General features: G+C 65.1%; 52 protein-coding genes and 1 pseudogene (1 of these 53 only partly in view). 28 read left to right on the top strand and 25 right to left on the bottom strand.

Annotation, left to right across the window (positions count from 1 at the left end):
* Positions 1–535, bottom strand: partial view of an MFS transporter gene (locus tag ACK6AU_RS08060; protein WP_409298680.1) — the 5' end (the start) only. It extends 662 nt beyond the left edge of the window; the window shows 535 of its 1,197 coding nt (coding positions 1–535); its start codon is at positions 533–535; its stop codon lies beyond the left edge, outside the window.
* A gap of 245 nt (positions 536–780) precedes the next feature.
* Here ACK6AU_RS08060 and ACK6AU_RS08055 point away from each other — a divergent pair, with 245 nt between their 5' ends.
* The 4 genes from ACK6AU_RS08055 to ACK6AU_RS08040 all read left to right on the top strand — a co-directional run bounded on the left by ACK6AU_RS08055 (position 781) and on the right by ACK6AU_RS08040 (position 5,680).
* Positions 781–1,671, top strand: coding sequence for a LysR family transcriptional regulator (locus ACK6AU_RS08055; RefSeq protein ID WP_185700155.1), 891 nt, complete (start codon positions 781–783; stop codon positions 1,669–1,671).
* Positions 1,672–1,732: 61 nt separating this feature from the next.
* Complete coding sequence (locus ACK6AU_RS08050) at positions 1,733–2,260, top strand: AAA family ATPase (protein ID WP_185700154.1); 528 nt, start codon at positions 1,733–1,735, stop codon at positions 2,258–2,260.
* Between the two features lie 110 nt (positions 2,261–2,370).
* Complete coding sequence (locus ACK6AU_RS08045) at positions 2,371–4,575, top strand: OsmC domain/YcaO domain-containing protein (RefSeq protein WP_409298677.1); 2,205 nt, start codon at positions 2,371–2,373, stop codon at positions 4,573–4,575.
* 382 nt (positions 4,576–4,957) lie between these two features.
* Positions 4,958–5,680: a FadR/GntR family transcriptional regulator gene (locus tag ACK6AU_RS08040; protein WP_409298675.1), complete on the top strand. Its 723-nt coding sequence runs from the start codon at positions 4,958–4,960 to the stop codon at positions 5,678–5,680.
* Between the two features lie 47 nt (positions 5,681–5,727).
* On the opposite strand, the gene ACK6AU_RS08035 is transcribed toward ACK6AU_RS08040, so the two are convergent.
* Genes ACK6AU_RS08035 through ACK6AU_RS08005 form a run of 7 tightly spaced genes read right to left on the bottom strand, consistent with a single transcriptional unit; the run spans position 5,728 to position 10,990 of the window.
* Positions 5,728–6,552: a transporter substrate-binding domain-containing protein gene (locus tag ACK6AU_RS08035; protein ID WP_409298673.1), complete on the bottom strand. Its 825-nt coding sequence runs from the start codon at positions 6,550–6,552 to the stop codon at positions 5,728–5,730.
* A gap of 60 nt (positions 6,553–6,612) precedes the next feature.
* A complete protein-coding gene (lhpH, locus tag ACK6AU_RS08030; RefSeq protein WP_409298671.1) occupies positions 6,613–7,620 on the bottom strand; it encodes a trans-3-hydroxy-L-proline dehydratase in 1,008 nt (335 codons plus the stop codon).
* A gap of 26 nt (positions 7,621–7,646) precedes the next feature.
* A complete protein-coding gene (gene lhpI, locus ACK6AU_RS08025; protein WP_185700149.1) occupies positions 7,647–8,600 on the bottom strand; it encodes a bifunctional Delta(1)-pyrroline-2-carboxylate/Delta(1)-piperideine-2-carboxylate reductase in 954 nt (317 codons plus the stop codon).
* A gap of 23 nt (positions 8,601–8,623) precedes the next feature.
* Complete coding sequence (locus ACK6AU_RS08020; RefSeq protein WP_312026266.1) at positions 8,624–9,352, bottom strand: amino acid ABC transporter ATP-binding protein; 729 nt, start codon at positions 9,350–9,352, stop codon at positions 8,624–8,626.
* Between the two features lie 41 nt (positions 9,353–9,393).
* Positions 9,394–10,128 (bottom strand): amino acid ABC transporter permease, encoded by a 735-nt coding sequence (locus tag ACK6AU_RS08015; RefSeq protein WP_185700147.1) that lies wholly within the window; start codon positions 10,126–10,128, stop codon positions 9,394–9,396.
* Between the two features lie 2 nt (positions 10,129–10,130).
* Complete coding sequence (locus tag ACK6AU_RS08010; protein ID WP_409298668.1) at positions 10,131–10,805, bottom strand: amino acid ABC transporter permease; 675 nt, start codon at positions 10,803–10,805, stop codon at positions 10,131–10,133.
* Entirely contained in the window at positions 10,793–10,990 is a 198-nt protein-coding gene (locus ACK6AU_RS08005; RefSeq protein WP_185700145.1) for a hypothetical protein, read from the bottom strand. Before ACK6AU_RS08005 ends, ACK6AU_RS08010 begins: the two co-directional genes overlap by 13 nt.
* A 442-nt stretch (positions 10,991–11,432) precedes the next feature.
* On the opposite strand from ACK6AU_RS08005, the gene ACK6AU_RS08000 reads away from it, so the two are divergent.
* Together ACK6AU_RS08000 and ACK6AU_RS07995 are read left to right on the top strand one after the other, a co-directional pair.
* The gene (locus ACK6AU_RS08000; protein ID WP_409298666.1) at positions 11,433–12,128 is read left to right on the top strand and encodes a tRNA (adenine(22)-N(1))-methyltransferase; all 696 of its coding nucleotides are present in this window, start codon (positions 11,433–11,435) and stop codon (positions 12,126–12,128) included.
* Between the two features lie 182 nt (positions 12,129–12,310).
* Positions 12,311–12,838, top strand: coding sequence for a glyoxalase superfamily protein (locus tag ACK6AU_RS07995; RefSeq protein WP_409298663.1), 528 nt, complete (start codon positions 12,311–12,313; stop codon positions 12,836–12,838).
* Positions 12,839–12,922: 84 nt separating this feature from the next.
* Here ACK6AU_RS07995 and ACK6AU_RS07990 read toward each other — a convergent pair whose 3' ends face one another.
* From ACK6AU_RS07990 to ACK6AU_RS07960, 7 genes are all read right to left on the bottom strand, one after another.
* Positions 12,923–15,151, bottom strand: a complete 2,229-nt coding sequence (locus ACK6AU_RS07990; protein ID WP_409298661.1) for a TonB-dependent receptor — start codon at positions 15,149–15,151, stop codon at positions 12,923–12,925.
* Between the two features lie 128 nt (positions 15,152–15,279).
* Positions 15,280–16,275, bottom strand: coding sequence for a siderophore ABC transporter substrate-binding protein (locus tag ACK6AU_RS07985; RefSeq protein ID WP_185700143.1), 996 nt, complete (start codon positions 16,273–16,275; stop codon positions 15,280–15,282).
* Positions 16,272–17,048, bottom strand: a complete 777-nt coding sequence (locus tag ACK6AU_RS07980) for an ABC transporter ATP-binding protein (RefSeq protein ID WP_409298659.1) — start codon at positions 17,046–17,048, stop codon at positions 16,272–16,274. Before ACK6AU_RS07980 ends, ACK6AU_RS07985 begins: the two co-directional genes overlap by 4 nt.
* Entirely contained in the window at positions 17,045–17,989 is a 945-nt protein-coding gene (locus tag ACK6AU_RS07975) for an iron chelate uptake ABC transporter family permease subunit (protein ID WP_185700141.1), read from the bottom strand. Before ACK6AU_RS07975 ends, ACK6AU_RS07980 begins: the two co-directional genes overlap by 4 nt.
* Positions 17,986–18,927, bottom strand: a complete 942-nt coding sequence (locus tag ACK6AU_RS07970) for an ABC transporter permease (RefSeq protein ID WP_185700140.1) — start codon at positions 18,925–18,927, stop codon at positions 17,986–17,988. Before ACK6AU_RS07970 ends, ACK6AU_RS07975 begins: the two co-directional genes overlap by 4 nt.
* Positions 18,927–20,678, bottom strand: a complete 1,752-nt coding sequence (locus tag ACK6AU_RS07965) for an ABC transporter ATP-binding protein (RefSeq protein WP_409298656.1) — start codon at positions 20,676–20,678, stop codon at positions 18,927–18,929. The genes ACK6AU_RS07970 and ACK6AU_RS07965 overlap by 1 nt, the downstream gene beginning before the upstream one ends.
* Positions 20,672–22,462, bottom strand: a complete 1,791-nt coding sequence (locus ACK6AU_RS07960; protein ID WP_409298654.1) for an ABC transporter ATP-binding protein — start codon at positions 22,460–22,462, stop codon at positions 20,672–20,674. The genes ACK6AU_RS07965 and ACK6AU_RS07960 overlap by 7 nt, the downstream gene beginning before the upstream one ends.
* A 187-nt stretch (positions 22,463–22,649) precedes the next feature.
* Between ACK6AU_RS07960 and ACK6AU_RS07955 the strand changes: the two genes are divergently transcribed.
* The 3 genes from ACK6AU_RS07955 to ACK6AU_RS07945 all read left to right on the top strand — a co-directional run bounded on the left by ACK6AU_RS07955 (position 22,650) and on the right by ACK6AU_RS07945 (position 24,303).
* Positions 22,650–23,273: a TetR/AcrR family transcriptional regulator gene (locus ACK6AU_RS07955; RefSeq protein WP_185700137.1), complete on the top strand. Its 624-nt coding sequence runs from the start codon at positions 22,650–22,652 to the stop codon at positions 23,271–23,273.
* A 46-nt stretch (positions 23,274–23,319) separates the two neighbouring features.
* Positions 23,320–23,733 (top strand): hypothetical protein, encoded by a 414-nt coding sequence (locus tag ACK6AU_RS07950; RefSeq protein ID WP_409298651.1) that lies wholly within the window; start codon positions 23,320–23,322, stop codon positions 23,731–23,733.
* 75 nt (positions 23,734–23,808) lie between these two features.
* Positions 23,809–24,303 (top strand): OsmC family protein, encoded by a 495-nt coding sequence (locus tag ACK6AU_RS07945; RefSeq protein ID WP_409298649.1) that lies wholly within the window; start codon positions 23,809–23,811, stop codon positions 24,301–24,303.
* A gap of 83 nt (positions 24,304–24,386) precedes the next feature.
* Here the strand turns inward: ACK6AU_RS07945 and ACK6AU_RS07940 are convergent, their stop codons facing one another.
* The 4 genes from ACK6AU_RS07940 to ACK6AU_RS07925 form a co-directional block, all read right to left on the bottom strand.
* Complete coding sequence (locus ACK6AU_RS07940; protein WP_409298647.1) at positions 24,387–27,221, bottom strand: TonB-dependent receptor domain-containing protein; 2,835 nt, start codon at positions 27,219–27,221, stop codon at positions 24,387–24,389.
* A gap of 98 nt (positions 27,222–27,319) precedes the next feature.
* Positions 27,320–28,285: a FecR domain-containing protein gene (locus ACK6AU_RS07935; RefSeq protein ID WP_409298645.1), complete on the bottom strand. Its 966-nt coding sequence runs from the start codon at positions 28,283–28,285 to the stop codon at positions 27,320–27,322.
* Entirely contained in the window at positions 28,282–28,788 is a 507-nt protein-coding gene (locus ACK6AU_RS07930) for a sigma-70 family RNA polymerase sigma factor (RefSeq protein WP_185700132.1), read from the bottom strand. Before ACK6AU_RS07930 ends, ACK6AU_RS07935 begins: the two co-directional genes overlap by 4 nt.
* A 170-nt stretch (positions 28,789–28,958) precedes the next feature.
* Positions 28,959–29,399 carry an Lrp/AsnC family transcriptional regulator gene (locus ACK6AU_RS07925; RefSeq protein ID WP_185700131.1) on the bottom strand — a complete coding sequence of 147 codons (441 nt, stop codon included), beginning with the start codon at positions 29,397–29,399 and terminating at the stop codon, positions 28,959–28,961.
* 139 nt (positions 29,400–29,538) lie between these two features.
* On the opposite strand from ACK6AU_RS07925, the gene ACK6AU_RS07920 reads away from it, so the two are divergent.
* The 7 genes from ACK6AU_RS07920 to ACK6AU_RS07890 all read left to right on the top strand — a co-directional run bounded on the left by ACK6AU_RS07920 (position 29,539) and on the right by ACK6AU_RS07890 (position 36,891).
* Positions 29,539–32,586: an aminotransferase class III-fold pyridoxal phosphate-dependent enzyme gene (locus tag ACK6AU_RS07920; protein WP_409298642.1), complete on the top strand. Its 3,048-nt coding sequence runs from the start codon at positions 29,539–29,541 to the stop codon at positions 32,584–32,586.
* A 208-nt stretch (positions 32,587–32,794) separates the two neighbouring features.
* Complete coding sequence (locus tag ACK6AU_RS07915; protein WP_409298640.1) at positions 32,795–33,583, top strand: transporter substrate-binding domain-containing protein; 789 nt, start codon at positions 32,795–32,797, stop codon at positions 33,581–33,583.
* Positions 33,584–33,646: 63 nt separating this feature from the next.
* On the top strand, positions 33,647–34,294 hold the full coding sequence (locus ACK6AU_RS07910; protein ID WP_185700128.1) for an amino acid ABC transporter permease: 648 nt from the start codon (positions 33,647–33,649) through the stop codon (positions 34,292–34,294).
* Positions 34,295–34,303: 9 nt separating this feature from the next.
* Positions 34,304–34,963 (top strand): amino acid ABC transporter permease, encoded by a 660-nt coding sequence (locus ACK6AU_RS07905; RefSeq protein ID WP_185700127.1) that lies wholly within the window; start codon positions 34,304–34,306, stop codon positions 34,961–34,963.
* A 14-nt stretch (positions 34,964–34,977) separates the two neighbouring features.
* Positions 34,978–35,727, top strand: a complete 750-nt coding sequence (locus ACK6AU_RS07900) for an amino acid ABC transporter ATP-binding protein (RefSeq protein ID WP_185700126.1) — start codon at positions 34,978–34,980, stop codon at positions 35,725–35,727.
* A gap of 259 nt (positions 35,728–35,986) precedes the next feature.
* Positions 35,987–36,646, top strand: a complete 660-nt coding sequence (locus tag ACK6AU_RS07895) for a hypothetical protein (protein ID WP_409298637.1) — start codon at positions 35,987–35,989, stop codon at positions 36,644–36,646.
* A gap of 83 nt (positions 36,647–36,729) precedes the next feature.
* Positions 36,730–36,891: a DUF2986 domain-containing protein gene (locus tag ACK6AU_RS07890; protein ID WP_185700124.1), complete on the top strand. Its 162-nt coding sequence runs from the start codon at positions 36,730–36,732 to the stop codon at positions 36,889–36,891.
* Positions 36,892–36,925: 34 nt separating this feature from the next.
* On the opposite strand, the pseudogene ACK6AU_RS07885 reads toward ACK6AU_RS07890, so the two are convergent.
* The 5 genes and pseudogenes from ACK6AU_RS07885 to ACK6AU_RS07865 form a co-directional block, all read right to left on the bottom strand.
* Positions 36,926–37,222 (bottom strand): annotated as a pseudogene (locus ACK6AU_RS07885) (hypothetical protein); the annotation flags it as partial.
* A gap of 108 nt (positions 37,223–37,330) precedes the next feature.
* Positions 37,331–37,879, bottom strand: a complete 549-nt coding sequence (locus tag ACK6AU_RS07880) for a cupin domain-containing protein (protein ID WP_185700122.1) — start codon at positions 37,877–37,879, stop codon at positions 37,331–37,333.
* Between the two features lie 305 nt (positions 37,880–38,184).
* Complete coding sequence (locus ACK6AU_RS07875) at positions 38,185–39,465, bottom strand: FAD-binding oxidoreductase (RefSeq protein ID WP_185700121.1); 1,281 nt, start codon at positions 39,463–39,465, stop codon at positions 38,185–38,187.
* Positions 39,466–39,517: 52 nt separating this feature from the next.
* Positions 39,518–41,008, bottom strand: a complete 1,491-nt coding sequence (locus tag ACK6AU_RS07870; protein ID WP_409298634.1) for an aldehyde dehydrogenase — start codon at positions 41,006–41,008, stop codon at positions 39,518–39,520.
* 33 nt (positions 41,009–41,041) lie between these two features.
* Positions 41,042–42,418, bottom strand: a complete 1,377-nt coding sequence (locus ACK6AU_RS07865) for a glutamine synthetase family protein (protein WP_409298632.1) — start codon at positions 42,416–42,418, stop codon at positions 41,042–41,044.
* Positions 42,419–42,684: 266 nt separating this feature from the next.
* Here ACK6AU_RS07865 and ACK6AU_RS07860 point away from each other — a divergent pair, with 266 nt between their 5' ends.
* The 9 genes from ACK6AU_RS07860 to ACK6AU_RS07820 all read left to right on the top strand — a co-directional run bounded on the left by ACK6AU_RS07860 (position 42,685) and on the right by ACK6AU_RS07820 (position 52,797).
* Positions 42,685–43,440, top strand: coding sequence for a gamma-glutamyl-gamma-aminobutyrate hydrolase family protein (locus tag ACK6AU_RS07860; protein WP_185702236.1), 756 nt, complete (start codon positions 42,685–42,687; stop codon positions 43,438–43,440).
* Positions 43,441–43,667: 227 nt separating this feature from the next.
* Positions 43,668–44,810: a polyamine ABC transporter ATP-binding protein gene (gene potA / locus ACK6AU_RS07855; RefSeq protein WP_207245005.1), complete on the top strand. Its 1,143-nt coding sequence runs from the start codon at positions 43,668–43,670 to the stop codon at positions 44,808–44,810.
* A gap of 41 nt (positions 44,811–44,851) precedes the next feature.
* Entirely contained in the window at positions 44,852–45,733 is an 882-nt protein-coding gene (locus tag ACK6AU_RS07850; RefSeq protein ID WP_409298718.1) for an ABC transporter permease subunit, read from the top strand.
* Positions 45,730–46,626: an ABC transporter permease subunit gene (locus tag ACK6AU_RS07845; RefSeq protein WP_409298629.1), complete on the top strand. Its 897-nt coding sequence runs from the start codon at positions 45,730–45,732 to the stop codon at positions 46,624–46,626. Before ACK6AU_RS07850 ends, ACK6AU_RS07845 begins: the two co-directional genes overlap by 4 nt.
* Positions 46,627–46,686: 60 nt before the next feature.
* Positions 46,687–47,799, top strand: coding sequence for a polyamine ABC transporter substrate-binding protein (locus ACK6AU_RS07840; RefSeq protein ID WP_409298627.1), 1,113 nt, complete (start codon positions 46,687–46,689; stop codon positions 47,797–47,799).
* 377 nt (positions 47,800–48,176) lie between these two features.
* Complete coding sequence (locus ACK6AU_RS07835; RefSeq protein WP_185701121.1) at positions 48,177–48,701, top strand: DUF2867 domain-containing protein; 525 nt, start codon at positions 48,177–48,179, stop codon at positions 48,699–48,701.
* Between the two features lie 207 nt (positions 48,702–48,908).
* Positions 48,909–49,349, top strand: a complete 441-nt coding sequence (locus tag ACK6AU_RS07830; protein ID WP_022641043.1) for a CBS domain-containing protein — start codon at positions 48,909–48,911, stop codon at positions 49,347–49,349.
* Positions 49,350–49,581: 232 nt separating this feature from the next.
* Positions 49,582–51,813, top strand: coding sequence for an LTA synthase family protein (locus ACK6AU_RS07825; protein WP_409298624.1), 2,232 nt, complete (start codon positions 49,582–49,584; stop codon positions 51,811–51,813).
* A gap of 144 nt (positions 51,814–51,957) precedes the next feature.
* On the top strand, positions 51,958–52,797 hold the full coding sequence (locus ACK6AU_RS07820; protein ID WP_409298622.1) for an NAD-dependent protein deacetylase: 840 nt from the start codon (positions 51,958–51,960) through the stop codon (positions 52,795–52,797).
* Between the two features lies 1 nt (position 52,798).
* On the opposite strand, the gene ACK6AU_RS07815 is transcribed toward ACK6AU_RS07820, so the two are convergent.
* A complete protein-coding gene (locus tag ACK6AU_RS07815) occupies positions 52,799–53,698 on the bottom strand; it encodes a LysR family transcriptional regulator (RefSeq protein WP_185701118.1) in 900 nt (299 codons plus the stop codon).
* A 209-nt stretch (positions 53,699–53,907) separates the two neighbouring features.
* On the opposite strand from ACK6AU_RS07815, the gene ACK6AU_RS07810 reads away from it, so the two are divergent.
* The 3 genes from ACK6AU_RS07810 to ACK6AU_RS07800 form a co-directional block, all read left to right on the top strand.
* Positions 53,908–54,606: a CoA transferase subunit A gene (locus tag ACK6AU_RS07810; protein ID WP_185701117.1), complete on the top strand. Its 699-nt coding sequence runs from the start codon at positions 53,908–53,910 to the stop codon at positions 54,604–54,606.
* A gap of 36 nt (positions 54,607–54,642) precedes the next feature.
* Positions 54,643–55,302 (top strand): CoA transferase subunit B, encoded by a 660-nt coding sequence (locus ACK6AU_RS07805; protein WP_185701116.1) that lies wholly within the window; start codon positions 54,643–54,645, stop codon positions 55,300–55,302.
* Between the two features lie 10 nt (positions 55,303–55,312).
* A partial coding sequence (locus ACK6AU_RS07800) for a beta-ketoacyl synthase N-terminal-like domain-containing protein (protein ID WP_409298619.1) occupies positions 55,313–55,968 on the top strand: 656 nt, incomplete at its 3' end.

Below are 55,968 nucleotides of genomic sequence, written 5' to 3'. Positions count from 1 at the left end.
CGACCATGCCCAGCAGCCCGAGGAAACCCAATGCACCGAACCCGGCAATCGCCCCCAGCACCGGCCGCCAGGACCACAGGCCGCCGAGGTAGGTACTGATGGGCACGCCAATGGCCATGGCCAGGGTGAACCCCGAGAACACCACCGCCACCGCACGCCCGGCCTGCTTCGGTCCGGCCAGGCGCGCGGCGGTGCTGGAAGCCACGGCCAGGAACAGGCCGTGGCCCATGCCCGCAATAAAGCGCGCCGCCAACAGCGCCCACAGGCTGCTGGCGAGGGCGGCGCCCAGGCTCCCGGCGCAGAACACCAGCACGGTGCCGAGCATCACCCGCTTGCGCGGCCAGCTTGCGGTCAGGGCCGTAAGGATCGGTGCGGCGCCGGTCGCGCCCAGGGCATACAGGGTGACCGTGCCACCGGCCTGCTCGAGCTTGAGGCCCAGGTCTTGGGCGATGACGTCGGTGAGGCCGATGGGCACGAATTCGGCAAGCCCCAGGGCAAAGGCGCTGAGGCCGAAGATATAGACGATGAAGGGCATGGACACGCGCTCCGAAGAGTTGGAAAACCGGCCTGGGGCCAGGGATGCGCGCAATCGTAGAGAGACCCTGTCATTTCAAAAAATTAACCTTTTGGCAGTCAGGCCAAATTATTTTTATACCTCAAGCAGGCTTGCCACTATGCTGGCCAGCCCTTGGCCGGCCAGCCAACGCGCCGCCGGACGCTTGTCCGCCAATCAACCGGGAACACTTCGCGAGGGCGCCCACCGCGGCGCGATACCGCTTCATGAGCCATCTGGACCATCTGCGTACCTTCATCGAGGCTTACCGCCTGCAATCCTTCTCCCGTGCCGCCCAGGCGCTGGGCATGACCCAGCCCGGCGCCTCGCTGCACATCCAGGCGCTGGAAGCCTTCGTCGGCAAACCGCTGTTCGTGCGGCGCTCGCGGGGCGTGACCGCGACCGAGGCCGCCGACGAGCTGGCCCGCGCCATCGGGCCGATGCTCGACGGGCTGGAAATGCGCATGGCCTCCTACCGCCAGAGCGATGAACTGAGCGGTACCGTGCACATCGCCGGGCCTTCGGACTTCATCCACGGCAAGCTGGCCTCGGGGCTCGCGCCCCTGCTGGAGCAGGGTTTGCAGATCCGCCTGCACACCGGCAACCGCGAGCGCATCTACAGCCTGCTGGACAGCTCGACCGCGGACCTGGCGATCACCGCCTCGCTGCCGGACGAACATGCCCATGGCTTCGCCCGGCTGCTGACCGAGCGGTTCCTCCTGGTGCTGGCCCCGGAGCTGGCCCGGAAACTGGGCAAGCGACCATCGGCCGAGGCACTGGCCGCTGTGCCGCTGATTGCCTTCGACGAAGACCTGCCGCTGATCCGCCCGGTATGGACCGCTCTATTCCAGTTCGCCCCGACCTTGCAGGCCGCACTGACCATCGCCGACCTGCGCATCATCCAGGACCTGGTGGTCCAGGGCCAAGGCTGGAGCGTGCTGCCCGACTACCAGTGTCGTGAAGCCCTGGCAGCCGGCCGCCTGGTGTCCCTGACTCCGCTGGAGGAGGCGCCCAGCAACGAGCTGTACCTGGTCTGGAACAAGACCGCGATGCGCAGTCCGCGCCTGATCCACGTACGCGATTTCCTCCTCGGGCTGTTTGCCAATAGCGTGCATTGACCTCCTGCCCAGCCCCGGGAGCCGATGCTAGACTGCGCGGCTTTTTCCCTGGGGCCAGGTTATGCAACGCATCGTGATACTGGGCAACGCCGGGAGCGGCAAATCCACCCTGGCCCGGGAGCTGGGGCGCCGTCTCGCAGTGCCGGTGGTGCACCTGGATCGGTTGTTCTGGGAGCCCGGCTGGGTCGAGGCCGATACACAGCTGTTCCGTAGCCGGGTCCGCGAGGCCGTCGCCACGGATGCCTGGATCTGCGAAGGCAATTATTCGCGGCGCACCTTCGACCTGCGCCTGCCCCGCGCCGAGCTGGTGATCTGGCTCGACACCCCGCGCACCACCTGCCTGCGCCGGGTGTTCATGCGCAGCCTGCGCAACCGTCCACGCGCCGACCTGCCGGCAGGTTGCCACGAGCAACTGAACCTGGAGTTCCTCAAGTTCCTGGGTTTCGTGTGGCGCTTCGACCAGCACAATCGCCCGGGCATCGAACAGGTCCGCCAGGCCGTGGCGCCCCAGGTGCCGGTGATTCATCTGCGAGGCGTGCAGGACATCGACAGCTGGCTCGAGACGCTGCCACCCCGCCTGCCGGGCTGAACGCGACAGCCTGGACCGGTCGGCGGCCATGGCGCAAAAGCGCAAGACTTCCGGGTGAAAAACCGGATAATGGCGGCCTTTTCGTCTTGCTCGTCATTCTGGTAGCTCCCATGGAAATCAAGGTCAACTTTCTCGACAACCTCCGACTTGAAGCCAAGTTCGATGACTTCACGGTGGTGGCCGACCAGCCGATCCGCTACAAGGGCGACGGCTCGGCACCGGGTCCGTTCGACTATTTCCTGGCTTCCTCGGCGCTGTGCGCCGCCTACTTCGTGAAGCTGTACTGCCAGACCCGCGACATCCCCACCGACAACATCCGCCTGTCGCAGAACAACATCGTCGATCCAGAAAACCGCTACAACCAGATCTTCAAGATCCAGGTCGAGCTGCCCGCGGACATCTCCGAGAAGGATCGCCAGGGCATCCTGCGCTCCATCGATCGCTGCACGGTGAAGAAGGTGGTGCAGACCGGCCCCGAGTTCGTGATCGAGGAAGTGGAGAACCTGGACGCCGATGCCCAGGCCCTGCTGATGCCGAGCCTGGATGCCGGCACCAGCACCCGCATCCCCGGCAAGGACCTGCCGCTGGAGCAGACCATCGCCAACATGTCGGCGATCCTCGCGGGCCTGGGGATGAAGATCGAGATCGCTTCCTGGCGCAACATCGTGCCCAACGTCTGGTCGCTGCATATCCGCGACGCGCAGTCGCCGATGTGCTTCACCAACGGCAAGGGCTCGACCAAGGAAAGCGCCCTGGCCTCGGCCCTGGGCGAATTCATCGAGCGCCTGAACTGCAACTTCTTCTACAACGACCAGTTCTGGGGCCAGGAGATCGCCAACGCCGAGTTCGTCCACTACCCCGACGAGCGCTGGTTCCAGCCAGGGCGCAAGGATGCCCTGCCCAAGGAAATCCTCGACGAATACTGCCTCGGGATCTACAACCCCGACGGCGAGCTGCGCGGCTCGCACCTGTACGACACCAACTCCGGCAACATCGAGCGCGGCATCTGCTCGCTGCCCTTCGTGCGCCAGTCGGATGGCGAAGTGGTGTACTTCCCCTCCAACCTGATCGAGAACCTGTACCTCTCCAACGGCATGAGCGCCGGCAACACCCTGGCCGAGGCCCAGGTGCAGTGCCTGTCGGAAATCTTCGAACGGGCGGTCAAGCGCGAGATCCTCGAAGGCGAGCTCGCCCTGCCGGACGTGCCCCAGGAAGTGCTGGCCAAGTACCCGGGCATCCTGGCGGGCATCCAGGGCCTGGAGGAGCAAGGCTTCCCGGTGCTGGTCAAGGACGCTTCCCTGGGCGGTGAATTCCCGGTGATGTGCGTGACCCTGATGAACCCGCGCACCGGTGGCGTGTTCGCCTCCTTCGGCGCCCACCCGAGCTTCGAAGTGGCGCTGGAACGCAGCCTTACCGAACTGCTCCAGGGCCGCAGCTTCGAGGGCCTGAACGACCTGCCGCAGCCGACCTTCGAGAGCCAGGCGCTGATGGAGCCGAACAACTTCGTCGAGCACTTCATCGATTCCAGCGGCGTGGTCTCGTGGCGCTTCTTCAGCGCCAAGGCCGACTTCGAATTCGTCGAGTGGGACTTCTCCAGCCAGGGCGCCGACTCCAACGCCGAGGAAGCCGCGACCCTGTTCGGCATCCTCGAAGGCCTGGGCAAGGAAAGCTACATGGCGGTGTACCAGCACCTGGGCGCCACCGCCTGCCGGATCCTGGTGCCGGACTACTCGGAAATCTACCCGGTGGACGACCTGATCTGGGACAACACCAACAAGGCGCTGTTCTTCCGCGAAGACATCCTCAACCTGCACAGCCTGGACGAAGACGGCCTGCGCGGCCTGGTGGAACGCCTGGAGCAAAGCGAGCTGGACGACTACACCGACATCACCACCCTGATCGGCATCGAGTTCGACGACAACACCGCCTGGGGCCAGTTGACCATCCTCGAGCTGAAGCTGCTGATCCACGTGGCCCTGGGCCAGTTCGACCCGGCCAAGGAACTGGTGGAGATGTTCCTGCAGTACAACGACAACACCGTCGAGCGCGGCCTGTTCTACCAGGCCATGAACGCGGTGCTGGAAGTGCAACTGGACGACGAGCTGGAGCTGGCGGACTACGAAGCCAACTTGCGCCGCATGTTCGGCAACGAGCGCATGGACGCGGTGATCGGTTCGGTACGGGGCAGCGTGCGCTTCCATGGCCTGACGCCTACCAGCATGCAACTGGAGGGCCTGGACCGGCACCTGCGGTTGATCGACAGCTACAAGAAACTGCACGCGGCACGGGCCAGGATGGCTGGCCTGGCCAACTGAGGGCTTCGGCAGGAAAGCACCTTCGCAGGCTGTGGGAAAACTACTGCGTTTGGCAATACTGCGTTAAAAACAGGCTCAGAGCGCTCATTTACAGCCAGTAAACTCCGCTTCCTCGCCTGTTTTTGCCTTGTCTTGCCTTCACTCGCGACGTTTTCACACCGCCTGTTCGGGTGCTTTTTTTGTTTCAGGCACCGGACTGCGGGGCTGCCCCATGTTCGCCACGGCTCAGCAACAATCTGACCAGGCAGCCACTGCCATCCGATAACAACAACGGAAAATGCCGCCCCCCTGTTTCCCGTCTTCACGAGCGGTACCATGGGCTCCTGACATTCACGACCTGCCAAACCCAAGCCGACGGCTAGTGCCCCGAGAGACCGCCACCATGCAAGCAGACTTTCGCCCCAAGCAGATCTACGAGCAGGTTGCCGACCAGATCCGCGCCGGCATCCTGAGCGGCCAGTATGCCCGTGGCTCGCGCCTGCCCTCCGAACGCGACCTGGCGCAGCGGCTGAAAGTCAGCCGGCCCGCCGTACGCGAAGCGATCGGTGCCTTGCAGAACGAAGGCATGGTGATCACCCGCCATGGCTCAGGCACCTACGTCGCCGATTGCCCGCTGCAGGTGAACGAAGCGGCACCGGACTATGCCGGTCTGCCACCGGTGGATGCCGACTTCAGCCCCATCAGTACCCTCGAAGTACGCTTGCTGATCGAACCGGCGATAGCCCGCCTGGCCGCCCGCCGTGCCCAGCGCGACCCATTGGCCGAGCGCTACCTGGAACAGATGAGCGATGTGAAGGACATCGGCGATTCGCAGCAACAAGCGCGCTGGAGCGAAGCCGACCGGCTGTTCCACCGCCAGCTCGCGATGATGACCGGCGATATCCTGATTACGCGGATCGCCGAGGAAATCAACAAGACCATGGAGCAACCGTTGTGGAACCGCCTGCGGGACGACGGAATCTACGACCCCGAACGCATCCAGCTGTATGCGGCCGAACACCGCCTGATCTACGAAGCGATCATCAGCGGCGACGAAGACGCGGCCGCTTTCTACGTCGAAGGCCACCTCAAGCGGGTGCGCCGTGATATCAGCTCGCGGGAATGAACGAGGGCCGGCATGGACGTGCCATGCCGGCCCCTCGCGCGCTGCGTTCAGCGCATCGGCTGGACCTTGAAGGAGCGCTGCATCCGGTAGAGGGTCTGGGCTCCCAGCCACTTGTCGAAGATGGCCTGCATCGTCCCCTCGGCCTCCAGCTCGCGCAACGCCGAATTCACCGCGACGAGCATGCCCGGCTCGTCTCGACGTATGCCCAGGCCCCAGACTTCCCGGCCGATGGCCGGTTGCAGAATGCTGTACTGCCCGGCCTTGTCACCCAGGCGGTTGAGCAACTTGTGCAGGACCTCCTGCGAAGTACTGAAACCCGTGACCTTGCCCTGGAGCAAGGCGGTGAAGGCGCTGGACACATCCTCGAAGCCGACCGCCGTCGCGCCCGGCAAGGCCTGCCTGATATAGGCCTCGCTGATGCTGCCCTTGACGTAGCTGATGCGCTTGCCATCCAGCTCGCCGAGGGCGGTGATGCCCCGACCGGCCCTGACCGCCAGCACGTTCTCGCTCACATAGTAGGCATCGGAAAATGCCACCTGCTCGGCGCGTAGCGGCGTATGGGCCAGCCCCGCGCCGAGCACATCCATGTGGCCCTGTTGCAACTCGGCGATACGCGCTTCGATGGATACCGGCTTGATCTCGACCTTCGCTCCCAGCTTGCCGGCCACCGCCTGGCAAACGTCCACGTCATAACCGACCACCGAGCGCGTCTTCACGTCCGTGTAGCCGAATGGCTCGAAGATATCCAGTACGCCGCAGACCAGCACTGCACGAGCCTTGATCTCGTCCAGTTGCGCGGCCTGGACGCCAGCCGCCCCCAGCAACAGGCAAGTGGCAATGGCAGAACCCCACGATGAAAAACTGCGTTTCATATCTGTGTCCCCAGGAAAAATAGGCATGGCAATGTTGTGCGCGCAGCAGCTAACGCCGCGCTAGCGGACCAGGAAGCCGTGCCGCTGCGGGTCACGCTCATCGATGATCCAGTTGCAGAACCCACAGATGTAGGCCGTGCCCGAGACCTCCGGGATAACCGCCTGGAATTCCCCCACCCGGGTTTCTTCGATGACCCTGGCGCTGAACACCGAACCTATGACCGACTCGTTGACCAGCACCTGGTCCCGGTCGATCTGCCCCCGCAGGTAAAGCTGGGCGATCCGGCCGCTGGTGCCGGAACCTGTGGGTGAGCGGTCCACCTCGCGGTCGGCGAAGATGCAGCAGTTGGCCTGGGTCGACCCGGGCAGGCGCGGCTCACCGTCGATGATGGTGCCGTAGATGTGGTTGATCTCGGGAATCTCGGGATGCACCACCGGGAACGCGGCATTGGCCGCGCGCTTCACCTCGGCCCCGAACGTCTTCAACGCCTCCACCGCCGACTCGCGGATCGGCAGGCCATGGGGTGCACCGCTGGTATAGAAATAGAAGGCCCCACCATAGGCGATATCGCCGGTGACCGGACCGTAGCTCGGGGTCTGGACCGTCACGTCGCGACGGTAGATGAACGACGGCACGTTGATGAAGTGCACGCTACCGGCATGCTGGCCATCCCACTCGACGAAGGCTTCGATGAAACCGCAGGGAGCATCGATGCCGACCCGGGTCCGTGGCGACGTCCGCTCGACCCAGCCCAGCTCCACGGCGGCGGTCGCCAGGGCGATGGTGCCGTGGCCGCAGTGGTCGCTGTAGCCTTCGTTGTGCAGGAAGATGATGCCGAAGTCCGCCGTGGGCGAGACCGGCTCGGTGAGGTAGCCGCCATACATGTCGGCATGGCCGCGCGGCTCGAACATCAGGGCCTGGCGGATATCGTCGGCATGACCCCGTAGCCAGGCACGACGCTCGATGATGGTCTTGCCGGGCAACCGGGGCAGGCCGCAGGTCACGATCCGAAACGGCTCGCCGCCGGTATGGACTTCCACGGTGTTGATGCTGCGGGTGATACGCATGGTCGACTCCCCCTTGGACAATGGATTCAGGCGCGCTCGGCCATGAGGTTGGCGAGGGCTACACGGGCAGCCGCCAGGTCCCAGGCGGCGGTACCGACACTCTTGACCACCACCGGACGCCCAGGCTCGACGGCGCCATCCAGCGCACTGGCCAGGGACCTCACCTGGGACCAGTCCACCGCCGCACGCAGCAGGTCCCCGGCCTCGTGGCGAGCACCGGCCGGGTCGTCGGCATAGATCAGGCTGCCGTCGAGCAGGGTCTTGCCCAGCTCGGCCATTTCCGGCTTGAAGGCGCCAACCCCGACGACCAGGCACCCCGCCCGGGCCGGTTGGTCGTAAACCGGCTCGAGGCTGGTGGTCAGGGTAATGACCGCATCGACCTCCGGCATGTCCTCATCCATCGCCTGCAACTGGCCATGCCACTGGCGATTGGCCTCGCAGAACTGCGTGGCGGACGCGAGGTCCAGGCCCCGTACCCAGATCCTGGCCTGGGGATACAGCGCGTTGATGGCCTGGACATGAAACCGCGACTGGGCACCGGTGCCGAAGATCAGGATCCGCTGCACAGGCTGGGGCAGGAAGGTGCGCAGGGCCAGCAGGGTGACGGCGGCGGTGCGGCGCCCGGTCACTTCCGGGCCGTCCAGCAGGCACAGCAGCCTGCCGGTGGCCGCGTCGCACACCGTGACATTGCCATGCAAGGTGGGCAGGTGGCGCCGGGCATTGGCCTGCTGCACGTTCACCAGCTTGTGGATCGCGATGTCCGGCGCGCTGGCCGGCATGCTGAGCAGCACCCCGCCCTCGCCCAGGGGCACCACCATGCGCTCCGGGCTCAAGATCGAACCGGCCGCCAGTTCCCGCACCGCCCGCCCGAGGGCCTCGACCAACTGCTCGAAGCCCAGCAAGGCGGCGGTCCTGGCCGGGTCGCAGACGATGATTCCCGGAGGGTTCGCCAGCATGGCGGCAATGGATGGATCGTTCATTCTGTTGCTCCTCTGTGGATGACTCAGCGGCGACCTATGTCGCAAAGGAACTGCTGCGCCCGGGGATGCCTGGGCCTGTTGAAGAACTCGCCGGGAGGCGCCACCTCCAGCAGGCGGCCCTGGTCCATGAACCACACCACGTCGCTCACCTCCCGGGCGAAGTGCATCTCATGGGTCACGCAAACCATGGTCATGCCCTCGGCCGCCAGGGCCTTCATCACCGCCAGCACCTCGCCGACCATTTCCGGGTCCAGGGCGCTGGTGGGCTCATCGAACAGCATCACCGGCGGCTGCATGGCCAATGCCCGGGCGATGGCCACGCGCTGTTGCTGGCCACCCGACAGCTGGTTCGGATAGGCCCCGGCCTTGTGCCCCAGGCCGACCTTGTCCAGCAGGCCCAGGGCCAGTTCGCGGGTCGGCGCCGCTGCCGCCTTGCGTACCCACAGCGGCCCGCAGGTGACGTTCTCCAGGACGGACAGGTGGGGAAACAGGTTGAACTGCTGGAACACGAAGCCGATGTGGCTGCGCATGGCATTCACATCCACCTGCCGGCCCTGGACGTCCTGGCCATTGACATGGATGGTCCCCGAGCCGATGGCCTCCAGGCGGTTCATGGTGCGGATCAAGGTGGACTTGCCCGAACCGGACGGCCCGCACAGCACCACCACCTGGCCCTTCTTCACCTGGGCGCTGATGTCCGTGAGCACCTGGTGCTCGCCGTACCACTTGTTCACCTTGTCCAGGGCGATGATGACGCTGGAAGCTGCCAGGGCAGCGTTGTGGTTGTGCATGATCAATACCCCTGGGCCGGAGCCGGGCGTGGATGGTGGGAAGTGGCGGGCATCCGCCCGTTGTTGCGGGCAAGGCGCGCCTCCAGCAGGCGGGCGGCCTGGGTCAGGGCGAAACAGATGGCGAAATAGGCCAGCGACAGCACCAGGAACACGCTGAAGGGCTCGGTGATCACCGTGCTGTTGACCTGGTTGGCGGCGTAGGTCAGCTCGTTGACGCCAATCACGTAGCCCAGCGAGGTGTCCTTGATGGTGGTGACGAACTGGCCAACCATGCTCGGCAGCATGTTCCCCAGGGCCTGGGGCAGGATCACCCTGCGGGTCCGGGTCCAGTAGCCCATGCCCAGTGCCGCGGCGGCCTCGCCCTGTCCCTTGGGTAGCGACTCGATGCCCGCCCTGACGATTTCCGCCAGGTACACCGCCTGGAACACCACCAGCGTCACCGCCATGGTGGTGAAGCCGGCAACCGGTCGCCCGAGGATGATCGGCACCACGAAATAGGCCCCGAAGATCAGCATCACCAGCGGAATGCTGCGCAACAGGTAGCCGACGCCCATGGCCGGATAGCGCAGTACCTTCGCGGGGCTGAGCTGGGCCAGGGCCAGCAGCACGCTCAACGGGAACGCCAGGCCGATGCCGATGATCGACAGCAGCAGCGTGGCGACGATGCCGCCCAGCGGGCCATTGGGGTAGGACCCCAGCAGGAACAGCAACCCGTACTCCTGGATGATCTCCAGCATGTTCAGCGCCCCCTGATCCGCAGGTGCCGGCCCAGCCAGCCACCGGCCAGCAACAGGCTCAGCGCCACCGCCACGTACAGGACGGTGCTGAGCCCATAGGTGGCGAAGATGCGGAAGGTGCCGCTGGCCACCTCCTTGGTGACGTAGGTCAGCTCCATCACCCCGATGACCATCGCCAGGCTGGTGGTCTTCATCAGCATCACGGTGTTGCTCAGCAAAGGCGCGATCGCCACTCGCAGCGCCTGGGGCAGGATCACCCGACGCAGGGCGCCGGCCCGGCCCAGGCCCAGGGCCCGCGCTGCTTCCTGCTGCCCCGCAGCGATGCTGCGCAGGCCGCTGCGGATGTCCTCGGCGAAGTAGGCGCCGTAGTACAGCCCGATGGCGATCAGCGCGAATACCAGCTCGCCGTGATGCTCGTTCAACCACTCCTGGAGAGTCTCGGGCAGCAGGCTGCTCACGCCGAAGTACCACAGGAACAGATGCACCAGGGGCGGGACGTTGCGCTGGTACTCGATGAACGCCATAACCCAGAGGCCGACGAAGCGCCCCCCGGCCAGGCGCAGCAACGTCACCAGCAGGCCGACGGCGAAGGCCAGCAGCCAGCTGCCCAGCGCCAGCATCAGGGTCACCAGCAGTCCCCTGGCCAGGACCTGCCCATATTCGTTCAGGAAGTCCATGCCAGGCTCCCGTTGCGTACGCCACCCGAGCCTGCTTTGGTGGGCTCGGCATCCGGCCAGGCATGCGAGCATGGCAGCCCCGCCCAACCCAGGCCGTGCCCTCGCGGATCGTCCCGTGGCGGCAGGTAGCGCCGCCGGAACACCGCCAGGGCCTTGAGGTATCGTTTTTTGTTGTTCTTGTTCATCGCTGCTCTCCTGCTTGCCCTGGCAACCCGATTGGTGGTTCCAGCGAATACCTGGCGCTGGACCGGCAGATTCCCGGGTGGGTCTAGGTCATGCCTGGATGGTCAAACTGGTTCAACAAAAACCATTAACTGGTCAAGTTCCGATCCATACTGCTGCATTCTCAAGCAAAGCCCCAGGAAAAAAGATCAGAAACTTCCCAAACCCCGTTAAGATCCGGTCAGTCAAAGGCCGTAAAAGCGACGTATGTCCCTGGCTGCAAGGTGAAACCCGGAGAAGCAACTGGTCATCAACAATGACCAAATGATCGCCTGGCGTGGTACCGTCCCCATCCGTAGCCAGTGGGCCTGATCGCCTGCATTTGAAATACGCGGCGGCGCCCGACAGAATCGCCCCCCGATCCGGCCCGAGATGTGGCGGGCCCACGCAAGAAAGAGGTTGCAGTTGAACCAACAGACATTGTCCATGCGCCTGGAGCGCGTCGCGGCCCAGGTACCGGCTGGGGCGCGCCTGGCCGATATCGGCTCGGACCACGGCTACCTGCCGCTGGCGTTGCTGAGCCGTGGCGCCATCGAGAGGGCAGTGGCTGGCGAGGTGGCGCTGACGCCCTTCCACTCGGCCCAACGCAGCGCCCTCGCCAGCGGTTTCGGCCAACGCATCAGCGTGCGCCTGGCCAACGGCCTGGCGGCAATCGAGCCGGGAGACGGGATCACCGCCATCAGCTTCTGCGGCATGGGCGGCGAGACCATCCGCGACATCCTCGAGGCCGGCAAGGCACGCCTCGATGGTCGCGAGCGCCTGGTCATGCAGCCCAACGGCGGCGAGCAGCCGCTGCGTCAATGGCTGATGGACAACGGCTACACCATCCTTTTCGAAGAGGTGCTGCGCGAGAACCGCTTCGACTACGAGATCATCGTCGCCGAGCGCGGCGCCAGCCCAAGCTACAGCGCCGAGCAGCTGTACTTCGGCCCGCTGCAGATGCAGGAGCGCAGCCCGGCATTCCTGGCCAAGTGGCAGCGCAAGTTGCGCCAGAAGCACAAGATCCTGGCCCACTTCGCCCGGGCGCAGCAGGCGGTGCCCGAGGAGAAACTGCAGGACACCCAGCGCAAGGCCCGCTGGATCAGCGAGCTGCTGGCCTGAGTCCGCAGCGCCGCTTTCACGGGTAAAACCCGCTGTGTATCATCGGCCCAGGTCGATGCTACCTGCCGCTCGCATCCGCAAGGAATGGTGAAAGCATCGCTGTCCCCCTACCCTGTCGTCACTCTTGACAGTCGAGGCCCGGCAACGCGAGCACCCCTGCACCTCGGCGAACAGGAGCAACGATGATCACTCTCGAACACGCCAAGCAAATGGCCAAGCGCCTGCGCACCGCGCTCGCTTCCCACGACCCGTCGATCAGCCACGCCACTGCGCTGGAAAGCGTGGCCCGGCAACTGGGCTACAAGGACTGGAACACCGCCGCCGCAGCCCTGCCCCAGGAACAACCCCAGGGGATCAGCTTCGACAAGGCCATCCCGATCCTGCGGATGTTCGACGAAGCCAAGGCTCGCGAGTTCTACCTCGATTTCCTCGGGTTCACCGTGGAGTTCGAACACCGCTTCGAAGCCGACCTGCCGCTGTACCTGGGCATCAGCCGCAATGGCCTGCAACTGCATCTGTCCGAGCACCATGGCGATGCCAGCCCCGGGGCGACGATTTTCGTGCCGATGCACAACATCGAACAACTGCGCGATGAACTGCAAGCCAAGCGCTACGGCTACGGCCGCCCCGATATCGTCGAAGAAGACTGGGGCAAGACCCTGGAAGTCTACGACCCCTTCGGCAATCGCATCCGCTTCTGCCAGGGCTGATCCTGCGCCAGCCATCCAGAGCGCAAACGATCCGCTCCACGGGCAGGCCCAGTGCCTGCCCGTGGACGCTCATGGGCTAGCGTTTCAGAAATCCACCGAGGCGGACAGCTCGAAGGTGCGTGGCGCACCCAGGCCCAGGCTGGTGGTCAGCGGCATTCCCCAGTAGGCCTTGTTGGTGAGGTTGCTGACGTTGCCCCGCAGGGTCACCGGGCGGTTGGCGACCTGGGTGGCGTAGCGGGCGCCCACGTCGAACAGGGTGTAGCCGGGAATCGACTGCTGGTTGTCGGCGCTGATGTACTGCTTGGACAGCGCCGTGGCGTTGGCGGTCAGCGTCAGGCCCTGCAGCACCGGGGTATCCCATTCCACGCCGAGCTTGCCTTGCAGTTCGGGGTAGCCAGTGGCGTTCTTGCCGTCGTTGCGGCCACCCTCGGTCTTGGTCAGCTTGGGGTCGACATGGGCGACGCCGCCCATCAACCGCACGTCGTCCAGCGGCGCCCCGAAGAAGCCCCACTCCACCCCGCGGTTACGCTGTTCGCCCCCCATGGAGTAGAGGTTGGTGGCCGGATCGGTGTAGCTGCCGGGACGGGTGATCTCGTACAACGCCAGGGTATGGCTGAAGGAGCCCAGGTCGAGCTTCAGGCCGACTTCCTTCTGCTTGGTCTTGTAGGGCGCGAAGATCGCGCCGGCGTTGGCGGCGGTCAGCGGCGCCGTGCCGCCTTTGCTCAGGCCCTCGATGTAGTTGGCATACAGCGACAGGTCGTCGGTGGCCTTGAACAGCACCGCGGCCGCCGGGGTGGTGGCGCTTTCGTCATAGCGTGAGGTGCGCTTGCCGGTGCTGACGCTGAAGGTATCGCTGAGCACCTCCTGGCGGCGCACGCCCAGGGTCAGTTGCAGGCGATCGTCCAGCACCGCCAAGGTATCGGCCACGCCGTAGCTGCGCAGGCGGGTCTCGCTGTGCATGATCAGCGGCCAACGGGTGGACGCCTTGGGACCCCAGGTCGGGTGGTAAATATTGGTGGTCCAGTCGGCACCGGGCACCCAGCGACGCCCCCAATCCTTCTTCTTGTCCGAGTACTGGGTGGCGTTCAACGACCACTGGTGCTTGATCTCGCCCGTCTGGAACTGGCCCTTGAGGCCAGTTTCCGCCGAAACCTTGCGCACCTGGAACTTCAACTGGCCCATGCTGCTGCGCAGGTCGCCGGCATCGTTGATCACCGTGGCGATCATGGCGCCGTTGTAGGCGTAGTCGCTCTTGCTGCCACCCACCGCGGCATAGGCGGTCAGTTGTTCGCTGAGGTCGAACTCGCCACGCAGGATCGCGCCCTTGTCCTTGCTTTCCACCGTCGCCCAGTCGGGGTTGAGCAGCGAACCGGCCTTGGGCGGCCTGGGCACCGCAACCCCGGCAGCCAGGCCCATCCCACGGTTCTGGCCGGTGATGCGCTGGTCGGCGTCGTACAGGTCAAGGGACAACCGCGCGCGTTCGCCCCGCCAGTCCAGGGCCAATGACGCCAGGTCGGCTTTCTGCTTCTGGTGGTCGGTGGCCGCATCGCCTTCGCGGTGGACGCCGTTGAAACGCACGCCGAACTGCTGGTCCTGGCCAAAGCGCCGGCCCATGTCCAGATGCCCCCCAAGCTGCGAATCGGACATGTAGCTGCCGGTCAGGCGTGTCAGCGGTTCGTTGCCGGCACGCTTGGGCACCAGGTTGACCGTGCCGCCCACCGAGCCGCCTGGCGGCATGCCGTTGAGCAACGCCGAAGGGCCCTTGAGCACTTCGATGCGCTCGTACATTTCGGGGGACACGCGATAGAACGGCGCCATGCCGAACAGCCCGTCGACGGTCACGTCGCTGATGTCCGAGGCGAAGCCGCGAATCGAGTAGTTCTCGCTAAAGGTGCCGGTCAAGCCGTTGCTGAACACCGCCGGATCGGTGGCGGCGATCACATCGGTGATGCTCTTGGCCTGGCGGTCCTCGATGTATTTCTCGGTGTAGCTGATGGTGCTGAACGGGGTCTCCATGAAGTCCTTGTTGCCCAGCAAGCCGAGCTTGCCGCCAGAGGCCACCTGCTCCCCCGCGTAGGCCGGTGGCAGACTGGAGACGGCTTCGCCCTGGATCGTGGTGGCGGGCAACGCCAGTACCCGGTCCTGGGTCGCTTCGGCCGGCTCGCGAACCTCTGCGCCCGCCGGCGCCGCGAGCGTGGCCAGGACCCCCAGGGCCAGCCCTGCCAGCCCGCGGTGGACGCCGACGGCCAGGGGTTGGGCGACCAAGGCCTGGGAAAGGTGTGCATTGCGATGGAAAGAATGACGGTGAGTCACGCTACAGCTCCGTTGAAGTGAGAAGGCAGTGTTTTTTTGGAGGGCCGGCTTAATTCAAATAAAAGAGCTAAGGCTGTTGATAATCACTTGCTATCGCATAAGTGCCCGCGAACAGCCCTTGGCTCGAATCAGGGCTGATAACCCTTGATGACGTCGTCGATCATCAGCCTCACCGAGGTCGGGCTGGCGGCGGTGACGTACCAGGCCTGGGCATCGGCGAAGACCACGCGGCCGTTCTTCCAGGCATTGGTCTGGCGCAGCAGCGGGTTGTCCAGGCTCTGGGCATCCAGGGCCGGGCGCCCCTCCATCACGGCGGTGCGGTCCACCACATAGAGGATGTCGGGATTGGCCTGCTGGATGAATTCGCTGGAAATCGGCTGGCCATGCAGGCCGCTCTCGCCCTCGGGGCTGGCCGCTTTCACGCCCAGCGCATCGAAGATGAAGCCATAGCGCGAATGCACGCCGAAGGAGCTGAAGGCGCCGTTGTTGTGCAACACGATCAGGGCACGCTCAGGGCGGCCTGCCGTGACCTGCCGGGCCTGCTGCACCTTGGCCTCCAGTTGCGCGACCTGCTCCCGGGCCTGTTGCTGCTTGCCGAAGATCTCGCCGAGACTCGCCAGGTGCTCCTTGATGACCTCGATATGCCGGCCCTGGCTGTCGCGGTAGTCCACGTCGAAATGCACCGTCGGCGCGATCGCGCTCAGCTCCTGGTAGTGGCTGGCCTGCAGCGAAGTGATCAGGATCAGGTCCGGCTTGACGGCGTAGATCCGCTCCAGGTTGGGCTGGACGATCGCCCCCAGGTCCTCGACCTGGGCCGCCTGCTTGTACCGGGCCAGGAAGTGCGGGATGAAATCCTTGGGCATGCCGGCCACGGGAATGCCCAGCTGGTCGAGGAAATCCACTTCGTTCATGTCCAGGGCCACCGTGCGCTGGGGCAATCGCTCCACCAGCGTGGTGCCCAGCTGGTGCCGGACCGTGACCGGGGCGTAGGCCGGGGCCTGGTTGGCAGCAGCCTGGCCCGTCGCGGGCGAGGTAGCGGTTTTATCCTGGCAGCCCTGCCCGGCCAGGATCGCGGCCACCAACAGGGCAAACGTCCCATACCTGCTTGCGTGATGTCGGGTCATTTCAGTTCTCTTGCGGGGTTGAAGTAGTTGCACAGGTAGCCGCGGGCGTCATGGCTGATGCTGAAATCCAGCCCGTAGAGCGCTCGCAGCCGCTCTTCGGTCAGCACCTGGGCGACGCTGCCGGCGGCGTGCACGGCGCCCTTTTTCATCGCCACGATGTGGTCCGAATAGTTGGCGGCGAAGTTGATGTCGTGCACCACCAGCACCACCGTGCGCCCCTGTTCGTCGCACAGCCGGCGCAGGGCGCGCATGATCTGCACCGCATGCTTGATGTCGAGGTTGTTCAGCGGCTCGTCCAGCAGCAGGTAGTCGGTCTGCTGGGCGATGGTCATGGCCAGGAACGCCATCTGCCGCTGGCCACCGCTGAGCTCATCGAGGAAAGCCGCGCGCAGCTCCTGCAGCGAGAGAAACGCAATGGCCTCGTCGATGGCCTGCTGGTCGGCGCGGGTCAGGGCGCCGCGGCTGTAGGGAAAGCGTCCGAAGGCCACCAGCTCCTCGACCGTCAGGCGCAGGTTGAAGTCCGGCGCCTGGCGCAGGGTGGCCACCGTGCGGGCGTAGTCGCCGATGGCCATGCCACGGGTATCGCGGCCCGCCACCAGGATGCTGCCGCGAGTCGGTTCCAGCAGCCGCGCGATCATCATCAACAGGGTCGACTTGCCCGCGCCGTTGGGACCGATCAGCGAGGTCAGGCGACGGGCCGGGAACTGCACGTTGACCTCGTGCAGCACAGTCTTGGCGCCGTAGCTCTTGTGAAGGTCGTGGACGGTGATCATGCAGCTCCTCGGGTACGCAGCATCAGGGCCAGGAAGTAAGCGCCACACAACAGGTTGACCAGCAGGCCCACGGTGGTCTTGTAGTTGAACAGGTGCTCGACCAGCAGCTGGGCGAGCAGGAACAGGCCCACGGCGATGGCGCAGCCCAGGGGCAGCGTGACCCGGTGGCGGAAGGTCCCGGCCAGGGCATAGGCGATGTTCGCCACGAATACCCCCATGAAGGCCACGGGCCCCAGGAGGCTGGTGGACACCGCCACCAGACAGGCGATCAATGCCAGTTGCAGACGCACGCAGCGTTGGTAGTCGACCCCCAGGGAGATCGCCTGGTCGCGCCCCAGCGCCAGCACATCGAGGGTCGCCAGGGTCTTGCGCCCGACCAGGCACAGCCCCGCCACCAGCCCCCCGGCATACAGCAACTGCTGGGACTGCACGCGGTTGAACGAGGCCTGGCTGAACCCCAGCAGCATGGAGAACTCCCCAGGGCTGGCCTGGTACTGGACGAACTGGGTGAAGGTGCCGATGACCATGGTCAGCACCAGCCCCACCAGCAGCAGCAAGAACAGGTCGCGCCGGCCATCGCCGAACAGCCAGCGGTGCAGCGCCCAGGAGTAGGCCAGCATCAGCAGCACCGACAGCCCGAAGTTGCCATGGGCGCCCAGCACCAGCAGGCCGGACATGCCCAGCACCGCCACCAATACCGCCTGCAACAGCAGGTACACCGCCTCGTAGCCCATGATCGCCGGGGTCAGGATGCGGTTGCCGGTCAAGGTCTGGAAGGCGATCGACGACCAGGCGACGCACACCCCGCCCATCACCATCGCCCCCAGCCGGACCAGGCGCCTGGGGATCACCTGGGCAAAATCCAGCCCCGAGCCCAGCAACAGGAACAGCAGCGCCAGGGCGCACACCGCAAGCCATACCCCATAGTGCGAAGGCTTCATCGGCGCCCCCGTACCAGCAGGCTCAGGAACAGCACGCCGCCGAGGCATCCGGCCGTCAGGCCGATAGGCACTTCGTAGGGGTAGATGACCAGGCGCCCCACCAGGTCGCAGACCAGCAGCAGCGATGCGCCGCCCAAGGCCACCAGCGGCAGGGTCCGGCCCAGTTGGTCACCGTGGCGCAGGGCGACCAGCTGCGGGATCACCAGGCCGACGAAGGGAATCGAGCCCACGGTGATCACCGTGGCCGATACGGTCACGGCCACCAGCAGCAACCCCAGGGCCACCGTCGCCGGATAATTCAGGCCCAGGCTCGCGGCCATGCCCTCGCCCATGCCGAGCACGGTGAAACGCTGGGCATACAGATAGGCCAGGACCACGATCGGCAGGATCAGGTAGATGATTTCGTAGTGGCCCTGGACCACCCGGGAGAAGTCCCCGAGCAACCAGCCCTGCATGCTTTGCAGCACGTTATGGCGATAGGCGTAGGACTCGGCGAGTGCGCTCAGCACGCCGCCGTACATCAGGCCGATCACCGGCACCAATGCTGCGCTGCGCAACGGCACGCGGCGGATGATCAGGACGAAGGCCAGGCTCGCGGCGAAGCACACCCCCAGGGCGAACAGCATGCGTCCCAGGGTGCCGGCGCCCGGCAGCAGCACCAGCGACAGCAGGATGCCCAGCTTGGCCGCATCCAGGCCGCCGGTGGTGGCCGGCTCGACGAACTTGTTGCGCACGATGTGCTGCAGGATCACCCCGCACACCGCCAGCCCCACGCCGCTGAGCACCAGCGCCATCAACCGTGGCAGGCGGCTGGCGGTGAGGGTCAGCCAGGCATCGCCGGCCCCGGACAACAGCTGCTCCAGGGAGAACTGCCGGGCGCCCACCAGCAACGAGGCACCACAGAGGATGACGAAGGCCCCCAGCCAGCTGGCTCGCATCAGCGGGACGCTCCGATCCGCCAGCCCTGGGCGGCGCCACGCTGGTCGAGCAAACGCGCGTAGTACCCCGGCCTGGCACGCAGCTCATCCGGCGCTCCCTGCTCCACCACCCGCCCCTGGTCCAGCACTACGATCTGGTCGGCCATGGCCACCGTCGACAGCTGGTGGGCAATGACCACCAGTGTGCACTGCCCGCGCAACCTGGCCAGGGCCTGGGCGATGACCGCCTGGTTTTCGCCATCCAGGGCCGCGGTGGCTTCGTCCACCAGGAGGATCGGCGCCTGCTTGAGCAGCGCCCGGGCAATGGCGATGCGCTGGCGCTCGCCTCCCGACAAGCGCGCCCCGCCCTCGCCTACCTGGGTGTCGATACCCTGGGCCAGGCGTTCGATGATCTCCACCACGCCGGCCTGGCGCGCGGCCTCCATGACCTGGGCGATGCTGGCCTCGGGGTCGCCCAGGCGGATGTTGTCGGCAATGCTGCCCTGGAACAGGTAGGAATCCTGGAAGATCTGGCTGATGTGCCCGGCCAACTGCGCCTCGGACATCTGCCGCACATCCACGCCACCGACCCGCACGCTGCCCTGGTCGACCTCGAAGAACCGGGCGATCAGCCTGGCCAGGGTGGTCTTGCCCGAACCCGACGCGCCGATCAACGCAGTCATGCTGCCCGGCGCCAGGCGCAGGCTGACGTCCCGCAGGACCTCGGGCTGCCCAGGGCCATAGGCGAAGCTCACGCCTTGCAGTTCGATCGAGGCATCGCCCGGCGCCTGGGGCGACTGGGCCTGGGCCAGAGGCGGCACGGCGAGGATCCGGCTGGCCTCTTCGAGCTGGCCCAGGGCCCCGCGCAGGGTCTCGCCATAGCTGGCCAGTTCCAGCAGCGGATCGACGAAGCGGCTGACCACTACCAGGGTCACCGCCAGGGCGATGGCCGGGCCGGTTTCCAGGCCCAAGCCCAACAGACGTTCGAGCCACAGGCCGGCACTCACCAACAAGGCGGCGAAGATGCCCTGGACCACCCAGGTATTGAGCACCGAGGATAATGACGACAAGTAGATCAAGCGCCCGGCGGACTGGCGCTGCTGGTCGATGGCCTGGCGCAGCAAGCGCGTGCCGCCCTGCTCGCCGTTGAACGCACGCAGCACCGACTGGGCCTGGGCGAACTCCACCATGCGCTGGCTGGTCTTGGCGAAATGCGCATGGAAAGCGCTATCGGCGCGGCGCCCCAGGCGGGTCGAGAACGACACCGCAAGCGCCAGCAGCGGCAAGGCCACAAGGGCCAGCAATCCGGTCGGCCAGTGCAGCACGCCCAGGGCGACGACCATCGCCAAGGGAGTCATCGCGGCACTGATCAGGGGCGTGAACACATGGGCCGGCAACTGCGCGATGGCCATCATGCCCTGGGTGATGACGTGGCCCAGCCGGGCGTTGTGCTCGGGGGTGAACCAGCCCACCGGCAGCCGGGCGATATGCTCGCCCATGCGCAAGCGCACGCCTTGCAGGACGGCGACGCCTACCGCGACCCCGGCGCGCTCCACCCGGCGTCGCCAGAGCCAGCACAGCAGCACGCCGGCCAGCAACAGCGCCAGCCAACCGATGGCCGCTTGCGTGTCGCCGGCCAGCAAGTGGCCGAGCAACGGCACCAGGACGGTAATGGTCAGGCCGCTGAGCAGGCCATAGCCCACCGCCATCCAGGCATAGCGACGCAATACCGGGACATCCTCGCCCAGCAGTTGAATGAAGGTCTTCAGCATGGTTGTGCTACCTGTTCCTTGCGGGTATCGCCATAACCACCGAGCCTCCAGAGCCGTGCATACAGCCCTGCGTGCTCGAGCAACTGGGAGTGCCGGCCCTGTTCGCGGATACGGCCGTTGTCGAGCACCACGATGCGCTCGGCGTGCATCACGGTATCCAGTCGATGGGCGATCACCAGCAGGGTGCGGCCCTGGGAGAAACGCGCCAGTGCTTCCTGGATCGCCACCTGGCTTTCGGCATCCGCCGCGGCCGTGGCTTCGTCGAGCACCAGCACCGGTGGGTCGAGCAGCACGGCCCGGGCGATGCTCAGGCGTTGCTGCTCGCCCCCGGAAAAGTGCGCGTCCTCGCCCACCACCGAGTCGTAGCCCCGGGGCAAGCGCAGGATCTGCTCGTGGATATTGGCCAGGCGCGCGGCGGCTTCGATCTCCTGGCGGCTGGCCGAGGGTTTGCCCAGGGCGATGTTCTCGCCAACGCTGGCGTGGATCAGGCGCACGTCCTGCAACACGAAGCCGATATGGCGATAGAGGCTGGCGCTGTCGAATTGGCGCAGGTCGACGCCCCCCAGGGTGATGCGCCCGGCGCTGGGGTCGAAGAACCGCAGCAGCAGCCGCGCCAGGGTCGACTTGCCGGCGCCGGAAGGCCCGACGATGGCGGTGGTGGTGCCGGGTTCGAGCACCAGGTCGATGTCCGCCAGCACCGGATGCTCGGGGTCGTAGCCATAGCTCACCCGCTCCAGGCGCAGCTCACTGCCCTGGGGCTGTTGCCCGGTACCCGGGGCCGGCTGTTCCAGCACCGGGGTCTGCAGCAAGGCCTGCACCCGCTGGGCCGCGCCGGTGGCACTGCCCAGGTCGTGGAGGATGTAGTGCAGCAACAATACCGGCGCGCACAGCCCCGGGGTCACCAGGGCGAAGGGCAGCACGTCCAGCGGCGTGGCCCAGCCCTGGCTCACGAACAAGGTGCCGAAGGCCAGTACCATCCCCAGTACCGAGACCGGAGCGACCATCGCATTGGCGTTGGCCATGGCCGCCACCAGCGGCCGGGTGAAGGCGATGAAGGTTTGGGCGAAGGCGTCGATCGCCTCGCGGTAGCGCCCATGGGCCTGGCCACTGCTGCCGAAGGCCTTGATCACCGGGATGCCGTTGACGAACTCGACCACCGCATTGTCGATGCGCCCAAGGCCAGTGACGATCTCCTGCATGTTGGCGCCGCTGGACTTCATGGCCCGTCCCAGGAACAGGAAGAACCCGGGGAACGGCAGCAGCGAGAGCAACGCCAGGCGCCAGTCCATGGCAAACAGGTAGAGCACCCCGATCAGCAGCGCGCCACCAGCACGGCCCAGGGTGGTGAAGAAGTGCGCCGTCAGGTTGTGCAGCGTGCCGATGTCGTCCTGCATCGCCCGCTTGACCTCCCCCGAGGCGCGCTCGGTGAACCAGCCCAGCGGTACCAGGGCCAGGCGCTGGACGATCGCCAGGCGCAATTGATGGGTGATGCGGTTATCGGCCAGGTGCGCCTGCAACTCGCCGGCGCAAAGCAGCGCCATGCCGCAGAACAGGCTCGCCACGCCCACCAGCAGCAGCCAGCCAATATCGCCGGCCACAGGGGTGGCGTCGCCCAGGGCCAGCCTGGCGATACGCTCGATAACCGCCAAGGGAACCAGGGTCAGCATCGATCCGCTGGCGGCCAGGACGGCCGCCGTGATCAGCCGACCGCGCACGGGAGTCAAGACCTGGCTGATCGGCCCCTGGGCCTGGGAGTTGGCCGAGGTCGCGTCGTGGGTGCTCATAGATGAAGTTTTCCAGACATTCGAAGACCGGCCTGCTCCGCGAACGGAGCCGGGAAAACCCTGGCCGGGGATAGCTCATGGATGGATCTGAGAATCAGAATCATATTTAGTTGCATGACTATAAACTAATTTGCCAAATCCAGACAAGGCAGCTACAAGTCATGCCTCATCGAGCCAGGACCTCTCCATGGAACCGCCACAGAAAACCCCGGCGCGCGGGCGCCCGCGCACCATCACCCGGGAACGGATCGCCGATGCCGGCATCGGCATCGGCCTGTCGAACATCACTTTCGTCGGCGTCGCCGCCGCCCTGGGCGTCAGCCATATGGCGCTGTACAAGCACATTGCGGGGCTCGAGGCGCTCAAGAGCCTGATCGCCGAGGAGCTGTTCCAGCGCTGGCAGATCCCCCGGGCCAACGCCGAGCAGCGCACCAGCCTCAAGGACTACCTGATCCTGTTCGCCACCTCGGCACGGGAATTCGTCAAGGCGCATCCGGGCTTGACGCCCTACATGATTCGCCGGTTGGCGGCGACCCAGCCGATGCTGGACAAGATCCACGAGCACCAGCTGCATATCGCCCAGGCCTATGACATCGACCCGCAGCAGGCCCGCTGGTTGCTGGCCACGGTGGCGTTCCACTGCTTCGCCGTGGCCGACACGGTGTATGCGGTGTCCGGGCGTGAACCCGAGCTCGAGGCCGAGCGCCTGGCGGAAGTGGCGGAGATGGAGGCCGAGCTGATCCAGGGCATGCATGCCCTGATCGTCGGCGCCCTGACCCTGCTGGAGGAAGGCCTGGTCCCAGGCAGCTGAAAACACCTGCCCGGCCGCCCAACGGCCTCCCGGAACGAGGACGAGCATGCTATTTCACGATTTCGCGCTAGGACACATCGAAGTGGAGGTACAGGGCCGCGCCTACGACCTGCACAACTTCTACCAGGCCGAGCCTATCCGGTACGACGTTACGAGCCGCACCCTGGCCCTGCACTTTCGCCGATGGCCAGAACCCTGGGTGCCTCCCGAGGAGCCCGAGGCAATCGACCTGCTCTTCAGCGGCGTGAGCTATTTCTCGGCCGATGGCCGTGATTGCGCCTGGGGCCCGGAGGACGATCGTTGCCTGCACGCCATCGGCGTGGTCCCGCAGGACGCTGCCACCAGTGAGTTCTACCTCAGCGACGACTTCCCCGCCGCTCACCACCTGGTGATCGAGTTCCAGTCGGGGCTGATCCTGCGCCTGCAGGCCGAAGAGGCGCGGTGCAGCCTGCGACCCTGACGATCCGGGTTGCACGACCCTCCCGCACTCGCTACAAATCCAGCCATCGAACCTGCAAACACAAAGGAGCTGTGCATGTCCGAACATCTGCAATCACTGTTTCTCTCGAGCCAGGATTTTTTCCGGGCCAACCCGGGAAAGGCCACGGCGACTTTCTCGGTGAGCAGCAGCGGCGATGGTGCGCTGCATCGTCGGGTAAAAATCCGCGAGTTCGTCCTGGATATCGATGAACCGCAAAACCTGGGGGGAACGAACCAGGGTCCCAACCCCGTGGAGATGGCGCTCGCCTCCCTGGCGACCTGCCAGGAAATCAGTTATCACCTCCATGCGGCCGCCCTCGGGATACCGCTCAAGGAGGTCAGCGTCACCCTTGAAGGGACACTCGATCTCAGGGGGTTCTTCGCGGTCGATGATGAAGCCCGCCCCGGCTTCACCAACATACGCGGGACAGTCAAGTTCGATAGCACCGCCAGTAGAGAGGACCTCATGGCCCTCAAGGAAAGCGTTGACCACTCTTGCCCGGTCATGGACCTGTTCCGCAACCGGACGCCCGTTGAAATCGCCTTCTAGCCCCCGCACCGAGTGAGCGGCTGCGGCTCGTTCACCCTCCCAAGGAGCGCATCGGCCCACGCCGACGCGCTCCTTGCCCGTCCTTAGAACTTCGCCTGCATCCCCACCCGCAGTGTGCGCCCCGGCGCGGGCATGAAGCTCTGCGCCAGCGGGTCCAGGTAATAGCGATCGGTGAGGTTCTGCAACGAGACATTGAAGCTGGCGTGATCCTGCAGCTTGTAGTCGAGGAACAGATCCACCAGGGCAACTTCCCGGTAGTTCAACTGCGGGGTGGTGGCGCCGGTCTGCCAGGGTTTGTCGGCGGTGACGGTAGGCCCCGAGGTATAGGTGATGCGGGTACCGAGCGTCAGGCTCTGGTCGAAGAAGCGCAAGCCGGTGGTCAGGTTGCCGGCGATCCGCGGCGGGTTCTGGGTGTTGGTGTAGGAGCCCATGAAACTGCCCGGGGTACAGTTCGGCGTATCGGCAGTTGGCTGGTAGCGGTTGCTGGTGGCCCGCAACGTAGCGGCGAATTGCGAGTCGCAGGTTTCGGTCTTCAGGTAGTAGGTGGACGACAGGTCGGCGAACACCCGGCCAGCGTCGTAGCGGGTCTGCAGCTCCAGGCCGCTGGTCTTGAAGCTGTCGGTGTTGCTGAAGCGCATCAGGCCCCACAGGCCCGGGCTTGGGTCGTAGTAGCGAGTGATGTAGTTCTTGATGGTGTTGTTGAAGTAGGCGACCTTGATCGCCGCCGAGTCACCGTCCACCAGCAAGTCTTTGTGCAGCGTGCTGGCGCCGATTTCCCAGTTGCTCGAGCGCTCGGGCTTGAGGTTCTTGCCCGGCATGGTCTGCAGTACCCCCTGGCTGGTCTCGAACAGCGAAGGCATGCGCATGCCCTGGGTGTAGGAGGCGTAGACAAAGGTATCGGGGGCCACTTCCAGGTTGACGCCGAAGGCCGGAGCGAAGGCGCTGCCACTGTTGCGGTCCTTGCCGGAGTAGTCGTAGCCGGTGACCACCTCCCCCAACTGGGCGCCATAGACGCTGGTGCTGGTGGCGCCATACTGGTTGTAGGGCGTGCCTTCGAATGGGAAGTTGGTATTGGTGAACACCGTACCGTTGTTCAACCGCGGGTCGGTGGCATCGGTGTACTGGCCGTTCTGATCGGGGAACCACATCAGGTAGCCATAGCTGCCGGGCTTGGAAACCATCACGTACTTGTGTTCGAGCTCCTCGCGGCGGGCGCTGGCCTGGGGAATCTCATCCTTGGTGCGGTAGTAGGTGTAGCGTCCGCCGCCCCACAGGGTGAGGCTCTCCACTGGCTTGTATTCCAGCTTGCCGTTGAGGCTGAACTCCTGCCGCGAACCTTCGCGCAGCATGCGGTTGGCGTTGATGTCGTGCTGGGTGGTGGCTACGCCTTTCTGTGGTTTGAGGTCCTCGATCTGGAACGAACCGCCCAGGTCCAGCTTCAAGTCACCGTAGTCGGTCTTGAACCGTGAGCTGTTGTTCAAGTCGCCACCGATGCGCTGGTCGGCCTGACGGCTCCAGCTACGGTCCGAGCGATAGGCCTGGGAGGCCGGCGCCGCCACCGAAGTCAGCTGGCTGGTCTGTGCATCGGTCATCCACACGTTGGCGGTCAGGTCCACCAATGGGTTGTTATCGGGCAGGTAGTTGTAGCGCGCGGTATAAGTGTCGATCTTGGTCTGGCCCAACGGGTACTGGTAGATGCCGCCGGTGCCGAAACGGAAGATGTCCGAAGGCATGATTTCGCCAATGCGCCCGTCGTAGCGGCGATAGCCCAACTCGAAGGTGTGGCCGTCCGCCGGGCGCAGGGTGGTCTTGAGCAGGAACGACTCGGTCCGTGACGAGGAGTTGAGCACCTCCTCGCCGGCGTTGTAGGTCTTGGCTACGCTGCTCTCTTCGTCGCCATAGCGGTTGTAGACGCGGTAGCGGTGCTGGCCCTTCTTGCCGGCGAAGTAGTTGCCCTGGTTGCGCTTGGCATAGGCGGCCACTACGTCGAACAGGTCATGGCGATAGGCGAACGCGGCGCTGCCGGCTTCCGCTTCCGAACCGAACAGGCCACCACGGCTCTGGTGCGGCTCGGAGTACAGGTCCTGGGTCCTGGAATGACCATCGCGCGAGGCCGGCGCGACGCCGTTGTTCCACAGGTCGCCCTTCAAGCGCAGGCCGACATCCTTACCCTCGCGCAGGATGTCGTCGACGCCGATGGTGCGCATTTTCACCGTGCCGCCGATGGCGCTGGAAGTCAGGCTCGGCCCCTTGTCGATGCTGATGTCGCTGATCAGGTCGGGATCGATGTAGCTGCGCTGCTGGGTTCCGGCATAGCCACGATAGACGTCCAGTGCCTGCTGCGAACCGTCCACCGTCACCGCCACCCGACTCTGCCCCTGAATGCCGCGGATGTTCACATCCAAGCCACCGCCATTGCGGCTGTCACCTACCTGTACGCCGGGTTGGCCCTTGAGCATGTCGCCCACCGAAACCACGCCGAAGCGCTGCATGTCTTCGCTGGAGATGTACACCGAAGAACGTGGCGCTCGGTAGACCTCGTCCTGGTCAGGATTCTCGCCCCTGACCTTCTGCACTGGCAGGGCTACCGACTCCTGGCGCAAGCGCAAGGCATAACCACCGCCGGGCTGGCGCTGATAACCCAGGCCGGTGCCCTCCAGCAACTGGCTCAAGCCGTGCTCGGCAGTGAACTCGCCATGCAGGCCCCGGCTGCTCTTGCCTGCGGTGAGCAAGGCGTTGCCGGCCATGCTGAGCCCGGCCTGGGCTCCGAAGCGCGCCAGGACCTCATCCAGCGGTCCCGCGTCGATCTGGTACTGGCGCTCGCCGACGGCGAACGCCAGCTCGCTGCCCAGTGGCTGCAAGCTGAGAAAAAGCAGGGTAAGAGTGCGGGTGCGCAAGGCACGGGCGGGGAATGTCATGCAAGGCTCCTAGGGGGTTGGCACCCACCTGCCCCGGTGGGTAATACCTGGAGGCCCCGCCAGCTCGGCAAAAACTGCGCAGCAGAAGAAAAATATTTTCAGGCGGACACCAGGGTCACCCAGTAGCGGGTTCGGCGTTCGATACGCACGGGCAGCGTGCGGACCAGCAGCGCCAGGGCCGCATCGGTGTCGTCCAACTGGAAACTGCCGGTCACCCGCAAGGCCGCCACCGCTTCGCTGCACCGCAGGATGCCCGTGCGATAGCGCGACAGCTCGGCCAGCAATTGGTCCAGGCGCATGCGTTCGGCCGGCAGGATGCCTCGCAGCCAGGCCTGGGCCAGGGACGGATCGACCGGACTCGGCACCCCGACGCCACGGCTGTCGACCCGCGCCCGCCAGCCAGCCTCCAGGCTGAGGAATGCCGGGCGCTGCCGAGCCTCGACCTGCACCTGCCCGCGCAAAACCGTGACCTGTGTCCCCAGGGAATCATGGCGTACCAGCAGATGGGCACCATGGCCATGGAGCAACGCATCGGGAGTCAACAGTCGCAGTGCCGGAGCCTGCGCACGCACATCCAGCGCCAGCTCGCCCTCGATCAGTTGCAAGTGGCGTCGCTGCGCATTGAACTCGAGCTCGACCGCACTGGCGGTGTTCAGCCACAACGCACTGCCATCGGCCAGAGTCCAGCGCCGCCGTTCGCCAATACCTGTGCGGTAGGTGGCCAGGGCCGAGCGCACCAGGGTCGAATCCGCCCCCTGCCAGCACACCCCGCCCAGCAACCCGAAAGCCAGCAGGCACTTGAGCAGTTGCCGGCGCCGCCGAGGATCGGCTCCGGCAGCCTCCAAGGTCCGCCGGGCCGTCGCATCGGCCAACAGCCCCACGCCCGGTTGCAACAACAATGGCAGGCTGCTGACCCGCTGCCAGGCCTGTTCATGTTCGGCGCAGGACTGCCGCCAGCGCTCCAGGGCCTGTTGCTCGCCAACGCTCATCAGCCCGGACTGCGAGCGCACCAGCCAGTCGATGGCGCTGTCGCGCACCCGTGGATCGAGCGCCATGCCACTCATTCGAAACGGCTCGCGTAGCAGACACTGAAGGCCTTGCCCATGGCCCGCTGCACCTGGGCCACGCTCAGGTTCAACTGCGCGGCGATCTGCGGGTAGGTCAGGCCGTCGAGCTGGGACAGGAAGAAAATCTGCCGCACCTGCATCGACAACCCCACCAGCAGCGAGTCCAGCTCCAGCAGGGTCTCGATCATCAGGTGCCGCTCCTGCGGTGATGGCTCCTCGGCCACCGGTCGCGCCGCCAGGGCTTCCAGGTAAGCGCGCTCGATCGCCTGGCGCCGCCAGCGGTTGATCAACAGGCCGTTGGCGATGGTGGCGAGAAATGCCATGGGCTGGCGCAACTCATGCACGTCTTCCTTGGAGCGCAGCACGCGAATGAAGGTATCGTGGGCCAGGTCCTCGGCATCGGCACTGTGCCCCAGGCGCCGGTGCAGCCAGCCACGCAGCCAGCCATGGTGGTTCACATACAACTGGGCGACGGGCGAGGCAGTGCTGTTGTCGTGCATGGGAGATTCGCATTAATGATAATGCTTCTCATTTTATTATTTGCCGGCAAGGATTGTACAGGCCGCGAAGCCCACAATTGCAGCCAGGCGATAGGCCTGCCCCACAGCCCGGGCAACCGGGAGACCAGGCGGCAGGGCAGCCTGCCGGCCGATCTGGCCCGCGCGGCGAATCAGGCGCTTTGTCGATCGATATCACGACGCAGGACGACCGCCGTGGTGATGTCCTCGACCGATTCGTGAGTGGCCACGGCGTCCCGGACCCGGTTCAAATCATCGATGGTCCGCGCCTCGATCTCGATCACCAGGTCGAGCTGGCCACTGACCGAGGAGACGCGGCGCACCTGCGAGTGTTGCGCCAGGACGTCGAGCAAGCCCATGGCCGGCGTGCGCTTGAGGCTCACCAGCAAGATGGCGCGAATCACATGGGCATCGATTTCGCCGATATCGGCCCGGTAGCCCCTGATCACCCCACTGCGTTCAAGGTTGATGACCCGCTCGCTGGTGGCGCTTCGTGAAAGGCCGATTCGCGCGGCCAGGGCCTTCAAGGCAATCCGCGCTTCCTTGGACAGGATTTCGAGTATTTCGCGATCTTTTGCATCGAGGTCGCGCATTGCAACTCCTCAAGTCCGCTACCGATTTTGTGCCGGTCGATTCCGACAATATGCCGGCCAGGGCCGACCGCATACCTACTGCCCACCCGGGCCGCGCATGCCAAGCTAACTGAAAAAAACCACTTGGAAAACCGCCGCCATGACCGACCTTCGCCATCCCGCCCCGCAGTTCTCCAGCAGCGCCGCCGAACAGCTGGCCGAGCAGTTGTTCAATGTCACCGGCACCGCCACGCCCCTGGCTAGCGAACGCGACTGCAACTTCCGCTTGCAGACAGGAACCGACGCGGGATGGATCCTGAAAGTGGTCAACTCCAGCGAACCGCGCACCGAAAGCGAGCTGCAAACGGCCCTCCTCGACCACCTCGCCAACAGCGATCCCGAACTTGCCGTGCCCCAGCTCAAGACCAGCCTTGCAGGCGACTTCCTCGCCTCTGCGCTGGCCCCGTCCGGCGAGACCCATGCGGTCCGCCTGGTCAGCTGGCTGCACGGCACGCCCCTGGCCGAGGCCAAGCGCACGCCCGGGCTGATGCGCAGCCTGGGCCAGGCGTTCGGCAACCTGGATCGCGCACTGCAGGGCTTCATGCATCCGGGCGCGGTACGGGACCTGGACTGGGACCTGCGCCACGCCGCACGCTCCAGGTCACGCCTGCATTTGGTCAAGGACCCCGGTAAAAGAGCCATCCTCGAGCGCTTCATCGATGCTTTCCAAAGCACGGTGCAGCCGAAGCTCGCGCGCTTGCGCACCCAGGTCATCCACAACGACGGCAACGACTGGAACATCCTCGTCGACCCGCAGAACCACCAGCAGGTCGCGGGCATCATCGATTTTGGCGATGCGCTGCATACGGTGCTCATCGCCGAAGTCGCCATTGCCTGCGCCTACGCCATCCTCGACATGGAAGATCCGATCGGCGCGGCCGCGGCCCTCACTGCCGGCTTCCACGAGCGCTTCCCCCTGCAACCGCAAGAGCTGGATGTACTGTTCAACCTGATCGCCATGCGCCTGGTCATCAGCGTCACCTTGTCGGCATCGCGGCAAGAGCAAGTCCAGGACAACCCCTACCTGGCGATCAGCGAAGCCCCGGCCTGGCGCCTGCTGGAAAGGCTGGACCGCATGCCCCCGCGACTGGCGACGGCGATCCTGCGCAAGGCTTGTGGCCATGACGCCACGGAAGGCGCCGGCGAGGTGCGCCGCTGGGTCATGGACAACCGCAAGTCGTTCGCGGATATCGTACGGCCAGCGGCGGCGACCCTGAACAAGGTCATAGTGCCGTTCGCGGACGCCTCCCATGCGATGACGATCGCCTCGGCCGCCCCACGTCCGGCGGAGGCGGCCCAGTGGTGGAACGATTTCTCTGCCCGGCACAAGGTCCCCCTCGGCATCGGCCCCTGGGGCGAAGAGCGGACCATCTACACCGACGCCGCATTCGTCTCGCGCTTCATCGAAGGGCAACGCCGGATCATCCACCTCGGCGTGGACCTGATCATGCCCGCCGGCACCCCGCTGTACACCCCGGTGGCCGGCGTGGTGCGCAGCGTCGAGGTGGAATCCGAACCCCTTGGCTATGGCGGCTTGATCATGCTCGAGCACGCGCCGCAGGGTTGCCCGCCCTTCCTGACCCTGTGGGGCCACCTGGCCCACGAAGCCCTGGAGCGCCTGAAGCCCGGCGACCACCTGGAAGCCGGCGCACTGCTGGGCTACATGGGCGCGGACACGGAAAACGGCGGCTGGCTGCCCCACCTGCACCTGCAGATGTCCACCGACACCCGGCTCAAGGCCTGCGAGTTCATCGGCGTTGGCGAGCGGGCCTACCTGGATGTGTGGGCCGACCTGTTCCCCGATGCATCGACCCTGGCCGGCATCCCCGCGGAAACCTACAGCCAGGAGGGAAGGACCAAGGCCGAGATCGTGGCCAAGCGCAAGGAGCTGCTGCTGCCCAACCTGTCGATTTCCTATTCGGACCCGATCAAGTTCGTGCGCGGCGATGGCGTCTGGTTGATCGACAACTTCGGCCGGGCCTACCTGGACTGCTTCAACAACGTCTGCCACCTGGGCCACAGCCACCCGGACGTGGTGCAAGCGCTGGCGCGCCAGGCATCGCGCCTGAACACCAACACCCGCTACCTGCACGACACTATCGTGGAGTATGCAGAGCGGCTCACCGCCACCCTGCCCGCGGGGCTGACGGTCGCCTCCTTCGGTTGCTCGGGCAGCGAGGCCAATAGCCTGATGCTGCGCATGGCGCGCAATCACACCGGGCGCGACGAGGCCATCGTGCTGGACTGGGCCTACCACGGGACGACCCAGGAACTGATCGACCTGAGCCCCTACAAGTACAAGCGCAAGGCCGGCAAGGGCCGCGCCGCGCACGTGTTCGAGGCCAGCGTCCCGGATGTGTACCGCGCCGCCGACGACTGGCCGTTCGAGGAACTGGGCCAGCGCTTCGCGCAAAGCGTGGCCGAACAGATCCAGAGCATGCGCAAGCAGGGTCGAGCGCCGGCGTTCTTTCTGGCAGAGTCCATTCCCAGTGTCGCCGGGCAACTGTTCTTCCCGGAGAACTACTTGCAGGAGGTCTATGCCATGGTTCGCGCCGCAGGCGGCCTGTGCCTGGCCGACGAGGTCCAGGTCGGCTTTGGCCGGGTGGGCAGCCACTGGTGGGCCTTCGAGACCCAGGGGGTGGTGCCCGATGCGGTGTCCATGGGCAAGCCCATCGGCAACGGCCATCCGCTGTCGGCGGTGGTCACCACGCGGGAGCTGGCCGACAGCTTCGACAACGGCATGGAGTACTTCAACACCTTCGCCGGCAGCCCGGTCTCGTGCGCCGTGGGGCTTAGCGTGCTGGAGGTGATCGAGCGCGACGACCTGAAGCTCAACGCCCTGACCATCGGCAATTACCTGCTCGCAGGCTTTGGCCGGCTGCAACAACGCTACGAGGCCATTGGCGATGTGCGCGGGCTGGGGCTGTTCCTGGGCATAGAGCTGGTGACCGATCGCAAGAGCAAGCGCCCCGCCACCGAGCTGGCCCGGAAGGTCGCCGATGGCGCCCGCGAGCGCGGCATCCTGATCGGCACCGAAGGCCCCTACGACAATGTGCTGAAAATGCGCCCGTCGATGATCTTCAGCCAGAAGAACGCCGACTTCCTGCTGGAGGTGCTGGACGACAGCTTCCGGGCGGCGCTGCAATAAGCCGCCAGCAACGGCGCGGTAGCGACTGCACCCAGTGGCCGGCGCGGGTTGCACGCGGCGCCGGCATAGTGCCGGCCAATTCCGGCAATGTGCCCGGCAGGCGGACACCTTGCCTGGTGCTTTCCAGGGTGGCCTGTGCAAAGCTTTTTGCGAGGCCTGGGTGAAGAGCCCGATAAAACAAATAAAAATTCTTCAAAGGTTCCATCCAATGCTAGCCAGAACGCTCAAGGGTCTGTTGTTCGCATCCACCGTCGCGGCCACAGCGCTGCTCTGTCCCACTGCCGCCCAGGCCGATGACCTGCAGACGATCCAGCAAGCCGGGGAAATCCGCATCGCCATGAGCGGCCAGTATTCCCCCTTCAGCTTCGCCAACGAGCAGAACCAGATCGTCGGGTTCGACGCCTCCATCAGCGAGGCCCTGGCTGAACGGCTGGGGGTGAAGGTAACCATTATCACCACGCCATTCGACGGGATCATCGCCGGGCTCCTGGCCAAGAAATACGACGCCATCATCGCCTCCATGACCATTACCCCGGAGCGTTTGAAGGCCGTGGATTTCGCCGGCCCCTACTACCACGCCGGGCGCACGATCGTGGTCAAGGATGACTCGCCGATCCACAGCCTGGACCAGCTCAAGGATGTGACGGTCGGCGTTACGCTGGGCGACGCCCACGACAAATGGGCCCGGGCCCGCGGCAACCTGAAGGTGAAGACCTACAAGGGCCTTCCCGAGATGCTGGTCGACCTGGAGGCCGGGCGGATCGACGCGATCGTGATGGACAGCGTCCCGGTGCTGGTGGCCGTCAAGGAAACCGGACAGAAAGTGCGCATCATCACGCCCCCGGACAGCGATGGCGGCATCGAAGGCATGGGCATCGCGCTGCGCAAGAACAACCCCGAACTCAAGGCGGCGCTGCAGAAGGCGCGGGACAAGATGCTCGCCGACGGCAGCTACGAAAAGATCTCCATGCAGTGGATCGGCAAGGATATTCGCTGACGCCCTCGCCGCCTGGCCCGACCCGGCGTCGAGCCAGTCCAGCTGACTTTGCCGAGCCTCGCCATGGACCTGACTCTCATACAACGCACGCTGCCGTTCTTCCTGGAGGCCGCGTGGATCACGGTGCAAGTGTCGCTGCTGGCACTGGCGCTCGGCTTGCTGATCGCCATCGTCCTGGTGGCGGCGCGCCTGTGCGGCAGCTTCATCCTGCGCTGCCTGGCCAGGCTCTATATCAGCGTGTTCCGCGGCACGCCCTGCCTGGTGCAGTTGTTCCTCATCTACTTTGGCGGTCCGCAAATCGGCCTGGAGCTGGAGCCGTTCTCGGCCGGGGTCATCGGCCTGGGCCTGAACATCGCGGCCTACATGGCCGAGTCCATTCGGGGCGCTATCGGTAACGTCGATCCCGGCCAGGTGGAAGCCGCTCGCTCCATTGGCTTCAGCAGGGGCCAGACCCTCTGGCTGATCACCCTGCCGCAAACGGCGAAACTGATGATCAGGCCCCTGGGCGTGAACGCCGTGGCATTGATCAAGGGCTCGGCACTGGTGTCGACGATCTCCGTGGTCGAGCTGTCCTATACCGCGCAGCGGTTCATCAGCTCCACCTACAAGCCATTTGAAATCTTCATGGTTTCGGCCGCGCTTTACATCGTGATGGTCTACGCGGTGAGGTTGCTGGTCGACCACCTCGATCAGCGCTTCGCGGCCAAGTGAGACCCTCCAATGCCAAGCCTCGACCTGAGTATCGTGACACCTTATTCCGAACTGCTGGCGACCGGACTGTGGTGGACCGTCGTCCTGTTCCTGAGCTCCAGCGCCTTGAGCCTGCTGGCGGGAATCGCCTTCGCCCTGATCGTGCTCTACACCCCAAGGCTGGTATCGCTGCCCATACGCTTCATGACCTGGCTGCTCATGGGCACCCCGCTGCTGCTACAGCTGTACCTCATCTACTACGGCCTGGTGCAAGTGGGGATCGACATCCCGGCATTGATGGCCGGGATCATTGGCCTGAGCCTGCACTTCGCTGTCTACAATGCCGACGTGATCCGGGCCGGCGTGCTCTCGGTGGACCCGGGCCAGGTCGAAGGCGCGCGCTCCATCGGCCTGAGCCGCAGCCAGACCCAGCGCTACATCATTGTCCCGCAAGCCCTGCGCCGCACCATCGCTCCTCTTGGCAACAACCTGATCGTGCTGCTCAAGGACACGTCCCTGGTGTCCATCATCGGCATTGCCGAACTGGTCTACAGCGCCCAGCGCGCGGTGAGCGAGACCTACAGCCCATTCGAATTCTATCTGGCCGTCGCGGTGATCTATTACGCCGTCAATCTTGTTCTGGAAGCCGGCCTGCACCTTCTTGAAACCCGGGTAGAGATGTCACGATGACCACAGAAAAGCTCATGATCCAAGTCAAGGGGGCGCGCAAGGCCTATGGCGCACTGGAAGTCCTCAAGGGCATCGACCTGTCCGTCGCGCGCGGGCAGATCATCGCCATCATCGGCCCCAGCGGCTCGGGCAAAAGTACCCTGCTACGCTCGCTCAACCACCTTGAGGTGCTTGACGACGGCCAGATCTGGCTCGAAGGCGAACAGGTCAACCGCCCCTTGAAAGGCCGGGCCTTCGAGCAGCACATCAATAGCGTGCGCCAGCAGATGGGCATGGTGTTCCAGCACTTCAACCTGTTCCCGCACCTGACCGTGCATGAAAACATCGCCATCGGCCCGATCAAGCTCAAGGGGTTCAGCCAGCAATCGGCTCGCGAGCTGGCCATGGAATACCTGGAGAAAGTGGGCCTGGCCAACAAGCTAGACGAATACCCCTCGCGCCTGTCCGGCGGGCAGAAACAACGGGTGGCCATCGCCAGGGCACTGGCCATGCGCCCCAAGGTGATGCTGTTTGACGAAGCGACCTCGGCGCTAGACCCGGAGCTGGTCGAAGAGGTCAACCAGGTGATGAAGCAGCTTGCCGCCGAACACATGACCATGCTGATCGTCACCCATGAAATGCGCTTTGCCGGCGAGGTCGCCGACCGGATCATCTTCATGGACGGTGGCGTGGTGGTCGAGGAAGGAACGCCCCGGGAAATCCTGCAGAACCCGGTGCAGGAACGGACTCGTCTGTTCTTGAAAAAACACCTGCACGATCGATAGGTTACCCGACCGTTTCACCGGCAGGCTGAAGACATCACCCACCAAAGCCTGGATAACCCGCAGGTCCAGCCGATCTACGAGACCTATCGGGCTCAGACCGGAGCCCGCCTGTGTGACGGATCTTGTGAGGACGCCCCGGGACCGAGTGATCGCAACGTCCAGGCATGTCATGGCCAACCGTAACGCTGCTAAACTCCCGCACCCGAACCCACCTGCCGATGACCCCAGGCATTGGTCTCTCAATTGAAAGGATGCTTACATGAACAAGGCGCTCTACAGCCTTTGTGCCGCCACCCTGACGCTGTCTCTCGACGTGGCCCACGCCGCCTCCGTGGCCGAGGTCTTTAACGGCGACATGCTGGGCACCAACCAGCGCTACTTCGAATCGATCGCCGGAATCCCCCGGGAATCCAACGGCAATGCCCATGTGTTCAAGGTCCAGGGTTGCCAGATCACCGCGACGGTGGAAGGCGGCAAGGTCAGCGCCCTGCGCATGGAACTGGGACCCAAATGCCAGGCCGACCTGACCCAGTTCGTCGGTACCTATGCCCCTGCTCCCGGCCAGCCTCTGACCCTGGGCGCCTTCGAGGCCTCGTCCGGCGGCGGCCTGAGCTACAGCGCCGACTGCCTGAGCATGTGCGGCAACGCCGCGGACCCTTCGGTCTATGCGCTGTGGGAAGGTCCCCATGCCGTGGACTTCAAGCAGGTGCTGCTGGAAGTGACGCTGGTCTCGGATGCCGCGATCAACGCTGCCGACCAATGGGCGAGCCAGATGCAAAAGGCCGAAGGCGAGGACTATGTGATGGAGACGCGCTTCAACTGCGACCAGAAATACGCCGCCGCGGCCCAGAAGGCCTTTGAAAAGGTCCAGGTCACCGCGGTCACCATCGGCACCGGCCTCAAGGGCCCCGGCTGCTGAGACGACACGCGGCAACCCAAGCGCGTACGGGGATCCAGTTCAAGCTGATATCATCCGCGCGCTTGTCCCCCAGGTAGAGAACGATGAACCGTCGCAAGAAAATCAAGCAGCTGCTGGACGCCCACGCCAAGAAAGCCAAGGCCAAGCTGGCACCGAAAAACAAGCCCAGGTACATCTGCAAGGCCGACCGCTTGAAGCTGGCCGAAGAGACCGCCCGCGAGGCCCAGGCTTCGACAGAGGGCTGATACGCCCGTCCAGGCACCCGCACCGCTGGTTGGCTTACCGCCTGAATGTCCACTGCAGCAGTCGGTGAGCCGCCGTTTTCACCCTGCGCCCTACCCCCACGACTGACTCCAACTGGACATCGGCCAGGGATGCAAACGCCCTACGCAGGCTCGCAATGCTTTCATCCACCGACGGTCCCTGGATGGCCGGCGGCTCTGGGCGCTCGCAGAACTCCCGCCAGACGAACAGGGTCAGCTCGGCGCCATCGATCTGGAGTCGAGGGCGTTGCCCCCCATCGAAAGACTCCAGTAGCCGATAGCGCTCATCCTCCCAGAACAACGCCTCGACCCAGCAGATGAATCGTGCAGCAATATCCATCTGTCATTGTCCTCTTCAGCGTCCACCGCCAGGTATCGACGTTGCCGGATACCGTTCCCAAGCCAGGGCCAGTACCCCGGCTCAGAAGTTCGCCGGGGTGTTGGCACTGACGATCTCGGCCTCATCCTGGCCAATGTTCCTGAAGCTGTGGGGCAAGGTGGTGGGGAAGTAGTAGCCATCGCCCGGATTGAGCACGCTCACCTGGCCATCCACCGTCAGTTCCACGGTGCCACGGATCACCAGGCCGCACTCCTCGCCTTCGTTGTGCACGATCGGCTCTTCGCCGGAGCTGGCGCCCGGGGCGTACTGCTCGCGCAGAAAGCGCATCTGCCGGTTGGCCAGGGGCGCGCCGACCATCAACAGGCGCAGGCCGTCGCGGCCCAGGTCCGGTTGTTCGTTGGCACGGAATACGTATTGGTGCTCACGGGGGGGCTGGTCGAAGGTGAAGAAGTCGGCCAGGGACATGGGAATACCTTCCAGCAGCTTTTTCAGGGAACTGACGGAGGGGCTGACGCGATTCTGTTCGATCAGGGAGATGGTGGCATTGGTAACGCCGCTACGCCGGGCCAGCTCGCGCTGGGAGAGGTTGTAGCTTTCGCGAACGAGTTTGAGTCGGGTGCCCGTGTCCATAACAGCCTTATGTGAGAGGAACTGGAGGGAATCGTGTGGCGGTTGGGTCGCGAAAATCGCGATCTGGCTGCCCCTGGAGCCGGAAAGGCGGCTATTTAAACATGTTTGACGGCGGTGCTGTAAAGGCTGGCGACAAGGGGTTTACGGGGATTTTACGGTGGTTTTGCGGGCCCTGGGAGGTCCTGCGCCCGACCGCGAAGCGGGCGCCAAGCCTGTGGACCCGTGGCGCCTGGCAAACCGCGTCATCGTTCATCGCGAGCAAACTGCGCTCCTGCATAGAACAAGAGCGCGAGCGTCCTTTCGGATTAGATGCCGAAACGGTCACGCAGGGCGTAATAGGCAGCGCCCATGGCGGTCAGCGGCGCCTGGAAGGTGCGGCCGCCGATCATCGGCATGTGTGGCAGCGAGGCGAAGGCGTTGAAGCGCTCGGCATCGCCACGAATCATCTCGGCGATCAGCTTGCCCGCCAGGTGCGAGCAGGTCACGCCATGGCCGCTGTAGCCTTGCATGTAGTAGGCGTTCTTCTCGATCCGGCCGAATTGCGGCATGCGCGACATGGTCAGCAGGAAGTTGCCGGTCCAGCGGTAGTCGATCTTCACGTCCTTGAGCTGGGGGAAGGTCTTGAGGATCTTCGGCCGGATCAGTTGCTCGATGTCGTTGGGCTCGCGGGCACCGTAGACCACCCCGCCGCCGTACAGCAGGCGGTTGTCGCCGGTGAGGCGGAAGTAGTCCAGCAGGTAGTTGCAGTCTTCCACGCAATAGTTGTGGGTGATCAAGCTGCGGGCCAGCGCTTGCGGCAATGGTTCGGTGACCACGATCTGCGAACCGCAGGGCATGCTCTTGCGGGTCACGCGCGGGTCCAGGTCCTGCTGCAGGTAGGCGTTGCCGGCGATCAGCAGGTACTTGGCGCGCACCACGCCCTTGGCCGTGCGCACCACGTTGGGCTCGCCGTAGGTGATTTCCAGGGCCGCCGACTGCTCGAAGATCTTGCCGCCCAGGCCGATGATGGCGTTGGCCTCGCCCAGGGCCAGGTTCAGCGGGTGGATATGCCCGCCCTGCATGTCCAGCAAACCGCCGACGTAGTTGCGGGTACCGACTTCGCGGTCGATCTGCGCCTTGTCCAGCAGCTGGAGGTTGTGGTTGCCCAACCGTTCCCAGTTGCGCTTCTGCTCGGCCAGGCCCTTGAGCTGCTTGGGGTTCAGGGCGGCGAAAATACCGCCAGGACGGTAGTCGCACTGGATGTCGTAGTGCTGGATGCGCTGGCGGATGATGTCCGCGCCTTCGAAGATCATGCTGCCGAGCACCTCGGCGCTCTTTTCCCCGTAGCGCTCTTCGATCACATCCACGTCGCGGCTGTAGGAGTTGACCAGTTGCCCGCCGTTGCGCCCGCTGGCGCCGAAGCCGACCTTGGCCGACTCGAGCACGGTGACGCTGTAGCCGGCCTCGGCCAGGAACAGCGCCGAGGACAGGCCGGTATAGCCGGCGCCGATCACACAGACATCGCACTCCACCAACTGGTCGAGCTCGGGGTAGTCGACGGTCCGGTTGCGGGTCGCCGCGTAATAGCTGTTCACGTAGGTTTGCATGTCGTGGTTCTCCAGCAGGTGCGGCTCGACCGCCCTGCCGTTGTCATAGGTCTTAGAGCTTGATCCAGGTCGCCTTGAGCTCGGTGTACTTGTCGAAGGCATGCAGCGACTTGTCGCGGCCATTGCCCGACTGCTTGAAGCCACCGAACGGCGCGGTCATGTCGCCGCCGTCGTACTGGTTGACCCAGACGCTGCCGGCGCGCAGGCCCCGGGCGAAGCGATGGGCGCGGCTGAGATCGCGGGTCCATACGGCAGCGGCCAGGCCGAAGATGCTGTCGTTGGCGATCTGCAACGCCTGTTCCTCGGTATCGAAACTGATCACCGCCAGCACCGGGCCGAAGATCTCCTCGCGAGCGATGGTCATGGCGTTGGTCACACCGTCGAAGAGGGTCGGTTCGACATACAGGCCGCCGGTGCTTTCCAGGGTGCGCGCACCACCGGCCAACAGTCGCCCGCCCTGCTCCCGGCCGATGCCGATGTAGCGCAGCACGTTGTCCAGCTGGCGCTCATCGACCAGGGCGCCGACGCGGCTGGCCGGGTCCAGCGCATGCCCGGGCTGCCAGGCCTTGAGCGCCTCCACCAGCAACGGCAGGAACTGCTCGCGGATCGAACGCTCCACCAGCAGCCGCGAGCCGGCGGTGCAGACTTCGCCCTGGTTGAAGGCGATCGCCGCAGCCGCCGCTCGGGCCGCTTCGCCCAGGTCCGGCGCATCGGCGAACACCACGTTGGCGCTCTTGCCGCCGGCCTCCAGCCATACCCGCTTCATGTTGCTCTGGCCGGAGTACTGCAGCAGTTGCTTGCCCACCGCGGTGGAGCCGGTGAAGGCCAGCACGTCCACGTCCATGTGCAGGGCCAGGGCCTTGCCCACGGTGTGGCCGTAGCCCGGCAGGACGTTGAACACGCCCTTGGGAATGCCGGCGTCCAGGGCCAGCTGGGCGATGCGGATCGCGGTCAGCGGCGACTTTTCCGAAGGCTTGAGGATGAACGAGTTGCCCACCGCCAGGGCTGGGGCGAACTTCCAGCTGGCCATGATCAGCGGGAAATTCCACGGCACGATGGCCGCCACCACCCCCGAAGGCTCGCGGGTCACCAGGCCCAACTGGTCGTGGGGCGTGGCCGCCACTTCGTCGTAGAGCTTGTCGATGGCTTCGGCATTCCAGCGGATGGCATTGGCCGTGGCCGGGATGTCGATGGCCAGGGAATCACTGATGGGCTTGCCCATGTCCAGGGTCTCCAGGAGCGCCAGTTCTTCCTGGTGCTCGAGGATCAGCTCGGCAAAGCGGATCAGGATGCGCTTGCGCTCGGCCGGGGCCTTGCCCGACCACACGCCGCTGGCGAAGGCCTGGCGCGCCACGGCCACGGCATGATCGGCATCGGCCTGGTCGGTACTGGCGACATTGGCCAGGAAGCGCCCGTCCACCGGGCTCAGGCATTCGAAAGTGGCGCCGCCCTGGGCAGCGCAGTACTGGCCGTCGATGAAGGCGCGGCCTTCCAGGGTGAGGGATTGGAAGCGCTGCTCCCAATCGCTGCGGGATCTAGTCATGGCGAATACTCAACGCGCGAAGACACACGGCCGTCAGACCGTGTGCAGGTACCAGTTGTATTCCAGGTCGGAGATGGAGTTCTCGAACTCCGCCAGCTCGCTTTCCTTGCAAGCCACGAACACGTCGATGTACATCGGGTCGATGTACCTGGCCATCACCTCGCTGTCGTCCAGCACGCGCAGGGCGTCGCGCAGGTTGCTCGGCAAGCTCGGCTCGCTCTGCTCGTAGGCGTTGCCCTCCATGGCCGGGCCGGGTTCGATCTGGTGGGTCAGGCCGTGGTGGATACCCGACAGCACCGAGGCCATCAGCAGGTAGGGGTTGGCGTCGGCACCGGCCACCCGGTGCTCGATACGCACCGCGTCCGCCGAGCCGGTGGGCACGCGCACGGCCACGGTGCGGTTGTCGATGCCCCAGGTCGGCGAGTTCGGCACGTAGAACTGGGCGCCGAAACGGCGGTAGGAGTTGACGTTGGGGCACAGGAAGGCCATTTGCTCCGGCAGGGTTTCCAGCACGCCGCCGATGGCATGGCGCAGGGCCGCGTTGGTCTCGGGGTCTTCGCTGGCGAAGATGTTGTTGCCCTGCTTGTCGAGGATCGAGATGTGCACATGCAGGCCGTTGCCCGCCTGGCCCGGGTAAGGCTTGGCCATGAAGGTGGTGTCCATCTCATGGTCGTAGGCGATGTTCTTCACCAGGCGCTTGAGCAAGACCGCATAGTCGCAGGCCTTGATCGGGTCGGACACGTGATGCAGGTTGACTTCGAACTGGGCCGGGGCGCTTTCCTTGACGATGGCGTCGGCGGGGATGCCCTGTTCTTTCGCGCCTTCGAGGATGTCCTGCAGGCAGTCGACGTATTCGTCGAGGTCGTCGATCAGGTAGACCTGGGTCGATTGCGGGCGCTTGCCGGAGATCGGCGAACGCGGCGATTGCGGCCGGCCGTTCACGTTGTCCTGGTCGATCAGGTAGAACTCCAGCTCGAAGGCGGCGCAGATGGTCAGGCCCAGTTCGTCGAACTTGCTCACCACCTGGCGCAGCACTTCACGGGGGTCGGCGAAGAACGGCTGGCCCTCGATCTCGTGCATGGTCATCAGCAACTGCGCGGTGGGGCGCTTCTGCCAGGGCTCGACGCTCAGGGTGCCGGGGATCGGGTAGCAGATGCGGTCGGCGTCGCCGATGTCCAGGCCCAGGCCGGTGCTTTCCACCGTGGAGCCGTTGATATCCAGGGCAAACAGCGAGGCCGGCAGGTTAATGCCCTTCTCATAGACCTTGTGCAGGGCGGTACGCTCGATGCGCTTGCCGCGCACCACACCGTTCATGTCCGCAATCAGCAGATCGACGTAGAGAACCTCGGGATGTTTTTTCAGGAAGGCGTTGGCTTCATTGAGCTGAATGGCACGCGGGGGGACCGACATGATGCACCTATCGTGTTAATTATTATGTTCACTGCGGTGACGCACCCGCAGTCAATCCGAAAGAAAAACCGAAGTCAATAGCCCTTCATGGCGCCGATTCGTTAATTATTTTGCCCCACAAGAATCCCAAAAACCCCAGGATCTGCGCCAATCAAGGCTTTCATATGAAATGCGTTTAGAATTTTTTACATGGAAGTTGTTAATTAAAATCAACGAGGATAAGCTCTGGAAAAACTCGTTCCAGCGTGAATTTCGAGGTGATAAAAATGGCATTCAAGCCATTGATCGGCGTTACTGCGTGCGTCAAAGAGATCGGTCTGCATCCCTACCACGTCAGCGGCGACAAGTACTTGCGTGCGGTCAGTGTCGCGGCCGAGGGCCTGCCCCTGGTCATCCCTTCCCTGGCGGACCTGGTCGATACCCAGGATCTGCTGCACAACCTGGACGGACTGTTGTTCACCGGCTCGCCCTCCAATGTCGAACCCTTCCACTACCAGGGCCCGCCCAGCGAACCGGGCACCGCCCATGATCCGCAACGCGATGCCACCACCCTGCCCCTGCTGCGCGCGGCCGTCGCCGCCGGCGTGCCGGTGCTCGGCATCTGCCGCGGCTTCCAGGAAATGAACGTGGCCTTCGGCGGCAGCCTGCACCAGAAGGTCCACGAGCTGCCGGGCTTTCTCGATCACCGTGAAGCCGACGATCCGCGCATCGAGGTGCAGTACGCCCCCGCGCACCCGGTGGCGATCCAGCCGGGCGGGGTCTTCGCGGCCATGGGCCTGGATGGCGAGATCCAGGTCAACTCGATCCACAGCCAAGGCATCGATCGCCTGGCCCCGGGCCTGCGGGTCGAGGCCGTGGCGCCGGACGGCCTGATCGAGGCGGTATCGGTTGAACACAGCAAGGCCTTCGCCTTCGGCGTGCAGTGGCACCCGGAATGGCAGGTGCTGTCGACCCCGGCCTACCTGCGGATCTTCCAGGCCTTCGGCGACGCCTGCCGGCAACGAGCCGCGCAGCGCCGCTAAGCCCTGCACATCGCGCATTTGCACCTGTAACAACACGCCCTGCCCCATGGCGCGTGCCCTCGTGCGCGCCCGACATCCGGCGTGAGCGGCAAACGGCAAGACCACAACAACAAATAGCGTCAGGCCGCCAGGGAGGCGGCGCCGAATCAGCCCGCCCCCCGGGCTGGCAATCAACCTTTAGGCCGGGCCGTATTGGCCAGGCCGCTGACATCTGTTGGGAGTTTCATATGGCAAACGCCTCCAGCACTTACCGGAAGGCCCTCGAAGGCCACCCGAGCCCGCAGAAGGTTCTGGTGAAGATCGACCGCGTGACCAAGAAGTTCGATGAAACCGTGGCCGTGGACGATGTGTCCCTGGAGATCCACCAAGGCGAGATCTTCGCCCTGCTGGGCGGTTCCGGCTCCGGTAAGTCCACCCTGCTGCGCATGCTCGCCGGGTTCGAGCGACCCACCGAGGGACGCATCCTGCTGGATGGCGTGGACATCACCGACATGCCGCCCTACGAGCGGCCGATCAACATGATGTTCCAGTCCTATGCCTTGTTCCCGCACATGACCGTGGCCCAGAACATCGCCTTCGGCCTCAAGCAGGACCGCTTGCCGGCGGACGAGATCGAAGCCCGGGTCGGCGAGATGCTCAAGCTGGTGCACATGACCCAGTACGCCAAGCGCAAGCCGCACCAGCTCTCCGGCGGCCAGCGCCAGCGCGTAGCCCTGGCCCGCTCCCTGGCCAAGCGACCCAAGCTGCTGTTGCTCGACGAACCCATGGGCGCCCTGGACAAGAAGCTGCGCTCGCAGATGCAACTGGAACTGGTGGAGATCATCGAGCGCGTGGGCGTGACCTGCGTGATGGTGACCCACGACCAGGAAGAAGCCATGACCATGGCCCAGCGCATCGCCATCATGCACCTGGGCTGGATCGCCCAGACCGGCAGCCCGGTGGACATCTACGAAGCCCCGGTGAGCCGCCTGGTGTGCGAGTTCATCGGCAACGTCAATGCCTTCGAAGGCACCGTCACCGAAGACCTGGAAGGCTACGCCATCATCGACTGCCCGGACCTGGCGCAGCAGATCTACGTCGGCCATGGGGTCAGCACCTCGGTCCAGGACAAGTCGGTGACCTACGCCATCCGCCCGGAGAAAATGCTGGTCACCACCCTCAAGCCGGAGTCGCGCTACAACTGGTCCCGGGGCAAGGTCCACGACATCGCCTACCTGGGCGGCCACTCGGTGTTCTACGTCGAGCTGCCCGGCGGCAAGATCGTCCAGTCGTTCATGGCCAACGCCGAACGTCGTGGCGCCCGGCCGACCTGGGATGACGAGGTCTACGTCTGGTGGGAAGACGACAGCGGCGTGGTACTGCGCGCATGAGGACCTCGACCATGACTCCAGACCGTAAACTGCTGCGCATGCTGCCCAGTGGCCGCAAGCTGGTCATTGGCATTCCCTTCCTCTGGCTGTTCCTGTTCTTCATGCTGCCGTTCTTCCTGGTGATGAAGATCAGCTTCTCCGAAGCGGCCCTGGCGATCCCGCCCTACACCGAGATCTACGCCTACGCCGAACAGAAGTTCCAGCTGCTGCTGAACCTGGGCAACTACGCCATGCTCGCCGGCGACGAGCTGTACCTCTCGGCCTACCTGGGCTCGCTGAAGGTGGCGCTGATCAGCACCCTGCTGTGCCTGGCGGTGGGGTTCCCCATGGCCTACGCCATCTCCCGGGCCAGCAAGGAAACCCAGAACGTGCTGGTACTGCTGATCATGATGCCGACCTGGACCGCGATCCTGATCCGCGTCTATGCCTGGATGGGCATCCTCAGCAACAACGGCCTGCTCAACAGCTTCCTGCTGTGGACCGGGCTGATCAGCCAGCCGCTGGAAATCCTCAACACCAACCTCGCGGTGTACATCGGCGTGGTCTACGCCTACCTGCCGTTCATGGTGCTGCCGCTGTACGCCAACCTGGTCAAGCATGACCCGAGCCTGCTGGAAGCCGCCGCCGACCTGGGGTCGAGCAACTTCAACAGCTTCTGGAAGATCACCGTGCCCCTGGCCAAGAACGGCATCGTCGCCGGCTGCATGCTGGTGTTCATCCCGGTGGTGGGCGAATTCGTGATCCCGGAACTGCTGGGCGGCCCGGAGACCCTGATGATCGGCCGCGTGCTGTGGCAGGAGTTCTTCAACAACCGCGACTGGCCGGTGGCCTCGGCCCTGGCGGTGGTGATGCTGGCGATCCTGATCGTGCCGATCCTGCTGTTCAACCGTAGCCAGGCCAAAGAGATGGAGGGACGGGCATGAAACGCTGCGAATTTTCCAAACTGATGCTGGTGCTCGGCTTGTCGTTCATCTACCTGCCGATGCTGATCCTGGTGATCTACTCGTTCAACGCCTCCAAGCTGGTGACGGTCTGGGGCGGCTGGTCGGTGAAGTGGTACGTGGGCCTGCTGGACAACCAGCAACTGATGGGCTCGGTGCTGCGCTCCCTGGAAATCGCCTGCTACACCGCCGTGGCGGCGGTGGCCCTGGGCACCCTGGCGGCCTTCGTGCTGACCCGGGTCACCCGCTTCAAGGGGCGCACCCTGTTCGGCGGCCTGGTCACCGCGCCGCTGGTGATGCCCGAGGTGATCACCGGCCTGTCGCTGTTGCTGCTGTTCGTGGCCATGGCGCAATTGATCGGCTGGCCCATGGAGCGAGGGATCGCCACCATCTGGATCGCCCACACGACATTCTGCGCAGCCTACGTAGCCGTGGTAGTCTCCGCGCGCCTGCGTGAACTGGACCTGTCCATCGAAGAAGCGGCCATGGACCTGGGAGCGCGGCCGTTCAAGGTGTTCTTCCTGATTACCATCCCGATGATCGCCCCGTCCCTGGCGGCGGGCGGCATGATGTCCTTCGCCCTGTCGCTGGACGACCTGGTGCTGGCCAGCTTCGTGTCCGGCCCGGGCTCCACCACCTTGCCGATGGAAGTCTTCTCGGCGGTGCGCCTGGGGGTCAAGCCGGAGATCAACGCGGTGGCCAGCCTGATCCTGCTGGCGGTGTCGCTGGTGACTTTCCTGGTCTGGTACTTCGGCCGGCGCGCCGAGGAAGCCCGCAAGCGGGCGATCCAGGAAGCCATGGAGTTCACGGCCAACGAAGCGTGGAGCCCCACACCCGCAAGGCCCCAGGCCAAGCGGCAGCCGGCGACGGTTTGAACCCTGGTGTGACAAGGCCGCCCCGGCGGCCGTTTTGACAATAAGAATGGAGTTGTCGTGATGAAAATGCCTGGCAGGATATTGTCCGCCAAACTGCTGCTGACACTGTCCCTGACCGGCGCCCTGGCCGTCGGCGCCCACGCTGGCGACAAAGTGCTGCGCGTCTACAACTGGTCGGACTACATCGCCCCGGACACCCTGAAGAAGTTCGAGGCCGAGACCGGCATCCACGTGACCTACGACGTCTTCGACAGCAACGAAACCCTGGAAGCGCGGCTGCTGACCGGCAAGTCGGGCTACGACATCGTGGTGCCGTCCAACAGCTTCCTGGCCAAGCAGATCAAGGCCGGGGTCTACCAGGAACTGGACAAGTCCAAGCTGCCCAACTGGCAGAACCTCAACCCGGTGCTGCTCAAGAACGCTTCCGCCAGCGACCCGGGCAATGCCCATGCCTTCCCCTACATGTGGGGCTCGATCGGCATCGGCTACAACCCGGACAAGGTCAAGGCGGCCCTGGGCAGCGACGCACCGGTCAACTCCTGGGACCTGCTGTTCAAGCCCGAGAACGCCGAGAAGCTCAAAGCCTGCGGCATCAGCTTTCTCGACTCGCCCACCGAGATGCTCCCGGCCGCCCTGCACTACCTGGGCTACCCGGCGGCCAGCAAGGACAAGGCGCAGATCCTCGAGGCCGAGGCGCTGTTCATGAAGATTCGCCCGTCGGTGACCTACTTCCATTCCTCCAAGTACATCTCGGACCTGGCCAACGGCAACATCTGCGTGGCCGTGGGTTACTCCGGCGACGTGCTGCAGGCTCGCTCGCGCGCCGAAGAAGCGGGCAACCAGGAGAAAGTCGCCTTCAGCATTCCCAAGGAGGGCGCCGGCAGCTTCTACGACATGATGGCCATCCCCAAGGACGCCACCAACGTCGACAACGCCTACCTGTTCATGAACTTCCTGATGCGCGCGGATATCATCGCCGAAGTCACCAACAGCCTGGGCTACAGCAACGCCAATGCCGCCGCCACGCCGCTGGTGGACGAGGCGATCCGCAACGATCCGGCCTCCTACCCGCCGCAGGACGTGCTGGCCACCCTGTATGCGGTGCCCGACCAGCCGATCCCGATCCAGCGCGTGATGAACCGCGGCTGGACCCGCATCAAGCTGGGCAAGTGATCCTCTGGCGCCCGTGCTCCCGCCGGCGCCCTCCCTCTTCCGTTCACGTCGCGCCTTACCACCGCGACACTCCTGCGAACGGCTTCACCCGGCTCCCTCGGTTGGGGTGAATCCTTGGCGCCTGCGGGCGCCTTTTTTCATGCTGCCTGTCACCTTCTGCGCATAGCCACTGCCCAGGTCTTGCTGGGCGTTGCGGCCATTGACGGGTGCAGTGGAGGCCTCGAGGTCGCTTCGTGTATCCGCTGCCGCAAGCTGCGCACGGGCGCGTAGCGGCCGCCGGGGCTCGACCTTGTCGCAACCTCGGCAGCGGCCACAGCACAATGGTATTTTTGCCGGGCGCCAGCAGGCGCCGCCATTTCTTACAGGGAACCGTATCGATGCACGCCACCGTCCAACCTTGCCCAGTGCCCAGCCCATCCAGCATCGCCAACCTGGCCGTCGGGGCGAGCTTCGTCGATTGCCGCCAGGTGCTGGCCAACGATCCCGAGCGCAGCGCCATGCGCCACCTGCTGTTGCTGATGAGCCAGACCCCGGCCTGGATCGACCGGATGATGGCCCTGCGTAATCGCGTGGTGCAGCTGTTCGGCCTCAAGGACCTGGGTCGCCTGACCCGCATCGACCTGGCGCGGGCCGATGAGGACTACCAGCCGGACCAGCGGGTCGGCATCTTCACCCTGGTGTCGCAGACGCCCGACGAGGTGCTGGTGGTGGACCGGGACAAGCACCTGGACGTGTACCTGTCCCTGAATCGCCTGCCCCCGAACGACGACGGACAACGCCCGGTGGTGCTGTCCACCGTGGTCCACCCGCACAATCTGCTGGGGCGCCTGTACATGCTGCCGGTGGCGCCTTTTCACCGGATCATCGCCCCCATGACCCTGGCCAATATCAACCGTCATTGAGCGGCGACATCCAGGCCCTCGGGGACCAAAGCCGCCGTCAAGCAAGGGTTTTCCCCAGCAAGCCTGCAAAAATTCCTGCCGATTGACGTTTTTCGCCGTCTGTCTGCCGCTTTCAGCCTTGCCGGCTGGCCCAGTCTCTACGATTCTGTAGAAACCCACCTTGGGGCGGCCGGCGCCGCCCCCTGCAGAACAACCGGAGCGCCCCCAATGAAGAGCGTCGCAGAACTGCTGAAACTCAAGGCCAAGCACCACCAGCAAGTACACACCATCGCCCCGCAGCAGATGGTGCTGGAGGCCCTGATGCTGATGGCCGAGAAAAACGTCGGCGCCTTGCCGGTCCTGGAGAACGGCGCGGTGGTCGGGGTCATCAGCGAGCGTGACTATGCGCGCAAGCTGGTACTGCACGGCCGCTCCTCGGTCGGCACGCCGGTGAGCGCCATCATGAGCTCGCCGGTGATCACCGTGGACTCGCACCAGAACGTCGAGACCTGCATGAGCATCATGACCGACAACCACCTGCGCCACCTGCCGGTGGTGGAGAACGGCCAGTTGTTGGGCCTGCTGTCCATCGGCGACCTGGTCAAGGAAGCGATCGCCGAGCAAGCCGACCTGATCCGCCAGTTGGAGCAGTACATCCGCGGCGAGTGATGCCCATGAGGAGCCGGTCCGCGGCTCCTTTTTTAACACTCTGAAATAGTAAATCCCGCGCCAGTCCCCTCCTCCTGTAGGCGTCCCAAGCGCCTGGACCAGGGCCCTGCACCCCCGCAAAGACGCAATTGAGCGCCTCGAAGCGAACCCTGGAGCGCCACTGCCTCGCCAATTTAAGAAACGACGAGCCGCCAGGTCTTGTTACCATTGCGCACATTTGCGTGAAGCTTTGATGACAGGCAGGTTATCTGTGAATTTTATCCGTCGTTGCCTACAACACCCCCTTGCCCCCCTATGCACCCTGTTCGGCCTGTTGCTGCTGGTCCCCATGGGCGCGCGCCTGGCCCTGGGCTGGTCCAACCCGCTGGGCTACCTTTCCGACCTGGCCAGCGCCAGCCTGCTCACCGTGCTGCTGTACCGCCGACGCTGGTGGCTGGCCTTGCCGGTGCTGGTGATCTGGGCCCTGCTGACCCTGGTCAGCGCCGAGCTGGTCAGCGCCGTGGGCCGCATGCCCAACGTCTCCGACCTGCACTACCTGGTGGACCCGCAATTCGTCGAGAACTCCACCGGCGGCGGCCAGGCCCACCCCGAGCTGGGCCTGGCCTTGTTGCTGGGCTTGGTGCTGTGGCTGGTGGTGCAGCGCAGCAGTCGCGGGGTATCGCTGCCGACCCTGCCGCGCCACGCCTGGAGCCTGCCGGCGGTGCTGTTGCTGGCCCACGGTGGCATCCAGTACCTCAAGCCCAGCGAAGCGGACCAATGGCAGTTGTTCAACCTACCGCACCAGGCCCTGGCCACTGCCGTGGGCCAGGCGCAAATCCGCGTCGAAGACTGGCTCGATGGCGACACCCCAGACGCGCCAGTGCAGATGGCCGGCCTGACCAACCTGGATCTTGCGGGCCAGCCGCTGCTGCCCAGCGCTGGCCGGGCGCGCAACGTGCTGCTGATCGCCCTGGAGGGCATTCCCGGCGCCTATATCAAGACCAACCGCGAAGCGCTGCACAGCCGCTACCAGGAAAACCTGATGCCCAGGCTCAGCGCCTGGGCCGAACGCGGGATGAACACCCCCGACTACGTACTGCACAGCCACCAGACCATCCGTGGCCTGTACGCCATGCTCTGCGGCGACTACGACAAGCTGGACAACGGCACGCCCAAGGGCGTGGAGATGCTGACCCAGAACCAGCGCAACAAGGCCTGCCTGCCGGCGCAGATGCACAAGTTCGGCTTCCAGACCCACTACTTGCAGGGAGCCGGCCTGCGCTTCATGGCCAAGGACAAGATCATGCCGCACATCGGCTTCGATTCGACCCATGGCCTGGAATGGTTCAACAACCCCAACTACCTGGAATTTCCCTGGGGCAAGGATGACAAGGCGTTCTTCGAAGGCGCCCTGGGCTACATCGACCAGCTGAAGAAGAACAAGCAGCCGTGGATGCTCACCCTGCTGACCGTCGGCACCCACCAGCCCTACTCGGCCCCCGAGGAATACCTGGAGCGCTACGACACGCCCAAGCAGGCGGCGGTCGGCTACCTGGACGACGCCATCGGCAACTTCCTCGAGGGCCTGGAGCGCAAGGGCGTGCTCAAGGACACCCTGGTGATCATCACGTCCGATGAGTCCCACGGCATCGACGGCGTGCGCCTGGCCTCGTCCTGGGGTTTCAACCTGATGCTGGCCCCGGACCAGCCACTGTTGCCGCACATCAAGTCCGGCACCTACGGCCATGTCGACCTCAGCGCCTCGGTGCTGGACTACTTCGCCCTGCCGGTGCCCGCCAGCCTCAGCGGCCGCTCGTTGTTCCGCGACTATGCCGGGGGCCGGGAAATCATGTCCTACACCAACGGCAAGCTGCGCTACCACGACGGCCAGGGCACCTTCACCGAGTGTGATTTCCAGCAGCGCTGCCGCAACTACGCCAGCCAGGGCTTCATCGCCGACAGCGCCAGCTTCCTGGGCCAGTACGGCGGCCAGCGGGCGCGCCTGGTCAGCGCCCGGGCAGCGAACCTGGACCGCAGCCTGCTGCAGTCGCCACTGAACCAGCACTACCAGTTCGGCAGCCCGGCGATCATTCCGCTGCAGGCGCAGATCAAGGACGACTGGGCCGACAACCTGATCGGTGCCCAGTACCTGGAGATGCCCAAGGGGACCCAGACCCGGGTGCGCTTCACCGTGCGCTCGGCCGACCCGCAGCAGAACGCCTACATCCTGCTCAAGGGCAAGGAGCTGGAGCAGGACGTGCCCCTGGGCCTGCCGGAAGAAATGCTGGTGACCCCGGACCAGCCCCTGCAGATGGACTTCCGCTTCGACAACCCGCAGACCCGCAAGGCCTTCTCCTTCCACCTGCTGGGCTATGGCCTGGGCGCCGTGGAAGTCAGCGACTTCAGCGTGATCACCGAAGTGCCGGGCCAGGAAGACAACAACGTGGACATGCCCCTGGAGGACGACAGCGAGCATTCCAGCTGATCCCCGGGCGGGCCTGCCCATGTCTTGCGGCAGGCCCCACGGCAATCCGGAACCTGGCCCAGGCTCCGCCACCTGCTGACGGGCGCTGGCGCAACGCCGGCTTTGCGGCTATTTCTAACAGGCCTGCCTGAACGAGCCCCGAGCATGAACCAACCCGCCGCGCCCTCCCTGGAACGACTCGCCGCCGCCCTGGACACCCAGCCTTTCATGGTCTTGACCGGGGCCGGTGTCAGCACCCCTTCGGGCATCCCCGACTACCGCGACAACGAAGGCGTGCGCCGTGGGCGGCAACCGATGATGTACCAGGAGTTCCTCAACCAGAGCGAAGCTCGCCGGCGCTACTGGGCCCGGGCCATGCTCGGCTGGCCGCGCATCCGCCAGGCCCGGCCGAACGCCGCGCACCTGGCGCTGGCGCAGTTGCAGGCCAGAGGGCGGATCGCCGGGGTGATCACCCAGAACGTCGACACCCTGCACGACCAGGCCGGCAGCCCCGGGGTCATCGAACTCCACGGCAGCTTGCACTGGGTACGCTGCCTGGACTGCAACCAGCGCAGCGAGCGCGATGCCATCCAGCAGCAGTTGGAGACACAAAACCCGTACCTGGCCGGCGTCGACGCGGTACAGGCGCCCGACGGCGATACCCTGCTGGACCCGGCCTTCGAGGCACGCTTCCAGGTGCCCCTCTGCCCCCACTGCCAGGGCGCGCGGCTCAAGCCCGACGTGGTGTTCTTCGGCGAGAACGTGGCCCAGGCTACGGCAGCCCAAGCCTGGAGCGCGGTACACGAAGCCGGCGGCCTGCTGGTGGTGGGATCGTCGCTGATGGCCTACTCGGCCTTTCGCCTGTGCCGGGCGGTGGTCGAGCAAGGCAAGCCGCTGCTGGCCATCAATTTCGGCAAGACCCGCGCCGACGAGCTGCTGGACTTCAAGCTGGAGCAGCCCTGCGACCAGGCCCTGCCCTGGCTCGCCGAACGCCTGGGCAGTTGAGTCAGGCAGGCAGGCGCTGGACGAGGCTGGCCTCGCGCAGGATGTCGAACAAGGCCTGGGCCGCGGTGGACAGCTCCTCTCCCGGCTTGGTCAGCACCCCGATGGCCCGCTCCACCACCGGCTCGCCGAGGGTGATGCAGTGCCCACCCAGTTCGCGCATCTGCCCGGCGCACAAGGCCGGCACCGCACTCACCCCCAGGCCGCTGGCGACCATGCGGCCCACGGTCGCCAATTGGTGGCTCTCGAACTCCACCGGCAATTGCATGCCCTGGGCCCGCAGATGCTCCTCGAGCATGACCCGCACCGTGGACGGGCGCTGCAGAGTGATGAAGGGCTCCTGCAACAGCGTCTGCCAGTCGATCTCGCTGCGCTGTGCCAGGGACGACTCCCGGGACACCACGGCGACGAAACGATCGACGTACAGCGCGGTGAAGGCCAGCGAAGTGCTGTCCTGGGGTTCGAAGGCCACCCCCAGCTCGACTTCGCGGTCGCGGACCATCTCCAGCACCTGCTCGTTGATCACATCGTTGACCGTGACGTTGACCTGCGGGTAGCGGGCCCGGAACTGCTTGAGGATCGGCGGCAGCAGGTTGCCGGCGAAGGACGGCATGGCCGCCAGGGTCACCCGCCCACGTTGCAGGGTGAAGCGCTGGCGCATTTCGTCCTCGGCGTTGTCCCAGTCGGCGATCAGGCGCCGGGCCAGGGGCAACAACGCCTCGCCCTCGGGCGTCAGGGCGACGTTGCGCGTATTGCGGGTGAACAAGCGTCCGCCCAGGCCCTCTTCCAGGGCCTTGATGGTCAGGCTCAGCGCCGACTGCGACAGGTGCAGGCGCTCACAGGCCAAGGCGAAACTCATGCTGTGGGCCACCGCCAGGAAGGCCCTTATCTGTTTGACCGTCATCCATCATCCTCAGGAGGCGCAGCGACAGGCCACAAGCTATAAGCTTGCAGCTTGCAGCTTGCAGCTTGCAGCTTGCAGCTTGCAGCTCATTATGCTGTTTTTCAAATCAATCAACCTTAAAAATCAACTTAACAAATCAATCCCATGGCGCAACACTGATCCCACAACGGCTGGCCAGCCGCCAACGAACAAGAAAGAGGATGGTGCATATGGCAGGTTTCGATAAGCGCGTGGCGTCCTACGAGGAAGCCCTGGAAGGTCTGCAGGACGGCATGACCGTGATCGCCGGGGGCTTCGGCCTGTGCGGCATTCCCGAGAACCTGATCGCCGAGATCAAGCGCCGGGGGACCCGCGATCTGACCGTGGTATCCAACAACTGCGGCGTCGACGGCTTCGGCCTGGGCGTGCTGCTCGAAGACCGCCAGATCCGCAAGGTGGTGGCCTCCTACGTCGGCGAGAACGCCCTGTTCGAGCAGCAACTGCTCAGTGGCGAGATCGAGGTAGTGCTGACCCCCCAGGGCACCCTGGCGGAAAAAATGCGCGCAGGCGGCGCCGGCATCCCGGCCTTCTTCACCGCCACCGGCGTCGGCACTCCCGTGGCCGAAGGCAAGGAAACCCGCCAGTTCAATGGCCGCACCTACCTGATGGAAGAGTCCATCACCGGCGACTTCGCCATCGTCAAGGGCTGGAAAGCCGACCATTTCGGCAACGTGGTCTATCGCCACACCGCACAGAACTTCAATCCCCTGGCGGCCACCGCCGGCAAGATCACCGTGGTCGAGGTGGAAGAAATCGTCGAGCCGGGCGAACTGGACCCGGCGCATATCCATACCCCGGGCATCTATGTCGACCGAGTCATCTGCGGCACCTTCGAGAAGCGCATCGAACAGCGCACCGTGCGCAAGTGATCGCCCTTCCCCAGCCCGACTAAAAGGACAACAAACATGGCTCTTACCCGCGAACAAATGGCTCAGCGCGTCGCCCGCGAACTGCAGGACGGCTACTACGTGAACCTGGGCATCGGCATCCCGACCCTGGTGGCCAACTACATCCCCGAAGGCATGGAAGTCATGCTGCAATCGGAAAACGGCCTCCTGGGCATGGGCGCCTTCCCCACCGAGGACCAGATCGACGCCGACATGATCAACGCCGGCAAACAGACCGTGACCGCACGCATCGGCGCCTCGATCTTCTCCTCCGCCGAATCCTTCGCGATGATCCGCGGCGGCCACATCGACCTCACCGTGCTCGGTGCCTTCGAAGTGGACGTGCAGGGCAACATCGCCTCGTGGATGATCCCCGGCAAGCTGGTCAAGGGCATGGGCGGCGCCATGGACCTGGTGGCCGGTGCCGACAACATCATCGTGACCATGACCCACGCGTCCAAGGACGGCGAGTCCAAGCTGCTCAGCCGCTGCAGCCTGCCGCTGACCGGCGCGCAGTGCATCAAGCGCGTGCTCACCGACCTGGCCTACCTCGAGATCGAGGATGGCGCCTTCATCCTCAAGGAACGCGCCCCCGGGGTCAGCGTCGAGGAAATCGTCAGCAAGACCGCCGGCAAGCTGATCGTGCCGGACCACGTTCCCGAAATGCAGTTCGCCTGAGGAGCCCATCATGCAAGACGTCGTAATCGTTGCCGCCACCCGCACCGCCGTGGGCACCTTCCAGGGCTCGCTGGCGGCCATTCCCGCCGTCGACCTCGGCGCCGCGGTGATCCGCCAGCTGCTGGCCCAGACCGGCATCGACCCAGCCCAGGTCGACGAAGTCATCATGGGCCAGGTGCTCACCGCCGGCGCCGGGCAGAACCCCGCACGCCAGGCCGCGATCAAGGCCGGCCTGCCCCACGCCGTGCCCGCCATGACCCTGAACAAGGTCTGCGGCTCCGGCCTCAAGGCCCTGCACCTGGCCGCCCAGGCCATCCGCTGCGGCGACGCCGAGGTGATCATCGCCGGCGGCCAGGAGAACATGAGCCTGGCCAACTACGTCCTGCCTGGGGCCCGCACCGGCCTGCGCATGGGCCACAGCCAGATGATCGACTCCATGATCAGCGACGGCCTGTGGGACGCCTTCAACGACTATCACATGGGCATCACCGCCGAGAACCTGGTGGAAAAATACGGCATCAGCCGTGAAGCCCAGGACGCCTTCGCCGCCGACTCCCAGCGCAAGGCCGCCGCGGCCATCGAGGCCGGGCGCTTCGTCGACGAGATCACCCCGATCCAGATCCCCCAGCGCAAGGGCGACCCGCTGACCTTCGCCACCGACGAGCA

Source organism: Pseudomonas sp. KCJK8993, assembly GCF_046230915.1.
GTDB lineage: Bacteria > Pseudomonadota > Gammaproteobacteria > Pseudomonadales > Pseudomonadaceae > Aquipseudomonas > Aquipseudomonas piscis.
The sequence above is the reverse complement of the archived record's forward strand: the minus strand, read 5'-3'. Positions and strand labels throughout refer to the sequence as shown.

What these genes read in the sequence shown, in the direction of transcription:
- ACK6AU_RS08055 (WP_185700155.1), top strand. Translation starts at nt 781, where the DNA reads ATGAGCCATCTGGACCATCTGCGTACCTTCATCGAGGCTTACCGCCTG.
- ACK6AU_RS08050 (WP_185700154.1), top strand. Translation starts at nt 1,733, where the DNA reads ATGCAACGCATCGTGATACTGGGCAACGCCGGGAGCGGCAAATCCACC.
- ACK6AU_RS08045 (WP_409298677.1), top strand. Translation starts at nt 2,371, where the DNA reads ATGGAAATCAAGGTCAACTTTCTCGACAACCTCCGACTTGAAGCCAAG.
- ACK6AU_RS08040 (WP_409298675.1), top strand. Translation starts at nt 4,958, where the DNA reads ATGCAAGCAGACTTTCGCCCCAAGCAGATCTACGAGCAGGTTGCCGAC.
- ACK6AU_RS08035 (WP_409298673.1), bottom strand. Translation starts at nt 6,552, where the DNA reads ATGAAACGCAGTTTTTCATCGTGGGGTTCTGCCATTGCCACTTGCCTG.
- lhpH (WP_409298671.1), bottom strand. Translation starts at nt 7,620, where the DNA reads ATGCGTATCACCCGCAGCATCAACACCGTGGAAGTCCATACCGGCGGC.
- lhpI (WP_185700149.1), bottom strand. Translation starts at nt 8,600, where the DNA reads ATGAACGATCCATCCATTGCCGCCATGCTGGCGAACCCTCCGGGAATC.
- ACK6AU_RS08015 (WP_185700147.1), bottom strand. Translation starts at nt 10,128, where the DNA reads ATGCTGGAGATCATCCAGGAGTACGGGTTGCTGTTCCTGCTGGGGTCC.
- ACK6AU_RS08010 (WP_409298668.1), bottom strand. Translation starts at nt 10,805, where the DNA reads ATGGACTTCCTGAACGAATATGGGCAGGTCCTGGCCAGGGGACTGCTG.
- ACK6AU_RS08005 (WP_185700145.1), bottom strand. Translation starts at nt 10,990, where the DNA reads ATGAACAAGAACAACAAAAAACGATACCTCAAGGCCCTGGCGGTGTTC.
- ACK6AU_RS07995 (WP_409298663.1), top strand. Translation starts at nt 12,311, where the DNA reads ATGATCACTCTCGAACACGCCAAGCAAATGGCCAAGCGCCTGCGCACC.
- ACK6AU_RS07985 (WP_185700143.1), bottom strand. Translation starts at nt 16,275, where the DNA reads ATGACCCGACATCACGCAAGCAGGTATGGGACGTTTGCCCTGTTGGTG.
- ACK6AU_RS07980 (WP_409298659.1), bottom strand. Translation starts at nt 17,048, where the DNA reads ATGATCACCGTCCACGACCTTCACAAGAGCTACGGCGCCAAGACTGTG.
- ACK6AU_RS07975 (WP_185700141.1), bottom strand. Translation starts at nt 17,989, where the DNA reads ATGAAGCCTTCGCACTATGGGGTATGGCTTGCGGTGTGCGCCCTGGCG.
- ACK6AU_RS07970 (WP_185700140.1), bottom strand. Translation starts at nt 18,927, where the DNA reads ATGCGAGCCAGCTGGCTGGGGGCCTTCGTCATCCTCTGTGGTGCCTCG.
- ACK6AU_RS07965 (WP_409298656.1), bottom strand. Translation starts at nt 20,678, where the DNA reads ATGCTGAAGACCTTCATTCAACTGCTGGGCGAGGATGTCCCGGTATTG.
- ACK6AU_RS07960 (WP_409298654.1), bottom strand. Translation starts at nt 22,462, where the DNA reads ATGAGCACCCACGACGCGACCTCGGCCAACTCCCAGGCCCAGGGGCCG.
- ACK6AU_RS07955 (WP_185700137.1), top strand. Translation starts at nt 22,650, where the DNA reads ATGGAACCGCCACAGAAAACCCCGGCGCGCGGGCGCCCGCGCACCATC.
- ACK6AU_RS07950 (WP_409298651.1), top strand. Translation starts at nt 23,320, where the DNA reads ATGCTATTTCACGATTTCGCGCTAGGACACATCGAAGTGGAGGTACAG.
- ACK6AU_RS07945 (WP_409298649.1), top strand. Translation starts at nt 23,809, where the DNA reads ATGTCCGAACATCTGCAATCACTGTTTCTCTCGAGCCAGGATTTTTTC.
- ACK6AU_RS07940 (WP_409298647.1), bottom strand. Translation starts at nt 27,221, where the DNA reads ATGACATTCCCCGCCCGTGCCTTGCGCACCCGCACTCTTACCCTGCTT.
- ACK6AU_RS07935 (WP_409298645.1), bottom strand. Translation starts at nt 28,285, where the DNA reads ATGAGTGGCATGGCGCTCGATCCACGGGTGCGCGACAGCGCCATCGAC.
- ACK6AU_RS07930 (WP_185700132.1), bottom strand. Translation starts at nt 28,788, where the DNA reads ATGCACGACAACAGCACTGCCTCGCCCGTCGCCCAGTTGTATGTGAAC.
- ACK6AU_RS07925 (WP_185700131.1), bottom strand. Translation starts at nt 29,399, where the DNA reads ATGCGCGACCTCGATGCAAAAGATCGCGAAATACTCGAAATCCTGTCC.
- ACK6AU_RS07920 (WP_409298642.1), top strand. Translation starts at nt 29,539, where the DNA reads ATGACCGACCTTCGCCATCCCGCCCCGCAGTTCTCCAGCAGCGCCGCC.
- ACK6AU_RS07915 (WP_409298640.1), top strand. Translation starts at nt 32,795, where the DNA reads ATGCTAGCCAGAACGCTCAAGGGTCTGTTGTTCGCATCCACCGTCGCG.
- ACK6AU_RS07910 (WP_185700128.1), top strand. Translation starts at nt 33,647, where the DNA reads ATGGACCTGACTCTCATACAACGCACGCTGCCGTTCTTCCTGGAGGCC.
- ACK6AU_RS07905 (WP_185700127.1), top strand. Translation starts at nt 34,304, where the DNA reads ATGCCAAGCCTCGACCTGAGTATCGTGACACCTTATTCCGAACTGCTG.
- ACK6AU_RS07900 (WP_185700126.1), top strand. Translation starts at nt 34,978, where the DNA reads ATGATCCAAGTCAAGGGGGCGCGCAAGGCCTATGGCGCACTGGAAGTC.
- ACK6AU_RS07895 (WP_409298637.1), top strand. Translation starts at nt 35,987, where the DNA reads ATGAACAAGGCGCTCTACAGCCTTTGTGCCGCCACCCTGACGCTGTCT.
- ACK6AU_RS07890 (WP_185700124.1), top strand. Translation starts at nt 36,730, where the DNA reads ATGAACCGTCGCAAGAAAATCAAGCAGCTGCTGGACGCCCACGCCAAG.
- ACK6AU_RS07880 (WP_185700122.1), bottom strand. Translation starts at nt 37,879, where the DNA reads ATGGACACGGGCACCCGACTCAAACTCGTTCGCGAAAGCTACAACCTC.
- ACK6AU_RS07875 (WP_185700121.1), bottom strand. Translation starts at nt 39,465, where the DNA reads ATGCAAACCTACGTGAACAGCTATTACGCGGCGACCCGCAACCGGACC.
- ACK6AU_RS07870 (WP_409298634.1), bottom strand. Translation starts at nt 41,008, where the DNA reads ATGACTAGATCCCGCAGCGATTGGGAGCAGCGCTTCCAATCCCTCACC.
- ACK6AU_RS07865 (WP_409298632.1), bottom strand. Translation starts at nt 42,418, where the DNA reads ATGTCGGTCCCCCCGCGTGCCATTCAGCTCAATGAAGCCAACGCCTTC.
- ACK6AU_RS07860 (WP_185702236.1), top strand. Translation starts at nt 42,685, where the DNA reads ATGGCATTCAAGCCATTGATCGGCGTTACTGCGTGCGTCAAAGAGATC.
- potA (WP_207245005.1), top strand. Translation starts at nt 43,668, where the DNA reads ATGGCAAACGCCTCCAGCACTTACCGGAAGGCCCTCGAAGGCCACCCG.
- ACK6AU_RS07845 (WP_409298629.1), top strand. Translation starts at nt 45,730, where the DNA reads ATGAAACGCTGCGAATTTTCCAAACTGATGCTGGTGCTCGGCTTGTCG.
- ACK6AU_RS07840 (WP_409298627.1), top strand. Translation starts at nt 46,687, where the DNA reads ATGAAAATGCCTGGCAGGATATTGTCCGCCAAACTGCTGCTGACACTG.
- ACK6AU_RS07835 (WP_185701121.1), top strand. Translation starts at nt 48,177, where the DNA reads ATGCACGCCACCGTCCAACCTTGCCCAGTGCCCAGCCCATCCAGCATC.
- ACK6AU_RS07830 (WP_022641043.1), top strand. Translation starts at nt 48,909, where the DNA reads ATGAAGAGCGTCGCAGAACTGCTGAAACTCAAGGCCAAGCACCACCAG.
- ACK6AU_RS07825 (WP_409298624.1), top strand. Translation starts at nt 49,582, where the DNA reads ATGACAGGCAGGTTATCTGTGAATTTTATCCGTCGTTGCCTACAACAC.
- ACK6AU_RS07820 (WP_409298622.1), top strand. Translation starts at nt 51,958, where the DNA reads ATGAACCAACCCGCCGCGCCCTCCCTGGAACGACTCGCCGCCGCCCTG.
- ACK6AU_RS07815 (WP_185701118.1), bottom strand. Translation starts at nt 53,698, where the DNA reads ATGACGGTCAAACAGATAAGGGCCTTCCTGGCGGTGGCCCACAGCATG.
- ACK6AU_RS07810 (WP_185701117.1), top strand. Translation starts at nt 53,908, where the DNA reads ATGGCAGGTTTCGATAAGCGCGTGGCGTCCTACGAGGAAGCCCTGGAA.
- ACK6AU_RS07805 (WP_185701116.1), top strand. Translation starts at nt 54,643, where the DNA reads ATGGCTCTTACCCGCGAACAAATGGCTCAGCGCGTCGCCCGCGAACTG.